We start from the raw sequence: 55,655 nt of genomic DNA, 5'->3' as shown, positions 1-55,655 counted from the left end.
TGCATTCAGGTCATTAGCCTCATTCGAGCGGTTCAAGGCGGCAGAATATCAATTGCGTATAAGCTTGGTCGGTCAGTGTCTTGGACAGTTTTTCGGCCCGGGTGGCATTTTGCGGTCAGACCATGGGTTGGCCAGTTAACGGCCTCCCAAGATCACCGAGGTTTTCAAAGGACGGTAAGACAATGCTTCCAGACACGACGCCAATCCTGATTGTGGGCGCTGGCCCGGTGGGCCTTTCGCTGGCGGGCGACCTGGGTTGGCGTGGCGTCGGTTGCACGTTGATCGAAAAGACCGATGGCGCGATCGTTCAGCCCAAGATGGACATGGTCGGCGTGCGCACCATGGAGTTCTGCCGCAGGTGGGGGATTGCGAAGGATGTCGAGTACAGCCCATACCCGCGCGACTATCCGCAGGACAACGTATGGCTGGAGAGCTTCACCGGCTTCGAGTTCGGCCGGGAGCCGATGGTGTCGAAGGCGGAAGAGCCGAAGCCGCCGCAATCCCCCCAGAAAAGGGAGCGGTGCCCGCAGGATATGTTCGACCCCATCCTGAGAAAATTCGTCGGCACGATGGCTGACGCAACCGTTGCCTATGAGACGGAGCTTGTCGATTTCACCGAAGACAGCGATGGCGTGACCGCCATCGTCCGAACGGGCATGGGCGACACACGCAAGATCCGCGCGGGCTTTCTGGTGGGCACCGATGGCGCGGCCAGCACGGTGCGCCGAAAGCTCGGCATCAAGATGCACGGCAAGCCCGTTCTGACCTATACAACCAATGTCATTTTTCGTTGTAAGGATCTGCCGTCGCTTCATGACAAGGGCAAAGCGTATCGCTTCATCTTCATCGGACCGGAAGGCACATGGCTGACAATCGTTGCGATCGACGGTGCAGACCGCTGGAGAATGTCGATTGTCGGAAGCAAGGAGAAACGCGAGGTGCCGGAGGAGGAAATCCATGCCTATATCCGGCGCGCGATGGGCAAGGATTTCGATTACGAGATCGAGTCGGTCATGCCTTGGGTTCGCCGGCAACTCGTTGCCTCTAGCTATGGAACGAACCGCGTTTTCCTTGCCGGTGACAGCTGCCATCTGACGTCGCCCACAGGTGGCTTCGGAATGAACACAGGGATCGCGGACGCCATTGATCTGGCTTGGAAGCTCGAGGCTGTTCACAAGGGCTGGGGCGGGCCGCACCTGCTGCCGAGTTACACGATCGAGCGCAAGCCCGTTGCCATTCGCGCCGTGACGGAAGCCGGACGGAACCTCGGCAGGATGCTGGCAACCCGGACAAAGGCGCCGCCGCCGGTCGCCTTCGAGACCGGCCCCGCCGCCGAGGCCGCGCGCAAGGTATACGGCGACTGGTACACTGAGACCATGAAGCCGGAGTGGTTCTCCAACGGCATTCACCTAGGCTACACCTACTATCATTCGCCCGTCGTTTGCCCCGATGGGTCGCAGGCTCCGGTGGATGATGTGTCCGACCCGGTTCAGACAGGTCGACCCGGCCACCGGGCACCGCACATCTGGTTGTACGATGGCAGATCGTCGCTGGACCTCTTTGCCAAGGGCTTCACCCTGATCCGGTTCAAGGCGGAGGTCGAGGTGGAGGCTCTCCTGAACGCTGCCGGACAAATGGGGATTCCGGTGACCCTGGTCGACTTGTTCGATGAGGCTGAAATGCGGGACCTCTACGGAGCCGACCTGTCTCTCGTGCGACCGGACGGACACGTCGGATGGCGCGGCGATACGGTCGGGGCGGACTCGGAGAAAATTCTGAGCGTTGTGAGTGGCCACAAGAAATCGCAGGAGGCGGAAATCCCGCCTGACCTTGTTGATGGCGAAATTGCGGGCGCGCGCGAGGGTATGGCCTCTTCGGCGCTGAAGGCTTAGTGCGAAATACTCATCGCGGCGATTGCTGGCCGCTTAATGGAGCCTAAGCCGGGTTCATCGCCCTCCAGAAAGCGCTGGAGGGCAACACCTAAGGTTTGACCGGGAGGGGAAATGACCAAGTTCGCAGAGAAAATATCAGGGTGGATTTCTGGCTTCCTGTTGGTGCTCGCCTGCATTGCCCTTCTCATATTGGCGGGGCATGTAACGGCCAGCATCACCGGGCGCTACCTACTGGGCAAACCGATCGCGGCAACGCTGGAGATTGGCACATTCTACTACATGGTCGCCGTAACATTCCTGCCGCTTGCCTTCGCACAGAGAGAACGCGGCCATGTCAGCGTCGACTTCGTGGTGGAGCTTCTTCCGCAGCGGGCAAACCGACTGCTGGCCATACTGGCCGATATGCTGACACTCGCTTTTCTGCTGATCTTCAGCTGGGCGACAACGATCTCAGCCATCGAGAAAACGCGGCGCAACGATTACGTGCTTACGCAACACTTTGACCTCACGCTCTGGCCCTCGCGCTGGCTGCTGGTTGCGGGTCTCATCGCCTTTTCGATCGTCGTGGCAGTCCAGATCATCGTCGGGCTGCGCGATCTGGTCGTGGCCCCCCGCTTCAAAGAAGGAGAGCGAACATGACCCCCATCGCCCTCGGACTCGTCGGCATCGGCGTCCTCTTCGTTCTCCTTGCCATCCGGATGCCGGTGGGCATCTGTCTGGCCGTCGTTTCCTTTCTCGGAATCTGGTCGGTGCGCGGCCTGAACGCGGCTTTCGGCACATTGAAGTCCATTCCCTACGACTTTGCGGCGCATTGGACGCTCTCGGCAATCCCGATGTTCCTTCTGATGGGGGCGATCGTTTCGCAGTCAGGCATGACATCGAGCCTCTTCGCTGCCATGAGGGTATGGCTTGGCTGGCTGCCCGGTGGTTTGGCGGTTGCGACCAACTTCGCCGGAGCCGGTTTTGCGGCGGCGAGTGGGTCGAGTCTTGCAACGACCGCAACCCTTGGCCGGATCGCAGTGCCGGAGATGCTCCGGTTCAATTACAACCCTGGCCTCGCCACAGGCGTGGCCACTGCTGTCGGAACGCTCGGCGCAGTGATACCGCCCAGTATCGTGATCGTCCTGTTCGCGATCTTCGCCGAAGTGCCGGTTGGGCAGGTGTTGATCGCCGGCGTGATCCCCGGCCTGCTCACCGCATTCGCCTATGCCACGCTCATTGTTGTGCGATGCACCCTGAACCCGGAACTGGCCCCCAGGATCAATGAACAGAACCGGACCTTCAGGCAGAAGTTAGCATTGATCCTGCCGATCTGGCCCCTTCCCCTGCTGGTGATCGGCGTGATCGGTGGCATCTATAGCGGTATAACGACGGCCACCGAAGCCGGAGCCGCGGGGGCAGTCATTGCGCTCATCCTGTCCGTGCTGCAACGCAAGATGGGATGGCAGGATTTCAAGGCCAGTCTGATCGAGACTGCGCGCTCGACCGCGAGCTTGATGCTCGTCGCCATCGGCGCCGCGCTCCTCACACGGTTTCTGGCTTTCACGGGCATCCCCGGTGTTCTGTCGTCGCTAATCGACTCGCTCGGCGCCGGACCGATCGCGATCATCCTCGCCGTTTCGGTCGTCTATATCGTGCTTGGCTGTTTCCTTGACCCGCTTGGGGTGTTGCTGCTGACGCTCCCGATCCTCCTGCCGATCTTCGAGGCCGCAGACATGAACCTGATCTGGGTCGGGATCATTCTTGTGAAGTACATCGAGATCGGGATGTTGACCCCGCCGGTCGGGCTGAACGTGTTCATAATGAAGGGCATAATGGGCGATCGGGTGTCCTTGGTCAGCATCTTCAAGGGTGTCAGCTGGTTTCTGCTGGCGGAAGTCGTGGTGATGACCCTGCTGATCACCTTTCCCGGAATCGTCCTGTTCCTGCCCGGACTGATGGAAAACTGATGTCTCACGCTTCAAGCAAGCCGGTCTCCGGCATTCCACCGCGCACGGATGTGCTTGTCGTCGGTGCCGGTATGGCCGGCTACGCGGCGGCAATCTCTGCCGCCGAACTGGGCGCCGATGTGCTGCTCGTCGAAAAGGAGGAACTTGACGGGGGAAGTTCCATCCTGGCGGGCGCCAGTTTTGCTTTCGCAGGGACGAAGGCGCAGGCCGATGCCGGCATCGAGGATGATATCGAAACCCTCCGCAAGGACCTTCTCGACGTTGGCGGCTACAAGAACAACCCGGAGATTCTTGAACTCTATCTGGATCATCAACTTGAAACCTATGACTGGCTCCGATCCGTCGGTGTCCGGTTTCAGGACGTCCAACTGAGCTCCAACATGTCGCGCCCCAGAAGTCATCCGGCTGTCCCGGCGCAGATATTCGAGGCGTTGCGAGCCCGTGCGGCCAACTTTCCCAATCTGGTGCGGCTGGTGGGGCGGGGCATGACCGGCCTCACCTTCGAGCCCGGCTCCGGCTGTGTCACGGGCGGCAAGATCCGGGATGCCGATGGCGCTGAACATGAGGTGCGGGCCGATCGCGGTGTGGTTCTCGCGACCGGTGGTTTCGCCCGCAGCCGCGACCTCGTTCAAACCTTTGCACCCGAACAGGCCCCTGCCATCCGCCTGGGAGGAACAGGCTCCGATGGGGACGGGCTGCGCATGGCCTGGGCCCTGGGCGCCGACATGGCAGACATGGGCTATGTCAAGGCGACCTTCGGGATCGCCATGCCCGACCACCCGTTGGAGCAAAGGGCATACGATGGCCCGCGCCCGCTGGTGCATGCGATGTATCGGGGGGGGCTGATCGTCAATACCGAGAGCCGCCGGTTCATTTCCGAGGCGAATTCTTACAAGGTGCTTGGCGAAGCCTGCCTGCGCCAGAGCGGCGCGGCCGCCTACCAGATTTTCGACCAGCGCGTCATGGACGAGTCGCGGGAGGCGCCGCGCACCCATGACTACCGCGGTGCGCTTGAGGCAGGGCTCATTCATCGCGGCGAGACATTGGCTGAAGCCGCGGCGAAAGCCGGGCTTGATCCGGACCGTGTCGAACAGGAAGTGGGCCTCTACAATGCCGCCGTCGCCGGGCAGGGCGCTGATGCCTTCGGCCGGGAAACGCTTGGCATGGGGGTGGGCACGCCGCGTCCTGTCGATCAGCCCGCCTTCTATGTTTTTCCTTGCACATCCGGCCTCTTCAGCACCTATGCCGGCCTCAAGACCGACGCCGGCTTGCAGGTCAGAAAAGTGGATGGCGGAGTTCTGACCGGGCTCTATGCGGCTGGCGAAGTCATGGGCGGCTTTCACGGCAAGGGCTATATGAGCGGCACCGGCATGGGCAAATCCGCAGTCTTCGGACGGCTCGCGGGCAGGCTTGCCGCCTCGTCCCGGCCCTGATCTGCCTTTAGGCGTCCTGCGCCCCGACTTGGGCATATCAGCAGAGAGCAACTCCGTCTTTCGACCTGTTTGGATGCTCCACTAGCCTCTTCTTGGATGGCGGCAGGGGATTGCCGCGGAGTTGTGAGGAGCATCTGTCATGGGGCCGTTGGAGGGGATCAGGATCGTCGAGTTCGGGGCGATCGGGCCGGGGCCGCTTTGTGCGATGCTGCTTGCGGACATGGGGGCCGAGATCATCCGACTCGACCGCACCGGTCCGAGCGGCCTCGGCGTGAAGAAGGAGGCGCGGTTCGACATAACCCGCCGCAGTCGTCCGTCCGTCGCCGTGGACCTCAAGCACCCGGAAGGCAGGCAAATCGCCAGAGACCTGATTGCCTCCGCCGATGCTTTGATCGAAGGGTTCCGGCCCGGCGTGATGGAGCGGCTGGGGCTTGGGCCTGAGGAATGCGCCAACCTTAATTCCCGCATTGTCTACGGGCGCATGACCGGCTGGGGTCAGGACGGCCCCCTCGCGCAATCCGTCGGTCATGACATCAACTACCTTGCGATGAGCGGTGCGCTCGGCCTGATCGGACGCAAGGGCCGCCCGCCCGCAATTCCGCTGAACCTGATCGCGGATTACGGCGCCGGTGCACTCTACCTGAGCATGGGTCTGCTTGCCGCCATCATAAATGCCCGGAGCACGGGGCAGGGGCAAGTTGTTGATGCCGCCATCCTTGATGGGCTCACATCGCTGCTGGCCAATACCTACGGGTACCATGCTGCCGGCCGTTGGAAGCCGGAGCTCGAGTCCAACGTGGTCGACGGTGGCGCGCCCTTTTACAACGTCTACGAGACCGCCGACGCCCAACACATCGCGGTCGGTGCGATCGAACCCAAGTTCTACCGCGACATGCTGAAGGGCATGGGGCTCGATGAAGCCGATCTGCCGCCCCAGAACGATGAAAGCCGCTGGGAAGAAACCTCGGCGCTCTTCGCAGAGGTCTTCAGAAGCCACACACGCGCTGAATGGGAGCGCCGGATGCATGGGCTCAACGCCTGTTTCTCGCCGGTTCTCTCGTTGGAAGAGGCGATGAAGACGCCGCAGATCGCCACGCGAAACGGTTTTGTCGATCTCGACGGCGTGCCCCACGCCGCGCCGGCCCCACGGTTCAGCCGCACAGCTTCCGCCATCGGTAGCCCACCGCCGGCTGAAGGCGCCGACACGGTGGCGGCTCTTTCTGGGTGGGGCATCTCTCAAGGCCGAATAGACGCGCTGATTTCCTCCGGGGTCCTCGGGTCATCAGCGATTGCAACGGAGCAGGAGGAGAAAGACCAGACATGAGCGAGCCGAAGCAGAAAGTGGCCCTTGTCACCGGTGCGGCAAGCGGTATCGGCGCATCCATAGCCGAGCGGTTTGCAGGGGACGGCCACAAGGTCGTTGCCATCGACCGCCACCCGGACATCGCCGGTATCGCCGGGCGCTACGGGGGGGAGGGCTGGGTTGTCGATCTGGCCGAAAATGCGCAGATCGAAGCGCTTATCGCACGGATCGCCAAGGACCTTGGCGGTCTGGACATCGTCGTTAACAACGCCGGGATCAATCCCAAGATCAACGGAAAGCGGGCTGTGTCCGAGACGATGCCGTTGAGCCAATGGGCGGAGGTGCTTCAGGTCAACCTGACTGCCCCATTCCTGATCTGTCGGCTTGCCATCCCGCTGATGCGCAAGAACGGGTGGGGGCGCATGATAAACATCGCCTCCCGTGCCGGGCGTGCCATCGTGCCTACGGCCGGGGCGCATTACTCCGCCACCAAGGCCGGTGTGATCGGGTTTTCCCGCACCCTTGCAAACGAGCTGGGGCCCGAAGGCATTACGGTGAACTGCATCGCTCCCGGCCGGATCGAAACGCCGCTGTCCGAACAGGGCGCGCCCGAGATGCTTGCGGCGCTGAAGGCGGAGATTCCCGTCGGGCGCGCTGGCAAGCCGTCCGAGATTGCAAGCCTGGTCAGCTACCTTGCAAGCGAAGAGTCCGGCTTCATAACCGGCGCGGTTCATGACGTGAACGGCGGGGTCACGATGATCTGAGGCCCGGACCGACCGAGAGATCCACATTGCTGAAAGGAAAACGGAATGAGTGACACACCTGTCGCTGTCGTTACAGGCGGCGCGCGCGAAGGCGGTATTGGCGAGGCCTGCCAGAACGAGCTTACAAATCGAGGCTACCGCGTGGTTGCGGCCGATATCGAGTTTGTCGAAGCCGATGGCGAGTCAGACCGCTTCGGGCTGGACCTGGCCAGCGAGGTCGCAATCGTCGACTTCTGCGCTAAGGTTGCCGGGCGATACGGGCGCGTTGACCTACTGGTCAACAACGCCGGTCTGCACCCCAAGAACGATGGACAGAAAATTACCATCGCCGAGACAACCACCGACCAGTGGAACCTCATCCTCGCCGTCAACCTGACGGCACCGTTCCTGCTGTTTCGGGAGTTTCTGCCCCTGCTGTCCGAATCCGGCGCGGGGCGGGTTGTTAATATCGCGTCAAGGGCCGGGCGGACGGCATCGCCCATCGCCGCCGCGCATTACTCGGCGTCCAAATCCGGGTTGATCGGCCTCTCGCGCATCATGGCCGTCGAAGGGGCGCAGGCGGGTATCACGGTGAACTGCGTCGCACCCGGCCCGGTCCTGACCCCGATCTCGACCAAGTTGCAGGATGTCCGCGATCGGATCGCGAAGACAATTCCTGTCGGGCGCTATGGCAGGCCCGAGGAAGTTGCCGCCGCCGTCGGGTTCCTTGCGTCGCGCGAGGCGTCTTTCATCACCGGGGCGATCATCGACGCGAATGGCGGAAGCTTCATGCCATAGGGCGCATTTGGACTTCGCCAAGATGGAAGCGGCGGCCGGATTGCTCCGGCCGCCGCTTTCATTGCTGTGTTACAGATCGGTGTGGTCTATCGACCGAAGAGATCTTCCGGCTCGGACTCGCCAAGATCGGGCACCTGCTCGCCCGCGGCGACACGCGCGCCGGACATCTTGAACGGCAGGTTCGGCACCAGGAAGTTTCCGGCAGGATCGCGCACCTGTTGAAACGCCTCTCGATGCGCAAACTGCTCATCCCCGAGAGCTTCGCGCACGGTTCGGTATCTCGCACAGGGAACGCCTGCTTCCACCAGATGGCGCTCCGCTTCCTCGCTGGAATGAAGGAGAGACCAGGCTTCGACCGTGTCGAATATCTCGGCGGTCTTGGGATACCGTTTTGCGGGCGTTGCAAAGTCGGGGTGATCGGTCAGATCATCCCGGCCGATCGCACGCATCAGCATCTCGAAGTTGCGCTGCGTGTTCGGCACGATCATCACGAAGCCGTCCGAAGTTCGGACCGGGCGATAGATCGGGCGCTGCCGCTCGGCAGGAAACTGGGCTTCCTGGACCTCGTAGGGCATCATGTTCATCATCGCTTCCATCAACGACAGATCAATCATCTGGCCGCGGCCTGTTACGGTGCGGTGATACAGCGCTGCGTTGATCGCCCCCATCGCGTAGGAGGCCCCCAAGACATCGGCAAAGAAGAATACGGCGTTCGCAGGGCTCTCCATCTGCTCCTGATATCCCAGGTTTGCCAGATCGTAGCCGGAAGAGGCCTGAACGATCTGTGCATAGGCAGGCCGTTCCACGGCCTCTCCGGTTTGCCCGAAGCCCGATATCGAGCAATAGATCAGCCCCGGATTGTCTTGCGCCAGCGTTTCATAGTCCAACCCGAGACGACGCATGACGCCCGGGCGGAAATTCTCTACCAGCACGTCGGCGGTGGCGACGAGCTTCTTGGCCTTGTCGTGGTCGGCAGGGTTTTTGAGGTCCAGCACCACGCTGGTCTTGCCGGCATTGAGATGGCCGAAATAGGTGCTCTTTCCATCACGCAGTGGTGCTTGGCTGCGAAGGAAATCTCCGGCTTCCGTTTCGACCTTGATCACTTCGGCGCCGAGGTCAGCGAGGTAACGCGCCCCGTAGGGGCCCGCCATCATCGTCGAGAAATCGAGAACCCGCACCCCGGTGAGGGGGCCGTCAGCATGTGCCATGTCGTGTGTTCCAGTCCTGTTTGCTCAAAGTGAGGCATTCGCCCGGCCACCATCCGCAAGGATGGTCTCGCCGGTGATGAATGCCGATCGCTCGCTTGCGAGGAAGACGGCGAGATCGGCGATGTCGGAGGTTTCGCCAAGGCGGCCCAGCGGGGTGATGGCCATGCGGCGCGCGATGCCCTCTTGCCCGATATTGCGCACCGCGACAGGGGTGTTGATAAATCCCGGCGCGATCGCATTTGCGCGGATGCCCGCAGGGCCGAGATCAACGGCCAATTGCCGGGTCAGGCCGGCAACGGCGGCCTTGATCGCGCAATAGGCTGCCGAGGCCGGGGTGGCCCGCACAGCAGCGGAGGACGCGATGTTGATGATCGCCCCGCCACCCGCGTTCGTCATCGCCGGGGCAGCTGCCTGCACCAGCCAGATCATGGCTTTCAACCCGACCGAATACATCCGGTCCAGTGTCTCCTCGTCGATCTCGCTCAAGGGCTGATACCGCACCCAGGCCGCGTTATTGACCACCACGTGGAGCCCGCCGTGTTCGCTCTCCGCCTTGTTCACCAAGGCTTCGACGGCGGAGCGGTCGGTGATGTCAGCGGTCACGGCAACGGCGTCGCCGCCGCCTTCCCGTATCCTTGCCACGCGATCTTCAAGATCTTCCTGCCGCAGATCGACGCAAAGCACGCGCATCCCCTCTGCGGCCAGCGCTTGGGATATTTGCGCTCCGATGCCCCGTGCCGCGCCCGTCACGATGGCGGATTTTCCGTTCAAGCCGGTGTCCATGTTTGCAACCTTCCGGATCAACGGGTGAGCTGACGGCCAATGATGACGCGCTGGATCTCGTTGGTGCCTTCGATGATCTGGTTCAGCTTCGCATCGCGCATCATCCGCTCGACGGGATAGTCCTTGGAGTAGCCGGCACTTCCCATGGCATTCACCGCCTGGTCTGTCACTTCCATTGCCATATCCGTGACGAAGCACTTCGACATCGCGGCGATCATCGCGAGGCGGCTGTGGTCGCCCGAGTCGATCTCCGCGGCGACCGAATAGAGCAGCGCGCGCGAGGCCTCTGTTTTCATCGCCATGTCGGCAAGCTTGAACTGCATGGCCTGGAACTGCGCGACGGGGCGGCCAAACTGGGTGCGCTCCTTGCAATAGGCAATCGCGGTATCCAGTGCGCCCTGCGCCAAGCCCAGGGAGGAGGCTGCGATTGTCGGACGGTTGAGATCGAGAATTCGCATGCAGGATTTGAAGCCTGTACCCTCGGCGCCCAGCATGCAGCTTTCGGGCACCTCCATGTTCTCGAAGATAAGCTCGTGGTTGGGCGCCCCGTTGCGCCCCATTTTGCGCTCCTTGCGGCCAAGGCTGAAGCCCTCGGTCTTCGTATCGACGATGAAGCCGCTGATGGCATCGGCATCCGTCCCATCGGCGGTCTTGGCGAAGACCAGCACGTAGTCGGCGTGCCCGCCCCAAGTGATCCAGTTCTTGCGTCCGTTGATCACGTAGGTGCCATTCTCGGTGCGCTTTGCCGTGGTCTTCATCGAACGCACGTCAGAGCCGGTCTGAGGTTCGGTGATGGCCACCGCAGCGATCTTGGTGCCGGTGGCGCTTTCGGTCAGATACTTTTTCTTCTGCTCGTCCGTGCCCATGTGAAGGATCGGCAGGATAAGGCCGATGGAGTTGTTGCCGCACAGGGCCGAAGCAGTAAGCGAGTATTTCCCGATTTCTTCCTTGGCGATGCAGACCGTCGTGAGGTCGCCGCCCGGTCCGCCGTATTCCTCGGGAACCCAAAGCTGAAGCAGCCCCATCTCGCCGAACTTCTTGGCGAGGTCCGCCGGAAACTCGTCGGACTCGTCGATCTCGGCAGCCCGTGGCTCCACTTCTTTTTCTGCAAATTTCCGGATCATGTCGCGGAAGGCGATCTGTTCTTCGGTGAATGCCATCTGTCGCTGAACTCCTCTGTGCGCAGCAGAGCCCGACCGCCACAGGGAGCGAGCGCGCCACACTGTTATTTCAGCGACATTTGTGCAGCCGGACCGCGCCGGGGGTCTAATACCTTTGGCATGACGTGCTGAGACATGATCCATCTCACCCCCCAGATTGACCGGGGGAGGCCCCCGTCACTAGGACTCTGAAGAGCCGAAAATAACCCGCTAGGAGCCCTCCGGTTGGGCCCGGTCACGACAGAGAAGGTCGCACAATGTCCGAGACGATGACGAAAGACGGCGAAGCGCGCAAAGCCCTCGCCGGAGATCTCAAATCCCTGAACTTCGCCGTTCATCAGCCGGACGATCCGCCGCTGTTCACGTCTGACCCGAAGCCGGCAATGCAGCCGTGGCACTGGAAGGCGGCGGACATCAAGACATGCCTGGATCGTATCGGCGAAATGATCAAGCTCGAAGCCGGCGGCGTGCGTCGAACCCTGCGACTTGCCAATCCCGGGTTTCCCTATGGCACCACACCGAGCCTCTGGGCCTCGATCCAGTATATCCTGCCCGGAGAGGTCGCTACAGCCCACCGGCACACCGCCAGCGCTCTGCGGTTTATCATGCAGGGCGAAGGTGCGGATACCATCGTTGATGGCGAGCAGTACGAGATGAACAAGGGCGATCTGGTCATCACCCCGAACTGGGCCTTCCACGACCACGAGCACAAGGGCGACGAGCCCATGATCTGGCTCGACGTGCTCGACATCACCCTCGTGCGCAATTTCGACGCCGTTTTCTTCGAGGGATCGGACATCCCCCGGCGCGGCGTCAACGCCATTGCAGACGCCTCCTATCGCGAGTTCGGCTCAGGCATCATGGCCCCCGCCAATCCCCGCTATGCCCAGTTCGAAAACCCGCTGCTCGTGTATAGCCGAGAACGTGCCGAAGCGGCCGTGATGAATGCGGCAGGGCTTGAGCCCGATCCTTTCGACGATGCCGCGCTGGAGTATCTCAATCCGCAGACGGGGGGGGCGGCCATGTCCACCATCGGGACGGTGCTTCAGCGGCTCAGGCCCGGCTTCAAGGGCAAGGCGCATCGGCACACCGGCAGCTCGGTCTATTACGTGATCCGTGGGTCAGGACAAACGACCGTAGGGGATGAAACCTTCAAATGGGGCCCCGGCGACTTTTTTGCAGTGCCGGCATGGGCGCGGCACGCCCATTCGAATCCGACGGGCGATGAAGCATGGATGTTTCAGGTCAACGACTTTCCGGCTCTGCGTGCGCTTGGCCTCTGGCGCGAAGCGGAGGGCTGACGGAATGCGGCTTGCAAGGTTCAACGAGGGACGCATCGGCGTGATCGAAGGAAACGAGATTGCCGACATCACCGGCCCGGCCGGGTGTGATCCGGTCGCATGGCCCCCAGTCGGAATGGTCTCTCTCATCGGGCGACATGGAGATGACCCCGATGCGATCGCCGAGATGGTCAGGTCGGCCCCAAGGCTTCCATTGGCCGAGGTCCGGCTCGATTGTCCGATTGATTGGCCGAACAAGGTTGTGGCCTTCCCCGCCAATTATGACGCGCACATCGCCGAGCAACGGCGCACCAAGGTCGGCCTCATCTCCACCTTCGACGCCGCCGGGCAAGGGTTTTTCCTCAAGTCAAACTCAAGCCTTTCCGGCCCGGAAGACCCGATCATCCTTCCGCCCATCGAAGGCCGCGAAATTCATCACGAGTGCGAAATGGCGATCATCATCGGTCGCGGTGGCCGGGGGATCACCCGGGCCGAAGCCTACGATCACATTTTTGGGTATGCATGCCTCGTCGATGTGGTGGTGCGCGGCCGCGAAGAACGGGTGATGCGCAAATCCTATGATAGCTTTTGCCCCCTCGGACCAACCATCGTTACCGCAGACGAGATCGCCGATCCGAATGACCTCGATCTCAGGCTGACCGTCAACGGTGATGTCAGGCAGGAGGCAAACACACACGACCTCAAGGTCGACATTCCGGGCATGGTGGAGATGGCCTCTGCAGTCATGACCCTGTTTCCGGGCGATGTCATCGCAACTGGAACGCCAGCCGGTGTCGGCCCCATCCAGCCGGGCGATCGGCTGGTGAGCAGCGTCAGCGGTCTGGGCGAACTGGCCCTCGAGGTGCTGGCGGGCGATCTCGGCGCGCATCCTGTTTGGAACAAACCTGAAAACTGAACATCACGGCTTCGGAAAGGATCGAATTATGTACCTGTTGGCCGAAGACTACCCGGACAGACCGGCCGGAGAAACCTTTCAAATGCTTCTGGATCGGCCTGAAATCCTGCGAATGCCGGGCGCTCACAACGGCATGTCTGCTCTTCAGGCCAAGTCTGCCGGCTTTGATGCGCTCTACCTTTCCGGAGCCGCCATGAGCGCAAGCATGGCGCTGCCCGACCTGGGCATCCTGACCATTGAGGACGTTTGCGGCTTCATCCGTCAGATCTGGCGCGCCAGTGGGCTGCCCATCCTCGTCGATGGGGATACCGGCTACGGCGAGGCTCTGAACGTGATGCACATGGTGCGCGCCTTCGAAGAAGCCGGCGCGGCAGCCGTTCAGATCGAAGATCAGATACTGCCCAAGAAATGCGGCCACCTGAACGACAAGCGCCTCGCCAACGTGGATGACATGGCAGCCAAAATCGCGGCCGCCCGGAAAGCCCGGCGCCACCTGCGCATCGTGGCCCGCACCGACGCTGCGGCCTCGGAAGGCATCGAGGGGGCAATCGCCCGCGCCCAGCGCTATATCGAGGCTGGTGCCGATGCGATCTTTCCCGAAGCGCTGGAGAACCATGATGCATTCCGCACCTTTGCCAGTCGTGTGAAGGTGCCCCTCCTCGCCAATATGACGGAGTTCGGACGCACGCCCCATACCACTGCCAAGTCCTTCGAAGACATGGGCTTCAAGATGGTCATATGGCCCGTGAGTTCGCTGCGGGTGGCCAACAAGGCGCAAGACGCGCTCTACCGCCACATCGCCAGCGAGGGTGGCACGGGCGGGATGCTCGACCAGATGCAAACCCGCGCCGAGCTTTACGAGTTGATCGGGCTGAACGACTTCGAGGCGCTTGATCGTTCCCTCGTCGCCTCTCTCGTTCCCGAGACTCCGAAATGATCAGCGAGCTGCCAGCGGTCTACATGCGCGGTGGCACGAGCCGAGCGCTCATGTTCCACCGCCATGATCTTCCGGACGCCACGCCCGATGACGGTTACGCTGCCTGGACGCCCTATTTCCTGCGTGCGATCGGCAGCCCTGACCCCAATCAGCGTCAGTTGAACGGCATGGGCGGTGGTATCTCTTCGCTCTCCAAGATCGCGGTCATTGGCCCGCCCAGCCGCGAAGATGTCGATGTCGATTATACCTTCGCTCAGGTCTCGGTCACATCGCCGAGCATCGGTTACCGTGGAAACTGCGGAAACATCTCCTCCGCAGTCGGTCCGTTCGCCGTCGATGAAGGTCTGGTGTCGGCGAAGGGCGCTGAGGCCGTGGTTCGTATTCACAACACGAACACCGGAAAGATCATTCGCTCCAGCTTCCCCGTGAGCGATGGGCGCAGCGTTGAACACGGAGATTTCGTGCTGCCAGGTGTCGCAGGCACCGGCGCGCCGATACGTCTCGATTTCATGGACCCCGCAGGCGCGGCGACCGGAAAACTCCTGCCCGGGGGCCTGCCGCGCCAACACCTGACCCTGGAGGATCAGACCCTGGAGGTTTCGTTGGTCGATGCCGCCAACCCGGTCTGTTTCGTTGAGGCGCGAAGCCTGGCCCTGACCGGACGCGAGACTCCTTCGGCCATCGGCAATGACAGGGCGCTGATGAACAGGCTGATTTCACTTCGGGCTGCTGCCGGTGTTGAAATGGGCCTCATCGGCAATCGATCCGAGGCGCTGACCCGAGTGACCAATATGCCCTTGATCTGTCTGGTTGCACGGCCGGATCCGGTCGCATGGCCCGACAGAGAGGATTGTGACATCGTCATCCGAATGATCTCGATGGATCAACCCCACCTGGCGACACCCTTGACCGGTGCCCTATGTTTGGCCGCGGCCTCGGCCGTCGACGGAACATTGGTTCGGAGCTCACTAAGAGACGGCGCGGACATCGCGTGCCTGAGAGTTCGGCACCCAAGCGGTGTACTGCCTCTTGCCGCAGAAATTGACCACGGAGCAATCAAATCCATAACCGCATACAGAACTGCAAGACGGCTGATGTCTGGCATGGTCCGCTGTTAGGCTTGCTCCTCCGCCTTGGTGGGATTTTTTGAAACTGAAGTTCTTCGTTTGATTTGCGCCGGGCCGGAACCCGGACCGCCCGATGCAAAGACTATTGGCCGCTGAACTGCCCGGGAGGCTGCCTTGCGCTTAGGTAGGATTGAGTCCAGTGGTCTGACACCGATTGCGACATGCGACCTCACTTCGTTCCGCTGGAGGCGGGATCACCACAACGAAACACTGTCGGGGTCTGCATAGCCTGCGACCACCCGAAACTATAAGGACCGTGCAAATGAAGGTGCTTGTGCCTGTGAAACGGGTGATCGACTACAACGTGAAGGTCCGTGTCAAATCGGACGGAAGCGGTGTCGATCTTGCCAATGTGAAGATGTCGATGAACCCCTTCGACGAGATTGCCGTCGAAGAGGCGATCCGGCTGAAAGAGGCCGGAACCGCCGACGAGGTGATCGCCGTGTCGATCGGCGTGAAACAGGCTCAGGAAACGCTGCGCACCGCACTCGCCATGGGCGCCGACCGGGCGATCCTGGTCGTGGCCGCCGATGATGTGCATCAGGACATCGAGCCGCTCGCCGTCGCCAAGATCCTCGCCAAGGTCGTCGAAGAAGAACAGCCGGGCCTCGTGCTCGCCGGCAAGCAGGCGATCGACAACGACATGAACGCCACCGGCCAGATGCTTTCGGCCCTGCTCGGCTGGAGCCAGGCCACCTTCGCCTCCGAGGTGAAGGTCGAGGGGGACAGCGCCGTTGTGACCCGCGAGGTCGATGGCGGCCTGCAGACCATCAAGGTGAAGATGCCCGCCATCGTCACCGTCGATCTGCGCCTCAACGAGCCGCGCTACGCGTCGCTGCCCAACATCATGAAGGCCAAGAAGAAGCCCTTGGACGAAAAGACCGCCGCCGACTACGGCGTCGACGTCTCCCCGCGCCTCGAAGTGGTGAAAACCTCCGAGCCCGAAACCCGCCAGGCAGGCGAGATCGTGGCCGATGTCGATGCGCTGGTGGCGAAACTCAAAGAAAAGGGGGTTATCTGATGGCTGTTCTCCTTCTTGCCGAAGTGACCGATGGCGAGCTGGCGATGGACGCCACCGCCAAGGCCGTCTCTGCTGCCAAATCTCTGGGTGATGTGACCGTGCTCTGCGCCGGGGCCTCTGCCTCTGCCGCCGGTGAGGCCGCTGCCAAGATTGACGGCGTGGCCGAGGTGCTCGTCGCCGAAGACGCTTCGCTGGGCCACCGTCTTGCCGAGCCGACCGCCGCGCTGATCGTCTCGCTTGCGGGTGACTACTCGCACATCGTCGCCCCCGCCACGACCGATGCAAAGAACGTGATGCCCCGCGTCGCCGCCCTGCTCGATGTGATGATCCTTTCGGACGTGTCCGGCGTTGTCGACGCCGACACCTTCGAGCGTCCGATCTACGCCGGGAACGCGATCCAGACCGTGAAGTCGAAGGATGAAAAGAAGGTTATCACCTTCCGAACCTCCACCTTCGACGCCGCCGGTGAGGGCGGTTCGGCCTCAGTCGAAACCGCCTCCGCAGCCGACAACCCCGGCCTCTCCGAATGGGTCGAAGACAAGGTGGCCGAGAGCGACCGCCCCGAGCTAACCTCCGCCGGCATCGTCGTCTCCGGCGGCCGTGGCGTGGGCTCGGAAGAGGACTTCGCGCTGATCGAGAAGCTCGCCGACAAGCTCGGCGCCGCCGTGGGTGCCTCGCGCGCCGCGGTCGACTCCGGCTTCGCCCCGAACGACTGGCAGGTCGGCCAGACCGGCAAGGTGGTCGCCCCCGACCTCTACGTCGCGGTCGGCATCTCCGGCGCGATCCAGCACCTCGCGGGCATGAAGGACTCCAAGGTGATCGTGGCGATCAACAAGGACGAAGAGGCCCCGATCTTCCAGGTCGCCGACTACGGCCTCGTCGCAGACCTCTTCACTGCGGTGCCGGAGCTGATCGAAAAGCTCTGAGCAGGGCCGAAAACACGTTCGCTCCAGATCTGGCCTTGCTGGACCGAGGCGGAAAAGTGAGCAAAGGAATGCCCCATGGCCGAGATCGAACGCGAATCCATGGACTACGACGTGGTGATCGTGGGGGCCGGTCCGGCGGGGCTTTCTGCGGCGATCCGGCTCAAGCAGCTCGATGCGGATCTCGACGTGGTGGTGCTGGAGAAGGGCTCGGAGATGGGGACGCATATCCTCTCGGGGGCGGTGCTGGACCCGTCGGGCCTCGATGCGCTCATCGCCGACTGGAAGGAGAAGGCCGCGCCGCTGAACGTGCCGGTGACGAAGGACAACTCCTACATTCTCGGCGAGGAGGGCGCGCTGCGGGTGCCCAACACGCCCATGCCGCCGCTGATAAACAACCACGGCAACTACATCGTTTCCATGGGCAACGTCTGCCGCTGGATGGCGGAGCAGGCCGAGGCGCAGGGGGTCGAGGTGTTCCCTGGCATGGCGTGCAGCGAGCTGGTCTACGAGGGCGACCGGGTGAAGGGCGTAGTGGCCGGCGAGTTCGGCAAGAACCCCGATGGCACCCAGGGCGACGGCTACGAGCCGGGGATGGTGCTGAACGGGAAGTAAGTGTTCCTCAGCGAAGGCGTGCGGGGCCCGCTCGCCAAAGAAGTGTTCGGCAAGTACGGGCTGGCCGAGGGCAAGGAGCCGCAAAAATACGGGCTGGGCATAAAGGAGATCTGGGAGATCGACTCGGCCAAGCACCGCGAGGGCACGGTGACCCACACGATGGGCTGGCCGCTGGGCGGCAACGCTGGTGGCGGCAGCTTCATCTATCATCTTGAGAACAATTAGGTTTACGTGGGTTTCGTGGTGCACCTGAACTACAAGAACCCCTATCTCTTCCCCTACATGGAGTTCCAGCGGTTCAAACATCACCCGATGGTGGCGGAGCTGCTGGAGGGCGGCATACGCGTGGCCAATGGCGCGCGGGCGAATTCCGAGAGGGGCTACCAGTCGATGCCGAAGATGGTGGCGCCGGGCGTGGCGCTGCTGGGCTGCTCGGTGGGCATGGTCAACGTGCCGCGGATCAAGGGCAACCACAACGCGATGCTCTCGGGCAAGGCCGCCGCGGAGGCCGCGTGGGAGGCGATCCAGGCGGGGCTCGATTGGCGCCGACCTTAAGAAGATGCGGAACGTGAAGCCGATGTGGTCGAAGTGGGGGCTCTGGCCGTCGCTCGGGCATGGCGGGCTCGACATGTGGACGAACAACCTCTTCGGGTTCAGCTTTTTCGGCACCATGGGTAATGGCAGGAATTATGCCGAGGCCACCGGGCTCGCGGCCGACCACACCCCGATCGACTACCCCAAGCCGGATGGCAAACTGAGCTTCGACCGGCTGACCAACGTGTCGTTCTCGATGACGAACCACGAGGAAAGCCAGCCCTGCCACCTGAAGCTGAAGGATCCGAGCGTTCCGATCCAGTTCACTCTGCAATTCGCCGAGCCGGCGCAACGTTACTGCCCTGCCGGCGCCTACGAGGTGGTGGAGAAGGACGGCAGCCCGGAGTTCGTGATCAACTTCCAGAACTGCGTGCACTGCAAGACCTGCGACATCAAGGACCCGCCGCAGAACATCAACTGGACCGTGCCCCAGGGCGGCGACGGGCCGAACTACCCGAACATGTGAGTGCACTTGCTCGTACGTTGGTCGTCGCGCACAGTGGTATAATACGCATAACATTACTTATGGGTGACCTTCCTTTGCCGCTCGGAGCGCCCTTCCCGACGCGGGAAGATCAAGTTCTATCCGTCTCCTATGCTCTTTCGAAAACGTCGCAGATCTTGGCGAGGATGCGCCCGCGTATCTTTGCCTCTTCCAGCAATAGATTGTGCTTCGCACCGGGAATGAACTCGAGCGTACCCTCGGGCCAGCGTGCCATCCGGCTCTGGACGGCAGGTAGGCTTACGAGTGCGTCTTCCTCAGGGCAAAAGCTTATGCATGGCAAGTTCGGCGATGGGGCTTTGGAGAGTTTCCTGCTTTCTCGCAAGACCTGGTGCAGCCACGTCATGCTCGGGCCTCCGGTGTGCAGCTCAGGTGCAGCTTCGGCCTGTCGGACCATGTACCGATACATGCCTTCATCGTTCGTGCGTCGGTTACTTGGGTAGTCCACGCTTAGGATATAACTCTCGCCTGAATGTCCGGGTGCGTATCGTTCACCCTTGCCAGTGACAGACGCGGCCCAGCTTACGGGCCATGCGAGCAGGCGAGCCATCAGTGATAGCTTGATGTCCCACATCGGCGCACAAAAGGCGCAGGCGGATACAGGCAACCCATCGATAAGGGCCCGAAGCCCGATACACGCCCCCATGGAGTTTCCAAGCAGATACCAAGGTTCGGGCATTCCAAGCTGACGAGCAGCTTGAACCATTGCCGCGACGTCGAGCTGATAGTCGGAAAACCGCCCGACGTGGCCAAGCTGCGGATCATGGGCGATGCGGTCGGAAAGACCGTGACCACGCCAATCGAGGACTAGTGTCGAGTAGCCGAGCACCGCAAACTCCTCCATCGTCCGACCGAAGGTTTCGATAAACTCCGTTCGCCCTGGAAACACCAGGATAGTACCCTTCTCCGGCCCATCGGAGAGACTCTGTGCCACCCGGAGTTTTGTGCCATCCTCCGCGCGGACCCAGTATGCAGCGGTATCGGGCGGGGCTTCCGCAATTTCAGCATAGAACGGTGCTGTTTCCATCATGTCTGTCTCCAACGCGTTTTGACCATGCTGACCAATGCGACCGAAACACTGCCCAGCAGAACAACGGAGAATCCGCGAAACTGTCCGATCAGAAAGAAATTGGCTGCGAGAACGAGGACCACTCCAGCCATGCTTCGCCCCGCATTTCGGGTGACCCTCACTAGATCTTCGGTCCGGCGTTCGTGCCCGGAGCCAGCCGTCGCATTTGATCGCAGGGCGACATCAAAGACCTGCGTGATTTTCATAAGGCTGATGAAGAAGGTAAAACAGGTGATGAATAGCACGAAGAAGCTGGTCATGAACGCTGAAGGGCTTCCTTCAAGCCATCCCCATCCTGTGTCCCCGGCCCCTGACAAATCGAGAGTGTCGTTGATGAGCCACGACAGGAGGTTGTCTGCATCTGAAATCAGGTAGACCGCGTTGAGCTTTATCGAAGTAGCTGCCAACAACCCGAGAACAACGCTCCGGTAAATGCCGGATAGGATCTTCCCACCGGTTCTGAGGAGCACGACCTGATCTTCACGACTTTTGTGGAGGTTTAGGTCGGTGCCGATGTCACGGTAGTCGCTCGCCACCAAGTATAGCAACAGCAGGCCGCAAAAGTAGCACCAATAGACGAAGCCGGAGTACAGGTTGGCGAGCCCAGAAAGAGCGACCGCTTCCAAAACAGTTACAACATCCGGCCTCACAAGAGCCACGATGATCCAATCGACCATCGCGCGGCCAATAGTGCCGCGCATAAGAGGACGCAGATACACGCCGGTCCATTGCACCAGGAACACGATCACCACGCACACGAACAGCAACGTCCAAAAGGATGGCTCAAAGTTTCTGAGCTTGTCGGCCCACGGGCCGTTTGCCCCGGAACCAGTACCTCCGGACCTCTCTAGCTGACGGCGCTGCTCCTTCCAGTAGGTCAGGGTCCCAGACACCGACATGCTGCAAAGCGCAATGAAGAGCATCCTGTCCAGCGTCCAGCTCGGAGCCCAGAGGAAGCCGACTTGCTTTGCAATTCCCTCAATCGGGCTATAGGTGACCGAGTGAACCCCCACGATGTAAGTTAGTAGCCAAAGCAGTCCGCCGATGGTCCAGATCGCGATCGGCAAGGTCAGTGACCCTGTGCCAATGAACAGAGCTTCGGCAACCTTTGCCAGGCTCCGTTCATGATCGCCGCGCCCACCGCCTTCCAGTTTGCCAGCCAGATCGGACTGTAAGCCGGTCTGATCAATCCTGCCCACTGACGGCATGTCCTCTGTAAATTGGGCGAACGATTTGCGCTTGCGTTTGGCTGCAAGCCTTCTGTTCGCCGCACTAATCTCCACCTGCCACGCGCCCGACGCATCGGGATCACCACATCCAAAGATGCGCGCGAGCCAGCGGATGTTGTCGGCGCTGATGCCTCTTTCATTGTCCTGAAACCAAAGCTGTACAGTCCGGAGATCAACGGCCGCGCGATTGATGTCGATGCTCGATATGGCCTCGGCCAACAACTCAGGGGTCCACTGACTGAGGGGAAACCCGGCCCGGTCAACCGGACGACCAGCTCCGGCGGCAACCACTCGCTGAAACATGGCCTTGAAATCAGCGCCATCGTCCGGCGGCGGGACATAATATTTTCCGTTCTTAATCAACGGCTTCGGCATCTCCGTTTCGTTCGTGTTCGTCTCGGTTCGGATCGTTTCGTGATTCTATCTCAACGCAGGATACAGCCTGACGATGTGCTCGGTGCAAGAAAGACCGGCTCACACCCAAGGTGATCATGAAGGGGGAAAGCTGTGGAAAACGCTTCGATGTACGATGTACAGCAAAGGCTTGAGGCACGGGCCGTGGGTCGGATCCTCGACCGAACCTCTCGAGTTGCCGTTGGATGGCTTTACGAGTGGAACACGGGTGAACAAGCCTTCTTCTGGATGGACCGACCACGGGGAGACGTTGTCTACGAAGACTCTGCATCAAGTCGCACTCGCCGTGCATGATGGAAATCATGTGGAGAACCTCTACTTAAGTATAGGTTAAGCATCATTAGTATAGTATTGGTTGCGCGTGACCAGGACAGGACCATGTTTGGAAGGCTTTGCAATGTTTAGGACATTCCTTCGATGTGCTTCGGCTATGGCGCTCGCAATCACTGCCGTTGTGACACCGACAAATGACGCCCGAGCCCAGGCCTACCCGATCGACTGCGCCATCCTTCTGTGCCTCTCCGGTGGCTGGCCGGCATCTGCTCCCTGCGCCCGAGCAAAGGCAGAATTCATCCGACGGATCACGCCATTGCCCGTCGAGCCGCCCTTGCAGATCTGGCGGTGCCCAATGCGTGCGAGCTACGGGGGCGGGGATCCCGCGCGCGGCCACGCCCCCCTTATCGAAATCCGGTTAGGGGCGCATGGACAGTCTCCGGCCGAGCCCCCTGCCCTTCTGAGCGCTACGGAAACGCAAGCGTCGGACGCGCAACTCGACGTTCGGCAAATTCCATCCAATTCACTGCCTGCAGATCTCCTCCTCCTGCGAACCGGTGACCAGGCAGACATCGACATCAGCGACCCTGCCTTTGACTTCGTGCGCTCGATCAGAGTTTACCATGTGCGCTATGCGCGTCAGCGCGAAGCCGACAAGCACGGGGATTGCAATCGCAGCGCGTCGGTTGCTCTCGGCACCTACGGCTTGCAAGGGGACTTTTCCTGGAAGCCATCGTCACCGCGAGCTCTCCCTCCGGCCCATAGAGGTCTTCATCACTGGGGCAAGTCCTGCCCTACCGTAGAACATCGTTCCGTATTCGTGGATTGGCTCGACGCATCGGGCGGTTACGGCTTCGAACAGGTGAACTATTGAGCCGAACCGAAGAATAGCGCGGGAACGGCCGAAGGCGGCAATAACCAACCGACCGCGCTCAGACATTCCCTCGTTGGAAACTCCTCACCCCTTTCAGATCGCTGCCGTTACTATGATGTAAGGCCACTTTTCCTCAGACTGTGGGTCTGTCACAGGAAACGCAAGTTGATCGATCACGGCCAACGCTCAGCCATCTGGTTCGGCCCACGAAGTTCAAGGTGTGGCTTCCGAACGAACGACGCATACTCAAATCTTGGCTTCGCTCCATCAAGCACTCAGTTGCAGACTAGGCGCGGCCGACACAGGGCTTGAAATCGGCGCGGAACGCTGAAAATTTGCGCAGACAATGAAAGGGTGATCTGCGTGGATTCTATCAGGGCGTTTGGCCCCACGGTTGCCCGTGTTCACGGTACTGAGGCCCTGCGGGCCGGATTGGGAGCCATCGTCGGCCTGGGCCTGACCGGGCTGTTCCTTTTGTCGCCGCAGGTCGATCCGGCGTGGGGGATGTATCTCGTGGCGCCTTTCGGGGCCACCTCGGTCCTCCTTTTCGCAGTGCCGAACAGCCCACTGGCACAGCCATGGTCCGCCATCGTCGGCAATACCGTTGCGGCTCTGGTCGCGGTTGCGGTGTGCCTGCTCATCGCAGATCCGCTCGCCCGGGTCGTCCTCTCCGTCGGCCTGGCGATCAGCACCATGATGATGTGCCGGGCGCTCCACCCACCTGCCGGTGCCGTGGCGATGACCGCGGCGCTCTCTTCCGGCGCGATCGACAGTCTCGGCTTCTGGTTTGCGCTCATGCCGATCGCGGCGGGAACAACTGCGCTTGTGCTGGTCGCCATCGGCTACGCGCGGCTTACCGGGCGCCGCTACCCCTTCCGCCAGTTCGAGGACCCCGGACCGCACGGCACCGAGGATGTCGCCCCCGTCGAACGGCTGGGCCTGAGCATGGAGGACCTGAGCTCCATCCTCGACCGCTACAGGCAGTCCTTCAACCTCGGCGTGGAAGGCCTCGCCCGGTTGATCGCTGCAGCCGAGGTGCAGGCGGCCTCCCATGAGACAGGCGCCACGACCACTGCCGACATCATGTCCAAGGACCTGGTGACCGTGACCACCGACACCGCGCTGGTGGATGTGGCCGATCTGTTTCGCCGACATCGCTTCACGTCGCTTCCCGTGGTCGGACCGGGTGACAGGTTCCTGGGGGTCATCTTCCAGATCCATCTCATCAGCCGAGCGCGCGAGGATGCGCTCCGCCTCGATCGCCGATTCGTACCGGCCCTGAGACGCCTGCTCGATCCGGAGCGCGACAAGCCTGTGCGGGCCGGTGACATCATGAGCGTGGCCGGGCCACGCGCCACGACGAACACACCGGTGAGCGCGCTGGTGCCTTTGATGGCGGTCGGGGATGTCGACGCGGTCCCGGTCCTCCGTCGCGGGGTGCTGGTCGGGATCGTCACCAGGACCGACCTCATCGCCGCGATGGCGCGGACGATGGTCAGGGGCGAACGCGCCCCGCAGCCGGGTGCCCTGCCCTCATCCTGAGGCTTTCGTCAAATGCGGATCGTTCAGACCGCTTCAGACACTCACTCGCCGAGGGCCTCCAGGAACCTCCCGTAGTCCTGGCTCACCTCCCGCGCTTCCTCGAAGGCCCGTGCCCGCTCCTCGTCGAGGCAGCGGAAGTAGCGCTGAATGTCCGCGAAGTAGCCCTCGAAATCGCCCTTGAGGATCGGGGCGTAGCTGCGGACAGCGTCACGGTCCGCCGGCACATAGGGGCGCTGGGGCGGAACGCATGCCTCGGCGGAACTCCAAGCCCCCAGGAGCAAGCCGACAATCGCCCTTCTGCCACATACCGACAGCCGCGGGCGATCCCCCCGCCCCCTAGACTCCTTGAGTGGGCCCATGGCACATAGCTGATGTCTGCGTGACCGCCATGCATCGAAATAGTCGATAATATAGCTTGCGGTCAATGCTATATTATCGTATTGACTGGGTATCACCTCCTGATGCCCGGTCATGGTCTTTGTGGAGAACGTGATCCGGGTGATGGACCTAGACAAAGAAGCCCCAAATGTGGTCACCGAGCCCAGGTTCCGCGATCTGGCCGAGCACGGCTATCGCGTGGAAGTCCTCTGCAAGTCCGGCGCCTACCGGAAGGGCCCGAACTGGCACGGGGTCTGGATCATGCGCGTGGTCAGCGACGAAGGCGTCGAAAAACTCCTGGTCACGGCCCGGACACGCACGTCTCACAACGACATCAAGATTCGCGAGATCAAGACCGTCACCGGCGTCATCTCTTTCCTGCAGGGCATCGGTTTCTCCCATGCCGATATACCGCTGGAAGAAGGGCAGAGAACGGTGCACAGGCTCTCACCCGAAGAAATCGCTGCCGCTCGGGCTTAGCGCCCTCCTCTTTTCCCTGCTCGCACCTGCCGCGTCAGCCGAGATGGTCCTGCTCATGGGCGCAAGCGGGGCTCTCCAGGCCTCGCAATCCCAGACGTCTTTTGCCCGCACCTATGTGGATGGCGTGGGCCTCGAGGCGGACCCAGAGGTGCCGCAGGCTGCGACCTTTGTGACCAAGGGCTCTCGTAGAAACTCCCAAAGGTTGCGGTCCCCCTTGCCCCACCCCAACGTCCTGTCCGCCATCGAAGCCACGGCGCTGCGTTACGCGGGACATGCCGGCCCTCGCGCGGCGAGGCTCTCGGCGACCGACTGGATGACGCTCTACCGCGCCAACATCGAGGTGGAGAGCGGCTACAACCCCCGGGCCCTGTCCCACGTCGGCGCCATCGGCCTCGGCCAGCTGATGCCCGCGACCGCGCGGCAGCTCGGGGTCGATCCGCATGATGTCCACCAGAACCTCGACGGCTCCGCACGTTACCTCGCGATGATGCTGGCCGAGTTCGGCGACGCGCGTCTCGCACTCGCCGCCTACAATGCCGGGCCCGAGGCCGTTCGCCGTCACGCCGGCATCCCGCACTACCGGGAAACCCGCACCCACGTCCAGCGCGTGCTTGCCGTCGTCCAGCGGCTGAAAGGAGCTTCCGAATGACCCGAACGCCCCGTCTCCTCCTCGCGCCCCTGGCCCTGTTCGGGCTTGGCTCCCGGCCGGCGCAGGCTCAGAGCATCGATCTTTCGCCGATCCAGGAGCTCCTTCAAGGCATCGTAGATGCGCTGACCGGGCCCCTCGGCGTCGTCATCGCCACGCTTGCGGTGCTCGGGGTCTTCCTCAGCTGGTTCTTCAACATCATCGACCTGCGCCAGGCCCTCTGGGTGCTGGTTGGGATTGCGGGCGTCGCGGCGGCGCCCACCATCGTTGCCGCCGTCTTCGGCGCGTGAGGACGGGGGCCGTGGCCGAGCGCTCTCCCCTCTTCCTGGGCCTCGTCCGCCCGCCGAAGCTCCTCGGCCTGCCAATCCTCTACGCCATGGTCTGGCTCTTCGGCTCGGTCCTGCTCTTTGTCTGGATCCAGCACCTGACGGTGCTGAGCTTCGCCGCGGTGCTCTACCCGCTCCTCTGGAAGGCCGCCGACTGGGACCCACGCTTCATCGACGTGATGATGACCGCCTTCCAGGAGACCCCGCCGACGCGGAACCGGCATCGCCACAGCGGAGACAGCTATGCCCCGTGACACGTTGGAAGACCCCCGCAGCCTCCTGCCCGAGTGGTACAGGCGCGAGCGCCACCTCGCCCATATGCTTCCTTACATCAGCCTCGTTGACGATCACACGGTGCGGACCCGGACCAACGAACTCTTCCAGTGCATCCGGATCGGCGGCGTCAACAGCCAGACCACCGATGACGCCCATCTCGACAAGATCACCGCCCTCTTTGCCCGGCTCATCGCCCAGCTCGGGCCGGAGTTCAGCTACTACGTGCACAAGGTCTCGAAGGCGATCACCCCCGAGTTGCTGCCGGTGGAGGGCGACGGGTTCGCGGCGGCGGTGGATACGGCCTGGCGCAAGAGGCTCGCGGACAGCCGGCTCCGGGACAAGACACTCACCCTGACCATCCTCCACCGGGTGCCGCCGAAGAGCCTCGCGAGGTTCCTCGCAGCCCGCGCGTCGGACCGCCTGCAGGCGCAGACCCGCAAACGCCTCCGGCGCCTCGGAGACGCCGTCCAGGTCTTCAGCTCGGGCCTCGCCGAACTCACGCCTCGCCTGCTCTCCGCGGGTTCCGGCGAACTCCTCGGGTTTCTCGGCGCGCTCAACACCGGGCGCGAGCTTCCGCTCTACCCGGCGGGGCGCTTCGGGTTCCTCTCCTGGAATGTCGCCAACACCCGCGTGACCTTCCTCGAGGACCATTTCGTGCTCTCGGGCGGGGTGGCAGGATCCCGCGTCGGCCGGAGCTTCACCATCGCGGAATATCCCGAGGGCACCACCTGCACCATGTTCGACATGCTGGGCCTGCCCGTGGACATGATCGTCGCCCAGTCCTTCACCCCGATCAACTCGAACCTCATGGCGGGAAGGATCCGGCGCCAGAAGCGCCAGATGCAGGCCTCCCAGGACGCCGCCCTTTCGCTGCTCGAAGCGCTCGACATCGCGCATGACGACCTCGAGGCCCGGCGGCAGAGCTTCGGGGATCACCACATGGTCGTCACGCTCTTCTGCGACACGGCAGAGGAGCTGCAGAGCCTCGGCGCGGAGATCGTCAACGCGGCTGCCGCCGAGGGGGTGAAGATGATCGGAGAGCGGATCGCGGCGAAGGCGCATTACTTCAGCCAGCATCCCGGCAACCAGCGCATGCGGGTGCGTGCCAGCGCGGTCACCAACCGCAACTTCGCGGATTTCGCCGCACTCCACCGCACCCAACTCGGCAAGGCCAAGCACCAGCTCCCCTGGGGCCAGGAGATCACGCTCTTTCCGACCCCCGAGCGCAGCGCCTACCGCTTCTCCTTCCACGAGCAGGGATCGCCCACCGCCGAGCCCACCGGCGGGCACTCCCTCATCCTGGGCCGGCCCGGCTCGGGCAAGTCGGTGCTCGCGGCCTTCCTGATGACCCAAGCCCGCCGCACCTGTGCGCGGGTCTTCGTCTTCGACTACCGGCTCGGCATGGAGATGGCGGTGCGCGCCAACGGCGGGCGCTACGCCTCGGTCAAACCGGGACAGCCGACCGGGCTCAACCCGCTCTGGAGCGAGATCGACGCCCGCGGCATGGCCTGGCTCTCGGACTGGCTCGGCACGCTGCTGCATCGGCCCGACAAGCCGCTCAGCCCCGCGCAGGCCAACCGGATCCAGGAGGTGGTGCGTCAGAACGCGGGTGCCGCGAGCCCCGCCCTGCGAAACTGGGCGGATTTTGCCTCGCTCTTCGTCTCGACCGATGACGCGGGCGACCTGCACGAGCGGCTGCTGGAATGGACCGCCGAGGGTCGCTACGGCTGGATCTTCGGCCAGGGCCTCGAGGACAGCTTCTCGCTTGAGGGCGACGTGGTGGGCTTCGATCTGACCGGGATCCTCGACAGCGAGAGCGAGAAGGAACAGATGGCGGTGCTCTCCTACCTCTTCCGCCGCGTCGAGCGCGAGATCGAGGACCGGCGCCCGACCCTCATCGTGGTCGACGAGGCCTGGAAGGCGCTCGACAACCCCTACTTTGCGGAACGGCTCTCGAACTGGCTGGTGACCGCCCGGAAGCAGAACACCGTCGCGGTGATGATGACGCAATACGCGAGCCAGCTCGAGCGCACGCGGACCGGCAAGACCATCGTCGAGGCGGTGCCGACCCAGGTGCTGCTTCCGAACATTCGCGCCCAGGCTGCGGATTACGCGATGCTGAACCTAGGCGAGAAGGAACTCGACGTGCTGCTGAACACCGGCAGCCATAGCCGACTGGCGCTCATCCGCGATGACACCGGCTCGATCGTCGTCGATGCGGACCTCTCGGCCCTCGGGCCTCTCCTCACCATCCTCGGCGGCATGGAAAAGGGCGAAGAGCTGGTCGGGCCCGACTATCGCAGCCGCCCGGACTTCTGGAGGCTCGGATGATCCGCCCTGCCCCGCTCCTCCTTGCCCTCTGCCTGCTGGCCGCCTGCTCACCCTACCGGGAGCCGCGCGCCAATTGCTTCGAGGTCGCCTCCCGCGGGCCCGGCGCGGGAGACTGCACCTTTACTGTTCTTGCCGGACCGGGAGACACGGGAGGTGCACCGTGACCGGGTTGCGCCTTCTCATCACCTTCCTTGGCCTGTCCACCGGGCCAGTCGTCGCCCAGGGTGTCCCGGTCGCGGACCATGGATTGACCGCGCGTGACATCGTCGAGACCGGCGACCGGGAGGCCGACCTCGCGCGCCAGCGCCAGAAGCTGACCCTCAGGGAGGAACTGGCCGCGATCGAGCAGGAACAGCTCGCTGTCCTGCGCAGGATCCTCGCCGCCCAGACCAGCTTCGACGGCGCAGGGTTTACGGGCATGGTCTCGGAGCTGGAGGCGGGCAGCGGCGACGCGGAGCGCAGCGCCCTTGCGGTCTACGGATCGGCCGAGCTCGATCCCAACCCCGCCGGGGCACAGATGTTCGGGGATGCGGCGGAGAACGTCGAGCAGCTGATCATCCGGGTCGCCCGGGAAACCCACGGGAGGCCTGGGGTCGGGCGGGCCGGTCTCTCGGTCGTCCAGTGGCGCGCGCTTCTCCAGGCGCTGATCTGGCAGGAAAGCCGCTTCTCCATCGGCGCGCGCTCGCCGGTCGGGGCCTTCGGCCTCACCCAGATCATGCCCGGCACAGCGAGCGATCTCGGTATCAACCCCGCCTATTACGACAGCCCTTATCTGCAGGTCGAGGGCGGCGCACGCTATCTCGCGGCCCAGCTCGCGACCTTTGACGGCAACATCGTCAACGCGCTGGCCGCCTACAACGCCGGGCCCGGACGCGTGCTGGAATACGGTGGCGTGCCGCCCTTCGCCGAGACGCAGCACTACGTCCGGGTCATCCCCGAACGCTACAACCTCTACCTCGCGCGCATCGGCGGCATCGAGGCGCTCGGCACCATCGATCCCGTGCTGCTCGCCAATGCAGAGCTCTCCTTCGCCAGCGTCGGGGCGGCTTTCTACGGCAGCAGGGCACCGATCGCGATCCGGCAGGCCGCGCTGCGGATCCAGGACATCGTCACCCGGATCGGCACGACCCGGGACGTCCAGGAGAGCGTCGCGCTGAACAGCTACGCCCGCGCGGAGCTGACCCGCCTTGTCGCCGCCCGGATCCGGCTGAAGGCGGCACGCACCCGGGTGCCGAGCGCGGCCCAACTCGCCCAGGCCAGCGCGCGCATGGCCGAGAACAGGTTCATGGAGTTCACGATGAAGGAGCTGCGCTGATGACCGCCCGCCCTGCCCCCGGATTCCCGATCCGATCCGCTGCCCTGGCCTGTATGCTCGGGCTGCTCGGTGCCGGCTTGCCCCCCTCCCCTGCCCTTTCCCAGGGCGTGCCGGTGGTCGATACTCAGAACATCGCCCAGAACATCGCGCAACTGCGGCAGATGATCGAGGATGAGCTGCTGCAGAACGAGCAGCTCGTGCAACTCCGCAAGCACCTGACCACCCTCACGGACCAGCTTGCGGAGTTGCAGCGCACCTACGAGGCGCTCACGGGCCTCGCCGAGCTCCCCGAGATCCTCCGCACGGAAATGGAGGAAGAGCTGAACGGGCTCCTCGACCAGGAGTTCGGCGACATCCTGGCCACCATCGAGGCGATCAAGACCGGTGATTTTTCCAAGCTCAGGGGCTCGGGTGCGGCCGAGATCGAGACCCAGATGGACCGGGTGCTCGCCGATCTGGGCTTCGACGAGGACACGCTCTCGGAGATGGCGCGCAGCGGCAACCCCGGCGCCGAGCGCGTCGCCACCCAGGCCACGACCGGCGCGCTGGTCTCGGCCGCGGCCCAGAACAGCTACGATGACGCCGGACAAAGCCTGGCCCGCGTCGAGCGGCTCGTCGGGCTCATCGATGACATGGACGAGCTGAAGGAGAGCGTCGATCTCAACACCCGCGTCACCGCCGAGCTTGCCATCGCGCTGGTCGCGCTGTGGCAGCTCGAGGCGGTGCAGACCGTGGGTGATGGAACGGGGGGTGTCATCGATGCCGCCACCATCGCCGAGGAACAGCGCTTCATGGAGTTCACCCTGCCCGAGCTCCGGGCAGATTGAGGGGGCCGGACGATGACCGAGGGTGCCACCGATCTCTTCGCCTGGTCAGATGATGCAATGGGCCGCAAGGGGGCGGGGCACGAGGCATTGTCCCGCCTGGAGGACCGCCCCTTGGCCGACGAGGCCGCCATCCTCGAAGAGGAACTCGTCTACGGCGCGCTGCGCCGGGAGCATCTCTGGCAGCGCGTGGGGCTCACCGGCCTGATCTTCGGCGCCCTGGGGTGCCTCGCGGCCGCCGCGGTCTCGGTGCTCGATGTCGATCCCCCGCCCGTCGTGGTCCCCTATGATCCCGAGACCGGCGTTGCCCTGCCCGAGGCCTCGGTGGGTGCCACCACGGTGACGGAGAACCGCGCCGTCATCGAGGCGGAGGTTTTCCGCTACGTGACCGATCGCGAGGTCTACAACCAGCTCGACAACGATCTGCGCATCCGCTCCGTGCTCGGCCGTTCGGATCGCGCCGCCGAGGCCTCGCTCCGCGACCTCTGGACCTCCGCCTCCCCCGACTACCCCCCGAAGGTTTACGGACCCAACGCCCGCCTCGAAGTCGAGGTGCTCAGCATCAACCGGATCGGCGCGCGGCGCGCCACGGTCCGGCTCCGGAAACGCCTGACCTCGCTCAACGGTGTCCAGGCCGGCCTCTTCACCGCCACGCTCCTCTTCGAGTTCCGCCCCGAGACCCGCCGCACCATCGACGAGGTCTGGGCGAACCCCTTTGGCTTCACCGTCACCGAGTACGCGATCCGATCCGACAGGCTGGAGAATTGACCATGCGCCTCCCCTGCCCTTTCCTCTTCGGACTCCTGCTCCTGCCCACCCTTGCCGTTGCGGAGGCCATCCCGAGGAGCGGCCCGCATGACAGCCGCGTGCGCATCGCCACCTACCAGGAGGCCCAGGTCTACCGGCTCAGCGTCTCGCTCACCCATGTCTCGACGGTGGAGTTCGGCGCGGGCGAGACCATCCGCTCGATCATCGCCGGCGACACCGTGGGCTTCGAGATCGACGGCGTACCCGGGGGGCGGGCCTTTGCGATCAAGCCGCTCGCCCGCGGCATCCGGACCAACGTCACGGTCTACACCAACCGGCGGAGCTACTATTTCCACGTGACCGAGGTCTCGACCCCGACCTTCTACGTGGTCCAGTTCCGCTACCCCGGTGACGCGCGCCGGCCCGCGGGCGCCATCGCCCGCGCCGCCCCGAACGCGAACTACGCGGTCAGCGCGAAGACCGCCTTCACCCCGACACGGATCTGGGATGACGGCACGTTCACCTACTTTGCCTTCCTGCGGAACGCGCCGGTGCCGGCGATCTTCCGCCACGCCAGGGGTCGCGAGCGCACCGTCAATTCCGGGACCGTGGAGGACGGCGTCATCCGCGTCTCCGGCGTGAACCCGGAGTGGGTCCTTCGGCTCGGCGATGAGGTGGTCTGCGTCACCGCGACCTCGCCGCGGGGAGGTACCTCGTGAGCGACACGTCCAACCCCGATCTCGAACGCCGCCTGGCCGCCCTGGAACAGGGTTACCCGCGACAACGGACGGCCAAACCGCGCCAGCGGAGGCGGCTGGCCTTGCTCGTGGTTGCGTTGATCCTCACGGGCGGCGCAGTCCTGTATTTCGTCGCACGCTCCGGTGACGAGCTTTCCCTGCCGACGGCCACCCCAGACGAATTCCAGACCGAGGGCGACGGCTTCGGCGAGATCACCCCCCTCGACCCGCCCCCTGCTCCGGAGCCCGAGATCGTCCTCGTCGAACCCGCACCGGCCGAACCCAACGCCGAGCTGCTGGCGCAGATCGCCGCGTTGCAGGCCGAGATCGAGGCGTTGAAGACCGCCCCGGCCTCCGGTGTCGAGACCGATGACGCGGCCGCCGCTGCGATCGAGGCGCTGACAGCGCGGATCGCGGCCCTGCAGGCCGCCTCCGAGGCGGCCCAGACCGCGTTCCAGGACGAACTCGCCGCGCGCGACCGCGAGCTGCGGCAACTGCGCATGGACCTCGACCTCGCCCTGCTCGAGGCCCGGAAACCCGCCCCCGCCCCGACCGGTCCGAGCGAGGAGGAGCTGCGGGCGCGGGAGGAGGAAGCGCGCCGGCTGGCCGAGCTCGAACGCCGGGCGGCCGAGGAGCGGGCCTTCCAGGAGCGCCGGATCGGCTCGCCCCTCCTGGCCTTCGGCGGCACCGGCGGGGCGACTGCGGGAGAGACCGAGCTCACCGAGGCGATGTTCGACGCGGCGACCGATTTCGTGCTGAACGGCGCCAGGCCCACCGAGGTCACCCAGGCAGAGGTGATCGCCAACCCCTCGAACACTGTCGTCCAGGGCACGATGATCCAGGCGGTGATGGAGACCGCGCTCGACAGCTCCCTGCCCGGCCAGACCCGGGCGGTCATCTCCGAGGATGTCTTCAGCCATGACGGAACCCGGCTGCTCATCCCGCGCGGCGCCCGCCTCATCGGTCGCTACCGGGCCGGGGCCGAGATTGGCGCACGCCGCGTGACCATCGCTTGGGACCGGATCCTCCTGCCGTCGAACCAGGCGATCACGATCAGCGCCTTCGGCGGCGACTCCCTCGGGCGCTCCGGCGTCACCGGTCGGGTCGATACGCGCTTCGCCAAGCGCTTCGGCTCTGCTGCCCTGATCTCGATCCTCTCGGCCGCCCCGCGCATGGCTGCGGGCCAGGTCGGCGACGAGAATGCCGCCAGCGTCCTCGAGGATATTGGCGGTGATCTCAGCGATGCGACCGACAGCGTCATCGGTGACTACCTCTCCCTCGGGCCGGTCATCCGGGTCGACCCCGGTGCACGTGTCACCGTGATGGTCGACCGCGACCTGGAGATCTTCTGAGCCATGACCCTTTCCTACCTTCAAACTTCGCTCGACCGGCTGCAGGACGCAGGCAGAGAGGACGTGATCGAGATCTGCATCAACCCCGACGGCAGCTGCTGGGGAGAGTTCCAGGGCGATCGCTTCATGCAAGCGCTGGACCAGCGGCTCAGCCCGACCGAGCTGCGCGACCTCGGCAACCAGATCGCGTCGTCGGCGAACACCACCATGAGCAAGGATCGGCCCATCATCTCGGTCTCCATTGCCTACAAAAATCGCCCGATCCGGGCCCAGGTCGTGACCCCGCCCGCCGTGCTGTCGGGGATGTCGATCTCGCTCAGGTTTTTCTCCAGTCTGCCGCTCGAGCGGATCGAGCTCGGCTTCCTCTATGGCAAGGAGCGCCGGCTCGAGCTTCTGCGCCAGGAGAAGACCCGGGCCCTGCGCAACCTCGTCGCCGAGGGCGACATCCACGCCGCCCTCGCCTTCTGTGTCGAGAACAAGCTCAACATGATCGTCTCCGGGGGCACCTCGACCGGCAAGACGGTCGCCGCCCGCAAGATCCTCTCCCAAGTGGGCGCCGAGGAGCGGGTGGTCACGATCGAGGATGCCGCCGAGTTGCTGCCCGTCCAGCCCAACGCCGTCACGCTCATCGCCAACCGCGATGCACCCTTCCAGACGGCCGATGTGCTCCTGACCGCCACCCTGCGCATGCGGCCCGACCGGATCGTCCTCGGCGAGGTGCGCGGCAAGGAGGCAATGACCTTCCTCGAGGCGATCAACACCGGCCATGGCGGCTCGATGACCACGCTCCACGCCGAGACGCCCCAGCTGGCGGTCCAGCGCCTCGCCATCGCCGCCCTCAAGACCGAGATCCCGATGACCTACCGCGACATGATCCACTACATCAAGAACTCTATCGACGTGATCATCCAGGCCGGCCGCCACGAGGGTGCCCGCGGCATCACCGAGTTCTACCTGCCCGGAACCGAACCCAGCGGAGGCAAGACCCATGAAGCAGTTTGAGTACGACATCGTCTTCTTCGAGGTGAGGAAACGGAAGGATTACGCCGAGATGCGGCGCGGCCTCAACGTACATGGGGCGAATGGGTGGGAAGTGATTTCAGTGGAGCCCAGCGGTGAGGGATACACACTTTTCCTGAAGCGAGAGATCGAGGAGCGCCAAGAAGAGACCACGCCATGATCCGTACGACCGCCCTGCCCTGCCTGTTCATCCTCATCTCGGCGCTCGCAGCTGACGCCGAAAGCAACTTTGCCCCGACGTTCGGAGACCAAGCTGAAATGTGTCCGGACCAACCGGATGAGCCACAGTGGATGCGAGAACTGCCTGTTCGCGACGCGCACAAGCGGCTGCTGGTCCAGCAGATCTATCGGGCAGAGAGCATGCAGCGCATCGTCGACGCGCAGGACTGCGGCTGCCCCACGCGCTATCCACCATGGGACGCGGTAGAGGCCCTCTACTTTGAAGGCTACGCGGCTGCCGAATACCGGGAAGTCCTCGAGGTGACCTCGGCGCATCGACGCAAGGCAAACGCGCTTCGCCTGGCAGCGATGGCGATCTGCCGGGCGGCCGGGAACTGGTAAGGCCAAGCTCCCATGACCATCGTCGCCTATATCGTGGAAACTGCCGAAAGCTACCTCGAGACCGCCGCGGAAACGCAATTCGGAGCCGTTGCCGCGACCGTCGGGACCATGCTCGTGCTGGGCACGACCCTCGTGGTCATGCTGGTCTGTCTCAACATGATCTACCAGGTGCGCTCTATGGATGGCCGATCGGCTTTCTGGCTTGCGGCAAAGATCGGGCTCATAGGTGTTTTCGCGACCAACTGGGTGCAGTTCAATGCGCTGTCTGCGGCGATCCTCAGCGGGATCGACAGCATCGCGGGCTCGCTGGTCGCCTCTGTCGGAGGTGGCACGCCGGGACCTTCGGGGACGTTCGCGGAGGAGTTCGATCAGCTCATCGAGGCGCTCGGAGACTACCTGAATGCGGCCGGCGCCGAGCTGAACTGGATGGCAGGTGCGATGCTGGACACGCTCGGAATCCTGTTGCTTGCGATCCTGGGCGGTCTCGCCGCCTTCATCGTCGTCGCCTCCCGGCTGATGATCACCCTGCTGATCAGCATGGCCCCGGTAATGATCTTCCTCACCCTCTTCGAGGTCACCAAGGATTACTTCGCGCGTTGGCTCTCGGCGCTCATCTCCTTCGCCATCTACCCGATCGTGATCGCAGGCGTCTTCGCCACCATCACTGGGGTGTCGCGCGCGCTCCTTGCGGAGCTGGGCGACCCCGAAGGCGCATCGAACATCGGTGCCCTCCTCCCGTTCTTCATGATGGTGCTCATGGCCAAAGGCTTTCTCTGCGCGACGCCCTTCATTGTCCGGTCGATCTCCGGGAACATCATGATGCCGGCCCTGTCTGCTGGCCTGGGGGGTGGGTACGCCTTCGCCCGCGGGCTCTCAGGAAGCCGACAGGTCTACAATCGCTATGTCGTGGGCAGTGCGAGTGGCGTTGAGTACGCTGCGCTCAGAACGCGGCAAATGCTCGGGGTTCAGGCGTTACCAGTTCGACAAGAGTCGCCGGGTGCATCTGCGCCGAACGCGGCCAATAACTCTCCCGGAGTCGGTCGTCAAATGTTGGCGCAGTTGGCTAGGCTTGGGCGGTTGGGTAGGCGGTAGCCCGTACGCCCCCGCCCAGAAGGTTTATTATGTAATATATTGGCAGTATCAATCAGCTTTCCTTCGCTAATCAGCAATCCAAGCTTGACCTTCCAGTTGCTGGAAGCCCCATCTTAGGAATTGGCATCATTTCGGAGGGCTAGAGCATGATACAGGTAACAGAACCGCACCCGCGAGAGCGGTCATCCGATCAGGCCAAGGATCCAGTTTGCGGCATGTCCGTCACTATGTCTCCGCAGGCCCGTCAGGCGGATTATGACGGTGAAACCTTCTACTTCTGCTCCGATAAGTGCCAGACCAGGTTCGAGGCCGATCCGATCTACTATGCCTCAGGTACGGCATCGGATCACAGCATGACCCCGAAAGCCGGAACTCAGTACACCTGCCCAATGCACCCCGAGATAGTTCGTGACGAGCCCGGCGCCTGTCCGATCTGCGGCATGGCGCTTGAACCGATGGTGCCGTCGGATGAACCCAGCGAAGAACTGACCGACTTTACCCGCCGGATGTGGATCAGTGCCGCCGCAGCCGTTCCTCTGGTTATCCTGACTATGGGGGAGCTGGTCGGTTTGCCGGTCCGGGACTTGATCGGACATCGGCTGGCGACATACATCGAGTTCCTGCTGGCGACGCCTATCGTGTTGTGGGCAGCGAAGCCGTTTTTCGTGCGGGGATGGGCGTCGATCGTGAACCGCTCGCCCAACATGTGGACGCTGATCGCGCTTGGTGTCGGCGCGGCCTACATCTATTCGCTGGTCGCCACATTCCTTCCGGGCGTGTTTCCGGAGGCTTACCGGATGGGCGCGGGAGTCGGCACCTATTTTGAAGCCGCCGTCGTTATCATCACTCTGATTTTCGTCGGACAGGTTTTGGAATTGCGGGCGCGGGAACGGACCGGCGATGCCATCCGGGCACTGCTCGATCTGGCCCCGAAAACGGCGCGGCGCATCCTGCCCGACGGCACGGAATATGACGCGCCGCTGGAAAACATTGTGGAGGGCGACCGGTTGCGGGTGCGCCCCGGCGACGCGGTCCCCGTCGATGCCAAGGTCGTCGACGGCACGTCATCCATCGACGAGAGCATGATCACTGGCGAGCCGTTGCCGGTCGAAAAAGGTCCGGGCGATACGGTCACTGGCGGCACAATCAATAAGAACGGCTCCCTTGTCATAGAAGCCGCTCGTGTAGGTGCCGACACGATGCTGAGCCAGATCGTCGAGATGGTCGCGAACGCGCGGCGATCCCGCGCACCGATCCAGGGGCTTGCGGACAAGGTTTCTTCCTATTTCGTGCCGACCGTTGTCGTGGTCGCCATCCTTTCCTTCGCCGCTTGGCTCGGCTTCGGGCCCGAACCTGCGCTCGTCTTTGCCATCGCCTCGGCGGTGTCAGTGCTGATCATCGCCTGCCCCTGTGCATTGGGCCTTGCGACGCCGATCTCGATCACGACGGCTGCAGGGCGCGGTGCACAGGCGGGTGTCCTGATCAAGGATGCCGAAGCGCTGGAACGCATGGCCAAGGTCGATACGCTGATCGTCGATAAGACCGGCACCCTGACCGAAGGCAAGCCGAAGCTGACCGATGTGAACGCTCTGGGCGACGAGACCGAAGAAACCATTCTGAGCCTCGCGGCTGCCTTGGAAAAAGGCTCTGAGCACCCGCTGGCAGAGGCCATCGTCGAAGGCGCGAAAGAGAGAGGTATCAAAGTCGGCAATGCCGAGAACTTCGAAGCCGTGACCGGCAAGGGTGTGAGCGGAACCGTCTCGGGCCACGCCGTCGCGCTTGGTAACACCGCGATGATGCGCGACATGTCCCTCGACACCTCCGCAGCAGAGGAGGCGGCAGACGTTCTGCGCAGCGAAGGCAAGACGGCCATGTTCGTGGCCATAGAAGGAAAACTGTCCGGCATCGTCGCCGTCGCCGACCCGATCAAGGAAACGACGGCCGAGGTCATCAAGGAACTGCACGAGGCGGGCCTGCGGATAATCATGGCTACGGGGGATAACGAACGCACTGCAAGGGCCGTGGCGCAGCTCCTCGGCATCGACGAGGTCCGGGCTGGAGTTCTGCCGGAAGACAAGAAGGCGCTGGTGGACGAGCTGCACGCGAATGGCAAAAAGGTCGCCATGGCCGGCGATGGTGTCAACGATGCACCGGCTCTGGCCGCAGCGGACGTCGGCCTGGCCATGGGCACGGGTGCGGACGTGGCGGTTGAAAGCGCGGGCATCACTCTCTTGAGCGGCGATCTGAACGGTATCGTCAAGGCACGGACGCTGGCCGTGGCGACGATCGGTAACATACGCCAGAACCTGTTCTGGGCCTTTGCCTACAACACGCTCGGTGTGCCCTTAGCTGCGGGCGTGCTCTACCCGGCATTCGGGCTGTTGATGTCGCCCATGTTCGCCGCCGCCGCAATGAGCCTCTCGTCGGTCTCGGTCATCGCGAACGCGCTCAGACTACGGCGATTGAGGCTTTAGACGATCCGCGTATTGAACGTGAAGCTGGACGATACTTCCATTTCAGCAAAACGTGTGTTGCTGCATGAGGTTGCTGACCTTTGCCACTGGAAGCGTTCACTGAGAAAGCCGGAAAGACGAGCGCAAGGGCGCATGTGCAGGTTATCAGGAAATTCATAATGCTCGGCTACCTCCGTAGCGCTTGATTTAATTGCCTCAAAGCGTTGGGGCCGGGCATGTACGCCTCGGCCCCAAGGTCAGTCTTCACTTCATCTGCGTGACAGTAAGCTTGCCCTTGACCCGGTCGGCAACAAACTCGATGTCCTGACCTTCTGCCATCTTGGCCATTATCGCTTCGTCCGCGCGGAATACCATCGTCATCGCGGGCATATCGAGGTTGACCAGAGGGCCGTGGATGATTGTGACCTTGCCGGCCTTGGCGTCGATCTTCTTTATGGTCCCGCTCGTGTATTCCACGTCAGCCTGAGCTATCTGGTCCCCCACCGAGACCGCACGGTGCATGCCGGATTCGTAGTGACCCGGGATCAGGCACGCGGCTTCGAACGTACCAGCATTCGCGAACGTCCAGACGACCTCGCCCGTGGCACCCGGATCAAGACGGATACGGTTCGGGTCGTCGTGTTCCATGTCCATCTTGGCCATTTCGATCTTGTGCTCGGCGTTATTTTCCAGCGTGTCGAGAACAAACTCGTGTTCCAGCTCACCCTTGTTCGTGATGTTGAAGCGTATGGTTTCACCCTGCTTGATGGTCATCTCCTCACTCTCGATCAGCATTTCGCCTTCGTCGTTTTCAAGCAGGGTTACATCAATCGTCCGGTCGACTTTTGCCGTATGGCCGGGCATACCGACGGCCATTTTGGCATGACCAACGTCAGCGAAAGCCCCCGTTGAAGCGAAAAGGACGAGAGAGGTGCTCAGAAGAAGTTTTTTCATTTGGTTTTCCTTTAGGTTTGGTTTGGTTGGAGTCGACGAAGGGCCGTTCAGCCCTTCGAGTTTGGTTTTGGTGTGAGAATGGTCTTGGGACTGTTGTTCGAGGCGAACTCGGGCAATTCGCCAGTCCATTCGTAGGCCATCTCGCCCGGAGGATTTTCGTACCAGCCGGGATCGGAGTAATCGTCCGCGTCGATGCCGTCCCGCACCTTTACGACCGAAAACATGCCGCCCATCTCGATGGGGCCGTAGGGCCCCCAACCCGTCATCATCGGGATCGTGTTGTCAGGCAGCGGCATTTCCATTTTCGCCATGTCCCCCATGCCGGACATGCCCATGGGCATGTATTCCGGCTGGAACTGACGGATCTTCTGGGTCAGCGGCTTCTTGTTGACCCCGATGAACGTCGGCACATCGTGACCCATGGCATTCATCGTGTGGTGCGACTTGTGGCAGTGAATCGCCCAGTCACCCAGATGGTCTGCGACGAACTCATAGGCGCGCATCGCGCCCACGGGGATGTCGATGCTGACCTCCGGCCATTGCGCTTCTGGCGGCACCCAGCCACCATCCGTGCAGGTGACCTTGAAGTCATAGCCGTGCATGTGGATCGGGTGGTTTGTCATCGTGAGGTTGCCGACGCGTACTCGCACCTTGTCGCCCTTGTTCACGACCAGCGGATCGATGTCGGGGAAGATCCGACTGTTCCACGTCCACAGGTTGAAGTCCGTCATCGTCATGATGCGGGGCACGTATGTGCCGGGATCGATGTCAAAGGCATTCAGCATGATCAGAAAATCGCGATCCACCGGCATGAAGGTGGGATCCTTGGGATGGACCACGAACATACCCATCATCCCCATCGCCATCTGCGCCATTTCGTCGCCATGGGGGTGGTACATGAACGTGCCGGACTTCACCAAGTCGAATTCGTAGACAAACGTTTTCCCTGGCGGGATGCTGGGATGACTTAACCCGGAGACCCCATCCATGCCCGAGGGCAGGATGAGCCCGTGCCAATGCACCGTGGTGCCTTCCGGCAGCTTGTTGGTAACGTAGATGCGGACCCGGTCGCCTTCGACTGCTTCGATCGTTGGACCGGTGGACTGGCCGTTGTAACCCCACAAATGCGCGATCATGCCGTCTGCAAGTTCGCGCTCTACCGGTTCGGCCAAGAGGTGAAATTCCTTGACCCCGTTGTTCATCCGGTGCGGCAGGGTCCACCCGTTCAGCGTGACCACAGGTGTGTAGTCCGGTCCTGACGACGGACGCGCCGTAATCGCCGTTGCAGCACTGTCCATCTGCGCGGCTTCGGGTAGGCCCATATTCAGGGTTTGACCCCAGGCTTTTGAAGAGATCAACGTTGCGCCTGCGGCACCGGCTCCGAGTAATTGACGTCTATTCAACATGTCAGTTCCTTTCAGTGTCCTGCGCCGCCACCGGCGGCAAGCGTTGCGCCATCTCCACCAGCACCATCACCGCCTTCGCCGCCGCCATAGATCGCGGCGGTCAGATCGGCCTGTGCCATATAGAATTCGCGTTTTGCATTTGCCGCTTCCAGGGATGCGCCAAGTTTCTCGCGCACATCAGTCAGCAACTCGAAAGTGTTGGTGATCATGCCGTTGTAGGACAGCAAACCCTCTTCTTCGACGGTGGTGCGTAGCGGCACCAGAACGTCGCGGTAGTGGCGTGCGATTTTGTATGCGGCATGATAAGAGGCTTCAGCACCGCGCGCTTCAGACCGGACGTTCACGGCCTTCTCTGCGAGCACGTTGGCCGCTTGAAGATAAGTCAACTCCGCTTTGCGCATCCGGGCCTTGCCGGTGTCGTAGATCGGGATCGCGAACTCCACTTCCACCTGAGGTAAAGCCTTGGTTTCAATGTCGCCATTGCCGCCAACTTCACGCTCGAACTCGGCTCCAGCAACGATCTCCAGATCGCTGACAATGCGGGTCTGATCGGTCAGTCCAAACGCCTTGGCCTGCGCTTCCAGGCCAAGTTTGGCAACACGCAGATCCACCCGGTTTCTTAGCGCCTTGGCCTCGATGTCGGTCACACGGCCGACAGAACGCGGCAGTGCAGGAAGTGCATCTGGCACATAGTAATCGACTTCGGTGCCCCAGAGGCCCATCAACCTGGTCAAAGTCTCCTTGGACCGAGTGGCGTTCAATCGTGCCTGTGCAAGTTGCCCCGCCAGTTCGGCATTGAATGCCTGTTCGCGGGCCTGCCCAGCTTTGTTGAGTGCGCCGGTCTCGCCCAACCTCATCGCCAGTTCAGAGCCGGCGTCAGAGGTCGCTTTCGCGCGCCGCAGATAGCTCACTGCCTCGAAGGCGGCGACTGCATCGACCCATGCCTTTCGCGTCTGATTGGCCAGCGCAAGTGTGTCGTTCACGGCATTGAGCTGAGCCTGCCGGAAGCTTGCATCAGCAATGGCCATGCGCTGTTTGCGCGTGGTGGCATCGAGGACGTTCGACCGGATCAGCCCTTCGATCGCTCTGTAGGCACCGAGCTCAGGCGCACCGATTCCCAAAACACCAATTGATACGATCGGGTTTTCCGGCGTCGATTGCTGCCAAGCCTCAGCGGCCGACAGGCCAACATTGGCGTAAGACGCTTGCAGACCTTTATTGTTCAGGAGCGCGACCTGAACGGCGGTGTCCGCCGAAATGGTCTTGCGATGCACCATCGCATGCACCTGCTCTTTCAAAGCCTCGTTTTCGGCCTGGGTTTCGGCGAAGGCCGTCCGTTTGCCGATGGCCGGTGTGACTTGGCTGGAAATGTTGGCGAAGCCGGCTTTCGGTTCCGTGTAGATGCCCGGTACAGCGGTTGCGCAGGCACCCAAAATTAGCGGAAAGCCGAATAGCAGAGGAAATTTCGATAGCCGCATCAGTTGCCCTCCGTCTGCTCTTGATTGACGGAACGCCAATCACGGGGACCCGTCGGACCACGATAGGTGTAGCCAGCCAATGGATCTTGATAGCTGATCGGAGACGAAACGGTCGCGTTGACGACAGCCTGTTGTGTCGCAACGGAGAGCAAAGGGGTAGGCTCATAGGCGCATGCGCCAAGCCCGAGGGCCGAAGCCCCCATAAGTAGATGAATTTTCATGAAGGTAACCTGATTGATGAACGATGTCTCACGCAGAGTCTGCGCAAGGCTCACACCCGGATTGGGCGCCGTTTCAGATCAGGAATCGAGGGGGCCGCAGAAACCCTGATGTTTCGACGGAATGCGTCTGACCGCTCAGAGTCATATATTCTTTCGCAGCAATAGGATCCGGGAATACCAAGTCTGCGTCTGGAATGACGACAGAAATGCATATTCCGTTACAACACTGAGTTGATTGATGCTCTGTTTCACCAATGTCGGAGGATATGTCATCCACGTCAACTGTCGCCGGGTGTTTCATGTGGTCGGCGTGGATATCAGTTCCCTGACCAACTGTCGGTTCGCTGAGAAGGGCGCTGATCGATCCAGAATGCTGACCATCATGCATTTCCGAGGCCGCGTGTGCCGCAGAAGGTGGAGACAGAGCCAATGCCAACGCAAAAGCGAAGCAAGTGAGGAATTTCACCCATACCGAAGTGGCGACACGCATTCTCATGAACGGAAACTTGGACGTTTTGACAAATTAGTCAACGCTTACAGCGCGGGAAGGTTTGGCACATTCTAGCGAGGCAGGCGAATTCTCGCTGCGAGCGCTCAAAACTGTTGCGCAATAGATACATAGCAACGTTCACCAGTCAGACAGAAGACGCGAAAATGGTAGTGAGTACTTCAGTAATGACTGGAAGTGCCGGGACTAACTCAGTCTTTGCGATCCGTAGCCCGCATCGTGAATCGCTGCCTTCAGAGCGCTTTCATCCAATGCGCTATCTACCTCGACGGAACGCGCAGTCAGGTCACAGGTGACAGTCGCGTGTGGGTCTATCGTCACAATGGCCTTCTCTATCGACGCGGTGCAATGTCCGCAGTTCATGTCCGGCACGCTGAACCTGATCATCACGATCTCCTTCTTACTGCTGCCATCTAGGCCGTCCCCCTATGGGAAGGTCAATGCCCGAAAAAATTCCTCGATGCATCTGTTGACCTTCCAGCGAATGGAACCCTTATCTCTCGGAGGACCAGGATCAGGAGTCACCCATGTCGGATTCGCATACCCTTCGACTTTCCCTGCAGAACATGTCCTGCGCCTCTTGCGTCGGGCGGGTGGAGCGTGGGCTTTCCGGCCTGCCGGGCGTCAGCGACGTTCGAGTCAACCTCGCCAGCGAAACCGCTCAGGCGCAGATCGACGCGCCAGAGCGCATTTCGAACATCGTCGAAAAGCTGGAAGAGATTGGCTATCCGGCCCGTAAGCAGAGCACTCGCCTGAACGTAGCCTCCATGTCCTGCGCGTCCTGCGTCGGTCGGGTGGACAAGGCTTTGGCGGCGATGCCAGGCGTGCTGGCCGTGAACGTCAATCTGGCCTCGGAAACTGCGACGGTAACGTATCTCGAAGGCGCGGTTGCGGTTGCAGACCTGCTGAAGGCGGCGGGTGACGCAGGCTATCCCGCGACCTTGCCGCAGGACAGAGAGGCGGAAGACACGAGTGTCCGGAAGGATGAAGAGGCGCGGATGCTGGCCCGCAGGACCGCCCTGGCGGCGGCCCTCACCCTGCCGGTGTTTCTGCTGGAAATGGGCGCGCATCTGATCCCCGGCATGCATGGTCTGATCGGCGACACGATCGGCCATCGAGCAAGCTGGCTGATCCAGTTCGTCCTGACCACGGTGGTTCTGCTCTGGCCGGGGCGCAGCTTCTACACGCGCGGGTTTCCAGCCCTGCTCAAGCGTGCGCCGGACATGAACAGCCTTGTCGCGGTCGGCACTTCTGCCGCCTATCTCTATTCTCTCGTGGCGCTATTCGCGCCCGCGCTGCTGCCCGAACGGTCGCGTGCCGTCTATTTCGAGGCGGCGGCGGTCATCATCGTGCTAATCCTGCTGGGCCGGTGGCTGGAGGCGCGCGCCAAGGGCCGCACCGGCGCAGCGATCCAGAAGCTGCTGGGCCTTCAGGCCAAGACCGCCCGCGTGCTGGTGGACGGAGAGCCTGAGGACGTGGCCATCGAGCGCATCGCCGCGGGCGACATCCTGCTCGTGCGCCCCGGAGAGCGGATTGCCGTGGACGGTGAAGTGACCGTAGGCAGCGCCCGCGTCGATGAGAGCATGATCACCGGCGAGCCGGTGCCTGTCGCCAAGTTGGTGGGCGATCCCGTCACCGGCGGGACCGTCAACGGTTCCGGTGCCTTCCAGTTCCGTGCGACACGCGTGGGAGCGGATACGACGCTGGCGCAAATCATCCGCATGGTCGAAGAGGCGCAGAGCGCCAAGCTGCCGATCCAGGGGCTGGTCGACCGGATCACCCTGTTGTTCGTGCCGGCGGTCATGGCGCTGGCGCTGCTTACGGTTATCGTCTGGCTGCTGGTCGGCCCCTCGCCCGCCCTGTCCTATGCCCTCGTTGCGGGTGTATCCGTGCTGATCATCGCATGCCCTTGCGCGATGGGGCTGGCCACGCCGACCTCGATCATGGTCGGCACCGGCCGTGCCGCTGAAATGGGCGTGCTGTTCCGCAAGGGCGATGCGCTGCAACAGCTTTCGACAGTGGATGTGGTGGCGCTGGACAAGACCGGCACGGTGACCGAAGGGCGCCCCGAACTGACCGATCTGGTGCTGGCCGACGGCTTTGAACGGGCCGAGGTGCTGGCCCTGGTCGCGGCGGTCGAGGCGCAGTCGGAACACCCTATCGCCGAGGCCATTCTGCGGGCGGCGGAAGCCGAGACGGTCACTCGACACGACGCGCGGAACTTCACCTCCATCACGGGCCACGGTGTCCGGGCCGAGGTCGCAGGCCGCGACGTGCTGGTGGGGGCCGACCGTCTGATGACGCGCGAAGGGGTGGACATCGGCGCGTTGGCCGACGCCGAGCGCCGCCTGGCTGAACAGGGCCGCACCGCGCTTTATGCCGCCATCGACGGGCGGGTGGCCGCCGTCATCGCCGTGGCCGATCCGGTAAAGCCGTCCAGCGCGGCGGCCATCCGGGCGTTGCACGATCTGGGCCTGAAGGTCGCCATGATCACCGGCGACAAGCGAGAGACGGCAGAGGCCATCGGCCGCGAGACCGGCATCGACCATGTGATCGCGGGCGTGTTGCCCGATGGCAAGGTGGCGGCATTGGACGATCTGCGCGGCCCGAGCCAGCACATCGCCTTTGTCGGCGACGGCATCAACGATGCGCTCGCGCTTGCTCATGCGGACGTGGGCATCAGCATTGGCACCGGCACCGACGTCGCCATCGAATCCGCCGATGTGGTGCTAATGTCGGGCGATTTGCGCGGCGTGGTCAACGCGCTGGAAGTGTCGCGGCGTACGATGCGCAACATCCGCCAGAACCTGTTCTGGGCCTTCGGCTATAACGTGGCCCTCATTCCGGTGGCGGCGGGGCTGCTCTACCCGGTGTCGGGCCTGCTGCTGTCGCCGGTGCTGGCGGCTGGGGCAATGGCGCTCAGCTCGGTCTTCGTACTGACGAACGCGCTGCGCCTGCGCCGCGTCCGCCCGGCGATGCAGGAACAGGCGCAACCCGGCTCTGCCGCCAACCTGTCACCAGTCCCGGCTGAATAAGCTCAAGGAGGAAACTATCATGAACATCGGAGACGTGGCCGACATGTCCGGCCTTCCCGCGAAGACCATTCGCTACTACGAGGACATCGGGCTGGTCGAGCCGCTGCGCAGTGCCAACGGTTATCGCAGCTTTCGGCAGAGCGACGTCCACAAGCTGGCGTTTCTCGGCCGGGCGCGCGCCTTGGGCTTCACCATCGAGGACTGCCGGAGCCTGCTGAAACTCTATGCCGACACCGACCGCGCCAGCGCCGAGGTCAAGCAGATCGCCGAAGAACACCTCGACCGGATCGACCGGAAAATCGCAGAACTGACCGAGATGCGCGCGACGCTGTCGCACCTTGTCGATGCCTGCGCTGGCGATCACAGGCCTGATTGTCCGATTCTCGCAGATCTGGCTATGGAAGAGGATAAGACCCGGACCGCCAGGGCAGCGGATTAAGATATGTCCCGCAGCGGGCAGCGCCACCCATAAGGTGCGACTGGCTGCAGCTTTTTCGGAACATTCCAGCGCGGGAAAGTTGTTCCACCTCTATACTTCACGATTTCGAGAGAGGACAACTTCATGTCATATGGCCGCTTTTTCGCGATGATCGCCACATCTACCGTCGTCATGTTCGGTCTGATGTATCTCAATACCTACCTCTGGACGCATGTGTTCTGGTCGGAAACGCGGGTCTACATGGCTCTCCTGATGGGTGCCACCATGGCGATCATCATGCTGGGCTTCATGCTGTCGATGTATTCCAGCAAGACGGCTAACGCCGCCATCTTCATCGGTGCCGCTGTGGTCTTTGCCGCCTCGCTCTGGCTGGTCCGCAGCCAGGTGACGGTGGGCGACACCAGCTACATGCGGGCAATGATCCCGCACCACTCGATCGCGATCATGACCTCCAGCCGCGCCGATATCTCGGACCCGCGCGTGCGCAAGTTGGCGGATGAGATCATCTATGCGCAGGACAAGGAAATCGCCGAGATGCGTTATCTGGTGAACGATATCGACGCCAATGGTGACAGTCCGGCACAGTCAGAAAGCGGACCGGCGCAGATCGTGAGCCTTGACGAGGCGCTGTCCACGGCGGAGATCACCATTCTCGATCTTGAATTCCTGACCCGGGAGGACATCGCACAACTCTTCCCGGACGGCGCGGCGTGCACGTTCACCTACACCACCACAAGCAGGCCTGCGCTGGCGGTGGGCCGCATCGACGGTGGGAGTGTAGCTCTCGCCAAGATCAGCGGCGATCTGGTGCGGCTGGAGGCTGGCGACGCCGGAAGCACTTGGGGCAAGGAAGGCATGACAGTGGCGTTGAGCGCGCCGAGCGGAACCGGCACATTGGCCGCAAATAGTGGCGAAATGCAGGACGCCGATTTCGTTCTCGAACTTGGGCCCGGTCTGCGTGCAGGGTATCGCGGACATTACGGTTGCGGTGCCTGAACCAGAAACTGGAGGAAACACCATACCGAAAGACGCATCGAAAACAGCCCAACTCTACCGGATGGTCATGCTGGATCACCTTTGCCCTTATGGTCTCAAGTCCAAAGACCTGCTCGAACGGGAAGGGTACGAGGTCGAGGATCACCACCTGACGACACGCGAGGAAACTGATGCTTTCATGGAAAATCACGGGGTCGAGACCACGCCGCAGACCTGGATCGGCGACAAGCGCATCGGCGGCTATGACGATCTGCGGGTCCATTTCGGCCTTGACGCACCGGAAAGCGAACGCTCGGATACCTCCTATCAACCGGTGATCGCGATCTTTGCCGTCGCGTTTTTGATGGCGCTCGGCTTGTCATGGTACAGCTTTGGAACCATCCTCAGCCTGCGCGCGCTGGAATGGTTCATCTCGATCTCGATGTGCTTGCTTGCAGTGCAGAAACTTCAGGATGTCGAAAGCTTTTCGACCATGTTCCTAAATTACGACCTGCTGGCGCACCGCTGGGTGCGCTACGGCTATCTCTATCCCTTCGGAGAGGCCTTCGCCGGTATCCTCATGGTCGCAGGGGCGCTCACCTGGCTGTCGGCACCCGTGGCCTTGTTCATCGGCACCGTCGGCGCGGTTTCGGTCTTCAAGGCGGTCTATATCGACAAGCGCGAGCTGAAATGCGCCTGCGTCGGGGGCGACAGCAAGGTGCCGCTCGGTTTTGTCTCGCTCACCGAGAACCTGATGATGATGGTCATGGGTATCTGGATGCCGATCCGGGTCTACCTGATCGGCTGACGGCACCGCGACCTCTACAGAGGCGCGGCGTGGATGACATTGATTGGCGGAGATAATCCCTACACTGCAGCCATCGCACCTAGAGCTGGTTCGAGATTCGTCACCCGATCGTCGCGAGAAAGGGAAACGTCCCCAGCAGCCAATAGGCAAACCGTGACAATTGCCCGGTCATGATGGCAACTCCCATGATGATCATGGCAACACCCGCGCCCTTGTAGAGCCAGCGACCGGCTTTGCCGATCTGCCTTACCCGCGCGGCGATGGCGTCGGTGAAGAGCGCGGCCAGCAGGAAAGGCACCCCCAGTCCAGCGGAATAGATCGACAGCAGCCAGATGCCGTCCGACATGCCGCCGGAGGTCGAACTGAGCGTCAGGATTGCGCCGAGGATCGGACCGATGCAAGGTGTCCAGCCAAAGGCGAAGGCCAGTCCCAGCACGTAGGCCCCAAACGGGCGACCGCCGGGAATGTCGAGATTGAAACGGGTATCGCGCGAGAACGCATTGAGACGAAAGACACCCAGCATGACCAGTCCGAACAGAATGATGATCGCGCCGCCGAGATAGTTCAGCTCGGTGCGCCATGTCAGCAGCAGGGATCCGAGCGCGCTGGCCCCGGCCCCGAGGGCGACGAAGACCGTCGAAAAGCCCAGGACAAAGCAGGCACTCAACCCGAGCGCCCCGGCGCGCGCCCGCAAGCCGACCGACCGCGTCGTGCGCAAATCTGGTTGCCCTGCGATGTAGGATACGTAGCCCGGCACCAGCGGCAGGACGCAGGGTGACAGGAACGAGATGGCTCCCGCCAGAAACGCCGCGAAGATGCCGATGCCGGAAATATCCATCATACATCACGATCGTTGTTGAAAGGCCGCCAGACCCACCAGAACGCGACCAGCGGTATCACGATCCATTGCAACACAGGTGACAGGCCCGCATCGAGGATCGGAATGATCGGCATCAGGTCCGAATAGGCCCAGGCCGCGCGGATCACGATGTTGAGCCATTCGCTGAACAGCGTGTATCCGAGCCCGAACACCACCGTCAGGACGGTCACAGACCGCCGCGTCGAGGCGACCAGGGGCCAGCCCCGGCCCGACAGCATGAGGGCAAGCATCAGCGCGCTCATGGCGATCAGGATATCGCCACCCGTGCAATGGACGGCTGCGAAGACAATCTCACCCCAAGTGCCCTCGTTCCAGATCGTGTAGAGCGGCATATGCGCGAACTCCCAGATCAAGTTGGCCGGGATGATCACCGCAAAATACCGACGCAGAGCTGTCAGGGAAACTCCGTCTGTCGAGGACAGCCTGACGCCAGTCGCGACGACACTCATTGAAACACACCTGTCAGCCGGTCCCACCAGCTGGGCTCCCGGCGTCGATGCTGGGCGTTGTTGATCAACTCGCTGACATGGAGGATCAGGTTCACGTTCTTGAAGTCCATGCCATGGAATTTTGCGGCGAACCGACCGCCGATATCCACGACATGGGTGACAGCTCCGTGCATCATCATGTCGCTGTCGGCGGTCATCGTGAACTCCAGCCCATACTCCCGCGCCAGAAGGCGCGTCGTGTCTTCAGCCTGATCGGGCTGCTTGGTCAAAATGACCCAGTTGCTTTGATCGAGCCCATGCCGATCCGCGTAATCGCGCAGCACGTCCGGCGTGTCGTTCACCGGATCGGTCGTGATCGAGATGAACTGCACCAGATCCTTCATCGGCCCGTCGTTGATCGAGGCCTGAATGGCCGCGATCTTTTGGGAGTGGAGCGGGCAGACATCCGGGCAGTTGGCGTAGATGAAGTGCAGGATGACCACCTTGTCGCTAAAATCCGACAGGCGCACGGGATTCCCCTCGGAATCCTGCAGCTCGAAACCCGGAGCCTGCGCTGCATCGATGGCCTGGAAGTAGGGCTCCATCTCGAACATGCGCGCATCCAGGTTCTCACCGGGATGATCGGCTAAAGCTGGAGAGGAAATCGTACCCGCAAGTATCGCCAAAGCGGCGCGTCGTGTCAGTGCTGTCAATTCTTGAATCCTTCAAAATTTATGCCTGTCGATCCGTAGACCGACAGGCATTTTCGGCAGTTTAGCCGTCAGAATTTGGCGAAGGCATCATGCCGCCGTCCATGTTCTCGGTCATGGACGCCATCATCTCGGTGCAGGCTTCCATCATGGGCTTCATTTCGGTCATCATCTTCATCATGCCCATCATGTCGCCGTCCATCATGCCGCCTTGCATGGCAGCCTCATTCTGCATCATCTCGCCTGTTTCGGGCGTCGCCTGTTCCTGGGCACTGACGGCAAACGCACTTGCGGTAAGGGCCGTTGCGACGACGAAGGTTTTAAATGCTTTTCTCATGGTTTTCTCCTTGGGTTGGTTGGTCGTGTGGTTATTGAAAGAGCTCAGTCGGGAGACGCCCCCTCCGGCGATTTGGAACAGCCCTTGCCGGACCCGCCCTTCATGCACAGACCGAGACCGCACATCACGGCGCAGGGGGCCAGCGAGACCAGAACAGGCGCGAGCCCGATCGCGGTGAGCCATCCCCAGTTCAGGGCCATGCCGCCCGCAATCACGGTGGCCGCGCCGACGATAAGCAATCGCCTGCGCGTCAACCACGGAGGCCTGTTGCCAGCACTGGAAATGCCTGAAGTGGTTGCGTCGCTGGATGGTATTATGTCGGTCATCAGAAAAATCCTTTCGATGTTAGTGAGATAGTCATTCCAGCAACTGGAGGGTCAAGGGTGAGGGAACGTCTTCTGGGGCACTCATTCGATAAATCCGCGCAGAAAGGACACCATTTCGGGGTCGTCCCACTCGGCTGGTCCGACCAGTCGCCCGAGCTCCCGCCCCTGCGCGTCGATCAGGATTGTCGTCGGCAGGCCAACGGTGCGCAGCGCGGTCATCGAGAGCATGGTCTGATCGACATACATATTGAGGTTGGTGACACCGATTTCGTCGTAGAAGCGCCGAACCACTTGTGATCCGACCCGGTCGATGGACAGGGCGACCACTTCGAAGTCGTCGCCGCCAAGTTCCGCCTGAAGCGCATCCAGCGTCGGCATCTCTTCGCGGCAGGGGACGCACCAGGTTGCCCAGACGTTCACGAGGATCACCTTGCCGCGAAAGTCTTCCATGTCTCCGCGGCTGCCGTCTACTTTCTCGTAGCGCACATTGGCGACAGGCTGCGGGGTGTCATGCAGTGCAAACCCTTGCGGTGTCGCGAAAGCCGCGCCGACGGACAGTGCCCAGGCGATCAGCGCCGGTTTCAGATTCTTCATGGCGTTTTCTCCTTGGCGGATTGGGTTTTGTGGTCACGGACGATCGGCAGCAGCGTATCCTGCAGGATCGCTCGCGTGATCGGACCGACATGGCGGTAGGCGATGGTGCCATCGGCGATGACGTAGGTTTCGGGCACGCCATAGACGCCCCATTCGATACCGGCGCGTCCGTTGATGTCGGCCCCGATGCGCGCATAGGGATCACCCAACTCGTCGAGCCAGGCGCGCGCCTGATCGGGCGGGTCCTTGTAGTTGATTCCGTAGAGCGGCACCTCACCGGTTGCGCTCAACTCCATGCACAGCGGATGTTCGGCACGGCAGGGCACACACCACGAGGCAAAGACGTTCACCAGCGAGACATGGCCGATCAGGTCCTGTGTCGAAAGACCTTCCTCGCGGCCGAGCACCGGGGGCAGCGCGAAGTCGGGCACGGGGTTACCGAGAAGTGCCGACGGCAAGTCGTCGCCACCCCTAAAAAGCCCCCAACCGAACAGGACCATGAGGGCAAAAGCTATCAGCGGCACCAGCACGAACCCGGAGATTCTGCGTCGCGACACAGGGTCGGCATTTCTCTCGACCTCTTCCGTCATGGCTGCGCCTGCTCATCGGCAAGGGATCGGCTTTCCTGCGACGCACGGATCCGGTCGGGCCATGTGCTCTTGATGTAGTCGATGATCGCCGTGATCTCATCGTCTGTCAGCACATCCTCATATCCGGGCATGTCGCTTTCGTACCCGTTCCCGACAATCATTGCCGGTCCGCGTTTCACGATGTCGAACAATACGCGGTCGGGGTGATGCCAGGTATGGCCGGAGGAGTCGTGCGGCGGGGCAGGCAACCTTCCGTTCGGCAATCTGGAGCGCCAATCTAGCTGCCCCTCCAGGTTCGCCCCATGGCAACTGGCGCAATTCTCTTGATAGAGGCGCTCACCCATGCGCACGTCGCTCTGCGCCGCAACCGGCAAAACCGTTGTGGCGAGCAGGACAGCGGAGAGCCTAATCGTGTTTCTCACTAAGTTTCCGCTTTCTTATTGCGAGCAACCTACAGAGGACGATGAGTGCCGCGAGCAACTACAGGACAAGCAGGACGCAAAGCGCCCAGACCAAGCCCATCGACAACAGGCTGTCGCCGCTGCTGGCACCTTCAGTCCGCATTTCGGCGCATTTCTATTTTTTGCTGTCCGAACGAATGTATTTGACCAATGCGATCGCCGCGAGCACCAGCACCCCCACGATCAGCAACCAGACGAAGCCCATCGCGATCATCATGCCGCCACCCATCATTCCACCGTCCATCATCATGCACTTCATCCTTTGTCTTTCTCTGAAGCGGGTCCAACGCGGGATTGCGCCAGACCGCGCAATTGATCATTCGACCGCATAGACGGTCGGGTTCGCCCCTTCCTCAACGGTGTAGATCGTGAACGGCTCCTGCTTTGCTCCGCCCATACCCGGCGAGCCCATCGGCATGCCGGGGAGTGTCACACCGGCAATTTCCGGGCGCTCTTCGAGCAAGCGGTTGACGACATCGATCGGCACGTGACCGCTGACAACGTAATCGTCCAGAAAGGCTGTATGGCAGCCCTGAAAGTCGTCCGGGATACCTGCGTCGCGGCTGATCTGCGCGAGATCGTGGGTCGGCTTCACCTCCACCGTAAAACCGTTCTCGCGCAGATAGTCCGCGTAGCTTTCACAGCATCCGCATTGCGGGTTTTTGTAGAGCGTGACCTCCTGCGCTGCGACAGGTGCGGCATTCAGGCTCATTGCAAGGATGGCAGCGGCACCTGCTGTGCCGAGGCTGGCAAATCCAAGTTTCTTGTTCATCGGTTCATTCCTTTTCGTGGTCATTGGTTTGTGAGGTTTCAGGTTTTGGTCGTGTCAGGATCGACACGGATGACGCCCATCATGCCCGCCGCCTGGTGTTCCAGAATGTGACAGTGGAACATCCAGTCGCCTGGGTTGTCCGCGACGAACGCGATTTCGACCCGTTCTTCGGGGGCCATTAGGACGGTGTCCTGCCATTCGCGATGCCGTGTCGGTTGCCCGTTGCGCGCGATCACACGGAACGAATGTCCATGGAAATGGATCGGATGGTGCCAAGCCGTGCGATTATCCATCTCGAACACATGCGATGTGCCGAGCGGCAGGACCAGCAAGGGGTCCATCATGTGACCCGTCGCGGCTTCGCCGTTGATGAACCACATGTTTCCTTCGCGCATCTGGCCCATCATTGACCCCATGCCGCCGCCCATCATCATCTGCCCCATCATTCCGCCGTTGAAGACGATCTGACGTCGCGCGGCCGACGCCATGTCCGGTTCCGCCAGCGGGTTGGGCGGCAGGTCCATCGGCCAATCCGGTACACTGTCCCGCAACTTGTCCGGCCCGTAGGCGAGATCGACCAGACGGTATTCGAGTCCCTCGTAGAAGGTATCAATGACGGTCACGATATCTCCGGGCTTGCCGGTCAGGTCGACCACCAGATCGACGCGCATGGCCGGGCCGATCACTACGACCCCGCTGTCAGGGGCATGCGGCGTGACGGGTTGACCGTCCAGAGCGACCACAACTGGCGCAAGGTCCCCGAAATCCAGCCCGAATATCCGCGCGTTCGCCGCATTGACCAGCCGCAAGCGGATGCGCTCATCGGATCGCACCGCGATGCGTTCGGGTATCTGGCCGTTGATGGTCACGGAATTGCCGATACGACCGCCGTGCATCGCGTCGTGGCGGCTTCCGAAGTCACCCGCAATCTGTCCGTCCCGGGTCATGCGCCAGTCGTCCAGCATCCAGGTCAGGTCACGATCCACGCGGATCGGGTCCGCCTCCTCGACGATCAGCGGTCCGTAGAGTCCACGTCCGACCTGTTCCGAACTGCGCTGGTGCGGATGGTACCAGAACGTGCCCGCATCCAGCGCATCGAATTCGTACAGGAAATCGCCATTGACCGGAATCGGGTCCTGCGTGAGAAACGGGACCCCGTCCATCGCATTGGGCGTGCGGATGCCATGCCAGTGGATTGTGGTTCCTTCATCCAACCCATTCTGGGCCAGAACCCGGATTCGGTCGCCCTGGCGTACTCGGATTTTAGGGCCGGGGACGGATCCATTATAGCTCCAGACATTAATCGGGCCGTATGGTGACGGGCGCAGGGCGGCCTGTCCGGATGCCGCGCGTAGGACGAATGGGTCCCCAGTTGGATCGGCCATCGCCATTTGTGCAGGTGACAGAGCGGATAGGGCTGTGAATGCGGCACCTGTGCGAAGCACGTGCCTTCGTGAAATCGGTCTGTGGAGGATCATCGCAACTGCCTTGATCTGAAAAGGTCGCACTCAGCCAGCCTCGGCCAAGGCAACAATCAGGCCTCGCAGCAGGCGAGGCCGGTTTCAGGTTCCGAGAGGCAGTTTGGGAGGGAATGGATCAAGCGACGGATT

General features: G+C 62.4%; 57 protein-coding genes and 1 pseudogene (1 of these 58 running past the window's edge). 35 read left to right on the top strand and 23 right to left on the bottom strand.

Features of this window, described 5'->3' with window-relative positions:
* Positions 1-182: 182 nt before the first annotated feature.
* The 7 genes from GTH22_RS21535 (at position 183) to GTH22_RS21505 (ending at position 8,118) form a co-directional block, all read left to right on the top strand.
* A complete protein-coding gene (locus GTH22_RS21535; RefSeq protein WP_252947778.1) occupies positions 183-1,892 on the top strand; it encodes an FAD-dependent monooxygenase in 1,710 nt (569 codons plus the stop codon).
* A 111-nt stretch (positions 1,893-2,003) separates the two neighbouring features.
* On the top strand, positions 2,004-2,531 hold the full coding sequence (locus GTH22_RS21530; protein WP_252947777.1) for a TRAP transporter small permease: 528 nt from the start codon (positions 2,004-2,006) through the stop codon (positions 2,529-2,531).
* Positions 2,528-3,841: a TRAP transporter large permease gene (locus GTH22_RS21525; protein ID WP_252947776.1), complete on the top strand. Its 1,314-nt coding sequence runs from the start codon at positions 2,528-2,530 to the stop codon at positions 3,839-3,841. The genes GTH22_RS21530 and GTH22_RS21525 overlap by 4 nt, the downstream gene beginning before the upstream one ends.
* Positions 3,841-5,274 carry an FAD-dependent oxidoreductase gene (locus GTH22_RS21520; RefSeq protein ID WP_252947775.1) on the top strand — a complete coding sequence of 478 codons (1,434 nt, stop codon included), beginning with the start codon at positions 3,841-3,843 and terminating at the stop codon, positions 5,272-5,274. Before GTH22_RS21525 ends, GTH22_RS21520 begins: the two co-directional genes overlap by 1 nt.
* A 139-nt stretch (positions 5,275-5,413) precedes the next feature.
* A complete protein-coding gene (locus GTH22_RS21515; protein ID WP_252947774.1) occupies positions 5,414-6,598 on the top strand; it encodes a CaiB/BaiF CoA-transferase family protein in 1,185 nt (394 codons plus the stop codon).
* Positions 6,595-7,341, top strand: coding sequence for an SDR family NAD(P)-dependent oxidoreductase (locus GTH22_RS21510; RefSeq protein ID WP_252947773.1), 747 nt, complete (start codon positions 6,595-6,597; stop codon positions 7,339-7,341). The genes GTH22_RS21515 and GTH22_RS21510 overlap by 4 nt, the downstream gene beginning before the upstream one ends.
* Before the next feature lie 45 nt (positions 7,342-7,386).
* The gene (locus GTH22_RS21505) at positions 7,387-8,118 is read left to right on the top strand and encodes an SDR family NAD(P)-dependent oxidoreductase (protein ID WP_252947772.1); all 732 of its coding nucleotides are present in this window, start codon (positions 7,387-7,389) and stop codon (positions 8,116-8,118) included.
* An 86-nt stretch (positions 8,119-8,204) separates the two neighbouring features.
* Here the strand turns inward: GTH22_RS21505 and GTH22_RS21500 are convergent, their stop codons facing one another.
* The 3 genes from GTH22_RS21500 to GTH22_RS21490 are packed head-to-tail and all read right to left on the bottom strand — an operon-like array spanning position 8,205 to position 11,269.
* Entirely contained in the window at positions 8,205-9,326 is a 1,122-nt protein-coding gene (locus tag GTH22_RS21500; RefSeq protein WP_252947771.1) for a CaiB/BaiF CoA-transferase family protein, read from the bottom strand.
* 24 nt (positions 9,327-9,350) lie between these two features.
* On the bottom strand, positions 9,351-10,109 hold the full coding sequence (locus tag GTH22_RS21495) for an SDR family NAD(P)-dependent oxidoreductase (RefSeq protein WP_252947770.1): 759 nt from the start codon (positions 10,107-10,109) through the stop codon (positions 9,351-9,353).
* A gap of 17 nt (positions 10,110-10,126) precedes the next feature.
* Complete coding sequence (locus tag GTH22_RS21490) at positions 10,127-11,269, bottom strand: acyl-CoA dehydrogenase family protein (RefSeq protein ID WP_252947769.1); 1,143 nt, start codon at positions 11,267-11,269, stop codon at positions 10,127-10,129.
* Positions 11,270-11,526: 257 nt separating this feature from the next.
* Here GTH22_RS21490 and GTH22_RS21485 point away from each other — a divergent pair, with 257 nt between their 5' ends.
* From GTH22_RS21485 to GTH22_RS21455, 7 genes and pseudogenes are all read left to right on the top strand, one after another.
* Positions 11,527-12,570 (top strand): cupin domain-containing protein, encoded by a 1,044-nt coding sequence (locus GTH22_RS21485; protein WP_252947768.1) that lies wholly within the window; start codon positions 11,527-11,529, stop codon positions 12,568-12,570.
* A gap of 4 nt (positions 12,571-12,574) precedes the next feature.
* Entirely contained in the window at positions 12,575-13,465 is an 891-nt protein-coding gene (locus tag GTH22_RS21480) for a fumarylacetoacetate hydrolase family protein (protein WP_252947767.1), read from the top strand.
* Between the two features lie 28 nt (positions 13,466-13,493).
* A complete protein-coding gene (gene prpB / locus GTH22_RS21475; RefSeq protein WP_256471807.1) occupies positions 13,494-14,402 on the top strand; it encodes a methylisocitrate lyase in 909 nt (302 codons plus the stop codon).
* Entirely contained in the window at positions 14,399-15,520 is a 1,122-nt protein-coding gene (locus tag GTH22_RS21470) for a PrpF domain-containing protein (RefSeq protein WP_252947766.1), read from the top strand. The genes prpB and GTH22_RS21470 overlap by 4 nt, the downstream gene beginning before the upstream one ends.
* Before the next feature lie 271 nt (positions 15,521-15,791).
* Positions 15,792-16,550 carry an electron transfer flavoprotein subunit beta/FixA family protein gene (locus GTH22_RS21465; RefSeq protein WP_252947765.1) on the top strand — a complete coding sequence of 253 codons (759 nt, stop codon included), beginning with the start codon at positions 15,792-15,794 and terminating at the stop codon, positions 16,548-16,550.
* The gene (locus tag GTH22_RS21460) at positions 16,550-17,476 is read left to right on the top strand and encodes an electron transfer flavoprotein subunit alpha/FixB family protein (RefSeq protein WP_252947356.1); all 927 of its coding nucleotides are present in this window, start codon (positions 16,550-16,552) and stop codon (positions 17,474-17,476) included. Before GTH22_RS21465 ends, GTH22_RS21460 begins: the two co-directional genes overlap by 1 nt.
* A 75-nt stretch (positions 17,477-17,551) precedes the next feature.
* A pseudogene (locus GTH22_RS21455) lies at positions 17,552-19,148 on the top strand (electron transfer flavoprotein-ubiquinone oxidoreductase).
* A gap of 127 nt (positions 19,149-19,275) precedes the next feature.
* Here GTH22_RS21455 and GTH22_RS21450 read toward each other — a convergent pair.
* Both GTH22_RS21450 and GTH22_RS21445 read right to left on the bottom strand, forming a co-directional pair.
* The gene (locus GTH22_RS21450; protein ID WP_252947764.1) at positions 19,276-20,214 is read right to left on the bottom strand and encodes an alpha/beta fold hydrolase; all 939 of its coding nucleotides are present in this window, start codon (positions 20,212-20,214) and stop codon (positions 19,276-19,278) included.
* Positions 20,211-21,857 (bottom strand): RcgA family putative transporter, encoded by a 1,647-nt coding sequence (locus GTH22_RS21445; protein WP_252947763.1) that lies wholly within the window; start codon positions 21,855-21,857, stop codon positions 20,211-20,213. Before GTH22_RS21445 ends, GTH22_RS21450 begins: the two co-directional genes overlap by 4 nt.
* Before the next feature lie 469 nt (positions 21,858-22,326).
* On the opposite strand from GTH22_RS21445, the gene GTH22_RS21440 reads away from it, so the two are divergent.
* Together GTH22_RS21440 and GTH22_RS21435 are read left to right on the top strand one after the other, a co-directional pair.
* On the top strand, positions 22,327-23,043 hold the full coding sequence (locus GTH22_RS21440; RefSeq protein WP_252947762.1) for a hypothetical protein: 717 nt from the start codon (positions 22,327-22,329) through the stop codon (positions 23,041-23,043).
* A gap of 432 nt (positions 23,044-23,475) precedes the next feature.
* Positions 23,476-24,585 carry an HPP family protein gene (locus GTH22_RS21435; protein ID WP_371928393.1) on the top strand — a complete coding sequence of 370 codons (1,110 nt, stop codon included), beginning with the start codon at positions 23,476-23,478 and terminating at the stop codon, positions 24,583-24,585.
* Positions 24,586-24,626: 41 nt separating this feature from the next.
* On the opposite strand, the gene GTH22_RS21430 is transcribed toward GTH22_RS21435, so the two are convergent.
* Positions 24,627-24,866, bottom strand: coding sequence for a hypothetical protein (locus GTH22_RS21430; RefSeq protein ID WP_371928392.1), 240 nt, complete (start codon positions 24,864-24,866; stop codon positions 24,627-24,629).
* A gap of 220 nt (positions 24,867-25,086) precedes the next feature.
* On the opposite strand from GTH22_RS21430, the gene GTH22_RS21425 reads away from it, so the two are divergent.
* The 15 genes from GTH22_RS21425 (at position 25,087) to GTH22_RS21355 (ending at position 39,144) form a co-directional block, all read left to right on the top strand.
* Complete coding sequence (locus GTH22_RS21425) at positions 25,087-25,443, top strand: hypothetical protein (protein WP_252947868.1); 357 nt, start codon at positions 25,087-25,089, stop codon at positions 25,441-25,443.
* Between the two features lie 43 nt (positions 25,444-25,486).
* Positions 25,487-26,092 carry a lytic transglycosylase domain-containing protein gene (locus GTH22_RS21420; RefSeq protein ID WP_252947760.1) on the top strand — a complete coding sequence of 202 codons (606 nt, stop codon included), beginning with the start codon at positions 25,487-25,489 and terminating at the stop codon, positions 26,090-26,092.
* On the top strand, positions 26,089-26,379 hold the full coding sequence (locus tag GTH22_RS21415; RefSeq protein ID WP_252947759.1) for a TrbC/VirB2 family protein: 291 nt from the start codon (positions 26,089-26,091) through the stop codon (positions 26,377-26,379). Before GTH22_RS21420 ends, GTH22_RS21415 begins: the two co-directional genes overlap by 4 nt.
* A gap of 11 nt (positions 26,380-26,390) precedes the next feature.
* Positions 26,391-26,669, top strand: coding sequence for a VirB3 family type IV secretion system protein (locus GTH22_RS21410; protein WP_252947758.1), 279 nt, complete (start codon positions 26,391-26,393; stop codon positions 26,667-26,669).
* On the top strand, positions 26,659-29,022 hold the full coding sequence (locus GTH22_RS21405; protein WP_252947757.1) for a type IV secretion system protein B4: 2,364 nt from the start codon (positions 26,659-26,661) through the stop codon (positions 29,020-29,022). Before GTH22_RS21410 ends, GTH22_RS21405 begins: the two co-directional genes overlap by 11 nt.
* A gap of 169 nt (positions 29,023-29,191) precedes the next feature.
* Positions 29,192-30,337 (top strand): lytic transglycosylase domain-containing protein, encoded by a 1,146-nt coding sequence (locus GTH22_RS21400; RefSeq protein ID WP_252947867.1) that lies wholly within the window; start codon positions 29,192-29,194, stop codon positions 30,335-30,337.
* 53 nt (positions 30,338-30,390) lie between these two features.
* The gene (locus GTH22_RS21395; protein ID WP_252947866.1) at positions 30,391-31,164 is read left to right on the top strand and encodes a type IV secretion system protein; all 774 of its coding nucleotides are present in this window, start codon (positions 30,391-30,393) and stop codon (positions 31,162-31,164) included.
* 111 nt (positions 31,165-31,275) lie between these two features.
* Positions 31,276-31,929 (top strand): virB8 family protein, encoded by a 654-nt coding sequence (locus GTH22_RS21390; RefSeq protein WP_252947865.1) that lies wholly within the window; start codon positions 31,276-31,278, stop codon positions 31,927-31,929.
* Positions 31,930-31,931: 2 nt separating this feature from the next.
* Entirely contained in the window at positions 31,932-32,627 is a 696-nt protein-coding gene (locus tag GTH22_RS21385; RefSeq protein ID WP_252947756.1) for a TrbG/VirB9 family P-type conjugative transfer protein, read from the top strand.
* Positions 32,624-33,997: a TrbI/VirB10 family protein gene (locus tag GTH22_RS21380; protein WP_252947755.1), complete on the top strand. Its 1,374-nt coding sequence runs from the start codon at positions 32,624-32,626 to the stop codon at positions 33,995-33,997. Before GTH22_RS21385 ends, GTH22_RS21380 begins: the two co-directional genes overlap by 4 nt.
* Before the next feature lie 3 nt (positions 33,998-34,000).
* A complete protein-coding gene (locus GTH22_RS21375; RefSeq protein ID WP_252947754.1) occupies positions 34,001-34,999 on the top strand; it encodes an ATPase, T2SS/T4P/T4SS family in 999 nt (332 codons plus the stop codon).
* Positions 34,986-35,177: a hypothetical protein gene (locus GTH22_RS21370; protein ID WP_252947753.1), complete on the top strand. Its 192-nt coding sequence runs from the start codon at positions 34,986-34,988 to the stop codon at positions 35,175-35,177. Before GTH22_RS21375 ends, GTH22_RS21370 begins: the two co-directional genes overlap by 14 nt.
* Complete coding sequence (locus tag GTH22_RS21365) at positions 35,174-35,578, top strand: hypothetical protein (RefSeq protein ID WP_252947752.1); 405 nt, start codon at positions 35,174-35,176, stop codon at positions 35,576-35,578. Before GTH22_RS21370 ends, GTH22_RS21365 begins: the two co-directional genes overlap by 4 nt.
* 12 nt (positions 35,579-35,590) lie before the next feature.
* Positions 35,591-36,670 (top strand): type IV secretion system protein, encoded by a 1,080-nt coding sequence (locus tag GTH22_RS21360; protein ID WP_252947751.1) that lies wholly within the window; start codon positions 35,591-35,593, stop codon positions 36,668-36,670.
* 227 nt (positions 36,671-36,897) lie between these two features.
* Positions 36,898-39,144, top strand: a complete 2,247-nt coding sequence (locus GTH22_RS21355; protein ID WP_252947750.1) for a heavy metal translocating P-type ATPase — start codon at positions 36,898-36,900, stop codon at positions 39,142-39,144.
* Positions 39,145-39,387: 243 nt separating this feature from the next.
* Here the strand turns inward: GTH22_RS21355 and GTH22_RS21350 are convergent, their stop codons facing one another.
* The 5 genes from GTH22_RS21350 to GTH22_RS21330 form a co-directional block, all read right to left on the bottom strand.
* Positions 39,388-40,077: a copper-binding protein gene (locus GTH22_RS21350; RefSeq protein ID WP_252947749.1), complete on the bottom strand. Its 690-nt coding sequence runs from the start codon at positions 40,075-40,077 to the stop codon at positions 39,388-39,390.
* Between the two features lie 47 nt (positions 40,078-40,124).
* The gene (locus GTH22_RS21345) at positions 40,125-41,483 is read right to left on the bottom strand and encodes a multicopper oxidase family protein (protein ID WP_252947748.1); all 1,359 of its coding nucleotides are present in this window, start codon (positions 41,481-41,483) and stop codon (positions 40,125-40,127) included.
* Positions 41,484-41,494: 11 nt separating this feature from the next.
* A complete protein-coding gene (locus GTH22_RS21340; protein ID WP_252947747.1) occupies positions 41,495-42,961 on the bottom strand; it encodes a TolC family protein in 1,467 nt (488 codons plus the stop codon).
* A gap of 294 nt (positions 42,962-43,255) precedes the next feature.
* The gene (locus GTH22_RS21335; RefSeq protein ID WP_252947746.1) at positions 43,256-43,678 is read right to left on the bottom strand and encodes a hypothetical protein; all 423 of its coding nucleotides are present in this window, start codon (positions 43,676-43,678) and stop codon (positions 43,256-43,258) included.
* A gap of 198 nt (positions 43,679-43,876) precedes the next feature.
* Entirely contained in the window at positions 43,877-44,077 is a 201-nt protein-coding gene (locus GTH22_RS21330; RefSeq protein ID WP_009815466.1) for a heavy-metal-associated domain-containing protein, read from the bottom strand.
* A gap of 140 nt (positions 44,078-44,217) precedes the next feature.
* Between GTH22_RS21330 and GTH22_RS21325 the strand changes: the two genes are divergently transcribed.
* From GTH22_RS21325 to GTH22_RS21310, 4 genes are all read left to right on the top strand, one after another.
* Positions 44,218-46,725 carry a heavy metal translocating P-type ATPase gene (locus GTH22_RS21325; RefSeq protein ID WP_252947745.1) on the top strand — a complete coding sequence of 836 codons (2,508 nt, stop codon included), beginning with the start codon at positions 44,218-44,220 and terminating at the stop codon, positions 46,723-46,725.
* A 19-nt stretch (positions 46,726-46,744) separates the two neighbouring features.
* On the top strand, positions 46,745-47,164 hold the full coding sequence (gene cueR / locus GTH22_RS21320) for a Cu(I)-responsive transcriptional regulator (RefSeq protein ID WP_009503818.1): 420 nt from the start codon (positions 46,745-46,747) through the stop codon (positions 47,162-47,164).
* A 123-nt stretch (positions 47,165-47,287) separates the two neighbouring features.
* Positions 47,288-48,160, top strand: a complete 873-nt coding sequence (locus GTH22_RS21315) for a DUF305 domain-containing protein (RefSeq protein ID WP_252947744.1) — start codon at positions 47,288-47,290, stop codon at positions 48,158-48,160.
* A 61-nt stretch (positions 48,161-48,221) separates the two neighbouring features.
* A complete protein-coding gene (locus GTH22_RS21310; protein ID WP_009503820.1) occupies positions 48,222-48,947 on the top strand; it encodes a MauE/DoxX family redox-associated membrane protein in 726 nt (241 codons plus the stop codon).
* Positions 48,948-49,047: 100 nt separating this feature from the next.
* Here GTH22_RS21310 and GTH22_RS21305 read toward each other — a convergent pair whose 3' ends face one another.
* From GTH22_RS21305 to GTH22_RS21255, 12 genes are all read right to left on the bottom strand, one after another.
* A complete protein-coding gene (locus GTH22_RS21305) occupies positions 49,048-49,788 on the bottom strand; it encodes a cytochrome c biogenesis CcdA family protein (RefSeq protein WP_009503821.1) in 741 nt (246 codons plus the stop codon).
* Positions 49,785-50,276 (bottom strand): hypothetical protein, encoded by a 492-nt coding sequence (locus tag GTH22_RS21300; RefSeq protein ID WP_009503822.1) that lies wholly within the window; start codon positions 50,274-50,276, stop codon positions 49,785-49,787. The genes GTH22_RS21305 and GTH22_RS21300 overlap by 4 nt, the downstream gene beginning before the upstream one ends.
* Positions 50,273-50,968: an SCO family protein gene (locus tag GTH22_RS21295; RefSeq protein ID WP_252947743.1), complete on the bottom strand. Its 696-nt coding sequence runs from the start codon at positions 50,966-50,968 to the stop codon at positions 50,273-50,275. The genes GTH22_RS21300 and GTH22_RS21295 overlap by 4 nt, the downstream gene beginning before the upstream one ends.
* Before the next feature lie 61 nt (positions 50,969-51,029).
* Positions 51,030-51,302 carry a hypothetical protein gene (locus tag GTH22_RS21290; protein WP_252947742.1) on the bottom strand — a complete coding sequence of 91 codons (273 nt, stop codon included), beginning with the start codon at positions 51,300-51,302 and terminating at the stop codon, positions 51,030-51,032.
* Positions 51,303-51,346: 44 nt separating this feature from the next.
* Positions 51,347-51,628 carry a hypothetical protein gene (locus GTH22_RS21285; protein WP_252947741.1) on the bottom strand — a complete coding sequence of 94 codons (282 nt, stop codon included), beginning with the start codon at positions 51,626-51,628 and terminating at the stop codon, positions 51,347-51,349.
* Positions 51,629-51,709: 81 nt separating this feature from the next.
* A complete protein-coding gene (locus GTH22_RS21280) occupies positions 51,710-52,222 on the bottom strand; it encodes a TlpA disulfide reductase family protein (RefSeq protein ID WP_252947740.1) in 513 nt (170 codons plus the stop codon).
* A complete protein-coding gene (locus GTH22_RS21275; RefSeq protein WP_252947739.1) occupies positions 52,219-52,812 on the bottom strand; it encodes a DsbE family thiol:disulfide interchange protein in 594 nt (197 codons plus the stop codon). The genes GTH22_RS21280 and GTH22_RS21275 overlap by 4 nt, the downstream gene beginning before the upstream one ends.
* The gene (locus tag GTH22_RS21270) at positions 52,809-53,204 is read right to left on the bottom strand and encodes a cytochrome c (protein ID WP_252947864.1); all 396 of its coding nucleotides are present in this window, start codon (positions 53,202-53,204) and stop codon (positions 52,809-52,811) included. Before GTH22_RS21270 ends, GTH22_RS21275 begins: the two co-directional genes overlap by 4 nt.
* A gap of 184 nt (positions 53,205-53,388) precedes the next feature.
* Positions 53,389-53,523: a hypothetical protein gene (locus GTH22_RS22175; protein ID WP_256471806.1), complete on the bottom strand. Its 135-nt coding sequence runs from the start codon at positions 53,521-53,523 to the stop codon at positions 53,389-53,391.
* 66 nt (positions 53,524-53,589) lie between these two features.
* Entirely contained in the window at positions 53,590-54,045 is a 456-nt protein-coding gene (locus tag GTH22_RS21265; protein WP_252947738.1) for a DUF411 domain-containing protein, read from the bottom strand.
* Between the two features lie 38 nt (positions 54,046-54,083).
* Positions 54,084-55,436, bottom strand: a complete 1,353-nt coding sequence (locus GTH22_RS21260; protein WP_252947737.1) for a multicopper oxidase family protein — start codon at positions 55,434-55,436, stop codon at positions 54,084-54,086.
* Positions 55,437-55,607: 171 nt separating this feature from the next.
* A protein-coding gene (locus GTH22_RS21255; protein ID WP_089851992.1) for a hypothetical protein crosses the window boundary here: on the bottom strand, positions 55,608-55,655 show its 3' end. It continues 312 nt past the right edge of the window; the window shows 48 of its 360 coding nt (coding positions 313-360); its start codon lies beyond the right edge, outside the window; its stop codon occupies positions 55,608-55,610.

Source organism: Oceanicola sp. 502str15, from assembly GCF_024105635.1.
Lineage (GTDB): Bacteria > Pseudomonadota > Alphaproteobacteria > Rhodobacterales > Rhodobacteraceae > Vannielia.
Note: the sequence above shows the minus strand (reverse complement) of the source record. Positions and strands in the feature narration are given on the sequence as shown.

Coding starts and splice junctions, on each gene's coding strand:
- cueR (WP_009503818.1), top strand. CDS start 46,745: ATGAACATCGGAGACGTGGCCGACATGTCCGGCCTTCCCGCGAAGACC.
- GTH22_RS21500 (WP_252947771.1), bottom strand. CDS start 9,326: ATGGCACATGCTGACGGCCCCCTCACCGGGGTGCGGGTTCTCGATTTC.
- GTH22_RS21460 (WP_252947356.1), top strand. CDS start 16,550: ATGGCTGTTCTCCTTCTTGCCGAAGTGACCGATGGCGAGCTGGCGATG.
- GTH22_RS21520 (WP_252947775.1), top strand. CDS start 3,841: ATGTCTCACGCTTCAAGCAAGCCGGTCTCCGGCATTCCACCGCGCACG.
- GTH22_RS21515 (WP_252947774.1), top strand. CDS start 5,414: ATGGGGCCGTTGGAGGGGATCAGGATCGTCGAGTTCGGGGCGATCGGG.
- GTH22_RS21450 (WP_252947764.1), bottom strand. CDS start 20,214: ATGATGGAAACAGCACCGTTCTATGCTGAAATTGCGGAAGCCCCGCCC.
- GTH22_RS21470 (WP_252947766.1), top strand. CDS start 14,399: ATGATCAGCGAGCTGCCAGCGGTCTACATGCGCGGTGGCACGAGCCGA.
- GTH22_RS21370 (WP_252947753.1), top strand. CDS start 34,986: ATGAAGCAGTTTGAGTACGACATCGTCTTCTTCGAGGTGAGGAAACGG.
- GTH22_RS21415 (WP_252947759.1), top strand. CDS start 26,089: ATGACCCGAACGCCCCGTCTCCTCCTCGCGCCCCTGGCCCTGTTCGGG.
- GTH22_RS21335 (WP_252947746.1), bottom strand. CDS start 43,678: ATGAGAATGCGTGTCGCCACTTCGGTATGGGTGAAATTCCTCACTTGC.
- GTH22_RS21425 (WP_252947868.1), top strand. CDS start 25,087: ATGGACCTAGACAAAGAAGCCCCAAATGTGGTCACCGAGCCCAGGTTC.
- GTH22_RS21440 (WP_252947762.1), top strand. CDS start 22,327: ATGGCGCTCGCAATCACTGCCGTTGTGACACCGACAAATGACGCCCGA.
- GTH22_RS21505 (WP_252947772.1), top strand. CDS start 7,387: ATGAGTGACACACCTGTCGCTGTCGTTACAGGCGGCGCGCGCGAAGGC.
- GTH22_RS21465 (WP_252947765.1), top strand. CDS start 15,792: ATGAAGGTGCTTGTGCCTGTGAAACGGGTGATCGACTACAACGTGAAG.
- GTH22_RS21305 (WP_009503821.1), bottom strand. CDS start 49,788: ATGATGGATATTTCCGGCATCGGCATCTTCGCGGCGTTTCTGGCGGGA.
- GTH22_RS21355 (WP_252947750.1), top strand. CDS start 36,898: ATGTCTCCGCAGGCCCGTCAGGCGGATTATGACGGTGAAACCTTCTAC.
- GTH22_RS21360 (WP_252947751.1), top strand. CDS start 35,591: ATGACCATCGTCGCCTATATCGTGGAAACTGCCGAAAGCTACCTCGAG.
- GTH22_RS21485 (WP_252947768.1), top strand. CDS start 11,527: ATGTCCGAGACGATGACGAAAGACGGCGAAGCGCGCAAAGCCCTCGCC.
- GTH22_RS21480 (WP_252947767.1), top strand. CDS start 12,575: ATGCGGCTTGCAAGGTTCAACGAGGGACGCATCGGCGTGATCGAAGGA.
- GTH22_RS21345 (WP_252947748.1), bottom strand. CDS start 41,483: ATGTTGAATAGACGTCAATTACTCGGAGCCGGTGCCGCAGGCGCAACG.
- GTH22_RS21495 (WP_252947770.1), bottom strand. CDS start 10,109: ATGGACACCGGCTTGAACGGAAAATCCGCCATCGTGACGGGCGCGGCA.
- GTH22_RS21260 (WP_252947737.1), bottom strand. CDS start 55,436: ATGGCGATGGCCGATCCAACTGGGGACCCATTCGTCCTACGCGCGGCA.
- GTH22_RS21325 (WP_252947745.1), top strand. CDS start 44,218: ATGTCGGATTCGCATACCCTTCGACTTTCCCTGCAGAACATGTCCTGC.
- prpB (WP_256471807.1), top strand. CDS start 13,494: ATGTACCTGTTGGCCGAAGACTACCCGGACAGACCGGCCGGAGAAACC.
- GTH22_RS21395 (WP_252947866.1), top strand. CDS start 30,391: ATGCTCGGGCTGCTCGGTGCCGGCTTGCCCCCCTCCCCTGCCCTTTCC.
- GTH22_RS21280 (WP_252947740.1), bottom strand. CDS start 52,222: ATGAAGAATCTGAAACCGGCGCTGATCGCCTGGGCACTGTCCGTCGGC.
- GTH22_RS21285 (WP_252947741.1), bottom strand. CDS start 51,628: ATGACCGACATAATACCATCCAGCGACGCAACCACTTCAGGCATTTCC.
- GTH22_RS21420 (WP_252947760.1), top strand. CDS start 25,487: ATGGTCCTGCTCATGGGCGCAAGCGGGGCTCTCCAGGCCTCGCAATCC.
- GTH22_RS21385 (WP_252947756.1), top strand. CDS start 31,932: ATGCGCCTCCCCTGCCCTTTCCTCTTCGGACTCCTGCTCCTGCCCACC.
- GTH22_RS21275 (WP_252947739.1), bottom strand. CDS start 52,812: ATGACGGAAGAGGTCGAGAGAAATGCCGACCCTGTGTCGCGACGCAGA.
- GTH22_RS21530 (WP_252947777.1), top strand. CDS start 2,004: ATGACCAAGTTCGCAGAGAAAATATCAGGGTGGATTTCTGGCTTCCTG.
- GTH22_RS21405 (WP_252947757.1), top strand. CDS start 26,659: ATGCCCCGTGACACGTTGGAAGACCCCCGCAGCCTCCTGCCCGAGTGG.
- GTH22_RS21310 (WP_009503820.1), top strand. CDS start 48,222: ATGGTCATGCTGGATCACCTTTGCCCTTATGGTCTCAAGTCCAAAGAC.
- GTH22_RS21375 (WP_252947754.1), top strand. CDS start 34,001: ATGACCCTTTCCTACCTTCAAACTTCGCTCGACCGGCTGCAGGACGCA.
- GTH22_RS21350 (WP_252947749.1), bottom strand. CDS start 40,077: ATGAAAAAACTTCTTCTGAGCACCTCTCTCGTCCTTTTCGCTTCAACG.
- GTH22_RS21265 (WP_252947738.1), bottom strand. CDS start 54,045: ATGAACAAGAAACTTGGATTTGCCAGCCTCGGCACAGCAGGTGCCGCT.
- GTH22_RS21315 (WP_252947744.1), top strand. CDS start 47,288: ATGTCATATGGCCGCTTTTTCGCGATGATCGCCACATCTACCGTCGTC.
- GTH22_RS21300 (WP_009503822.1), bottom strand. CDS start 50,276: ATGAGTGTCGTCGCGACTGGCGTCAGGCTGTCCTCGACAGACGGAGTT.
- GTH22_RS21445 (WP_252947763.1), bottom strand. CDS start 21,857: ATGCCGAAGCCGTTGATTAAGAACGGAAAATATTATGTCCCGCCGCCG.
- GTH22_RS21525 (WP_252947776.1), top strand. CDS start 2,528: ATGACCCCCATCGCCCTCGGACTCGTCGGCATCGGCGTCCTCTTCGTT.
- GTH22_RS21340 (WP_252947747.1), bottom strand. CDS start 42,961: ATGCGGCTATCGAAATTTCCTCTGCTATTCGGCTTTCCGCTAATTTTG.
- GTH22_RS22175 (WP_256471806.1), bottom strand. CDS start 53,523: ATGATGATGGACGGTGGAATGATGGGTGGCGGCATGATGATCGCGATG.
- GTH22_RS21535 (WP_252947778.1), top strand. CDS start 183: ATGCTTCCAGACACGACGCCAATCCTGATTGTGGGCGCTGGCCCGGTG.
- GTH22_RS21330 (WP_009815466.1), bottom strand. CDS start 44,077: ATGATCAGGTTCAGCGTGCCGGACATGAACTGCGGACATTGCACCGCG.
- GTH22_RS21490 (WP_252947769.1), bottom strand. CDS start 11,269: ATGGCATTCACCGAAGAACAGATCGCCTTCCGCGACATGATCCGGAAA.
- GTH22_RS21290 (WP_252947742.1), bottom strand. CDS start 51,302: ATGAGAAAAGCATTTAAAACCTTCGTCGTCGCAACGGCCCTTACCGCA.
- GTH22_RS21365 (WP_252947752.1), top strand. CDS start 35,174: ATGATCCGTACGACCGCCCTGCCCTGCCTGTTCATCCTCATCTCGGCG.
- GTH22_RS21510 (WP_252947773.1), top strand. CDS start 6,595: ATGAGCGAGCCGAAGCAGAAAGTGGCCCTTGTCACCGGTGCGGCAAGC.